Genomic DNA, 54,630 nt, shown 5'->3' with positions numbered 1-54,630 from the left:
GCTCAAGGCCGAAGCCGAGGGCTTGTGCCTGACGGCCATGACCGAGGGCCAGTCGGTCATCGTGCTGCGCCTGCCCATCTTGTTTGGCGCCGAGTGCGTGCAGTGGGCGGGGCTGACAGCGCGCCGACTGGCCTCGCGCCGGTGGGGCACCCTGGGCGACGCCGGCGACGGCGTGTGCAACGCGGTTGATCCGCGCGACGTGTGCGCCGCCGTGGCCGCCGCCCTCGACGCTCCGGCCGGCACCCAAGGGGCGTTCAACATCCGCGGTCCCGAGCCCCTGACCTGGAACAGCTTCTTCGAGCGCTACAACGAGGCCCTCGGCCTGCCGCCGCTGCTGGCCCAGAATCTCAACGGGTTTGGCCTGCGCTTCTTGGTGGGCAGCTTGGTGCGCGAGACCGTGAGTCATCTGCCCCAGGGCTCCCAGGCATTGGGCGGCCTGATGGCCGAAACTCCAACCTTCCGCGAGCTGGACTTTTTCCGCTTGCGCGCCGACTACGCCATCGACAAGGCCCACAGTGTTCTAGGCTGGACGCCCGCCATCCCCTTTGAAGACAGCTTAAGCCAAGCCGCCGCCTGGGTTCGGGCCGGGGGGCTGGCCGAGATGCTGACCAAGGCCCGCACCCAAGGCGAGCGCGCCGCCGCCAGCGCCCCGGCCCCCGACGAGATCGGCCTGCCCTTGCCGCCGCTGCCGGACTTCCTGTCTTCGTCACGCCTGCCCGCCTTCCTGACCCCGGACGGCCTGCGTCGCCTCGCCATTGTCAACAGAAATACAAGCCTCATCAGGGCTCAAGGGATCTTGCAAGATGACGATAGGAGTGGGACCTTCTTCTACAGCAATCAAAACGACATACTGGCCGTTGTTGAAACGCAAAACTGCGGGTAGAGCCTTTCCGAGTCGGAAGAGCTGCTGCCACGTCAGTTTGGTAACACGAGCTTCCAGATTGTTTTTTAGCAATGGCTGCGAGGCCTGCTAGTCCTGGCTCTTCGGTAATCGCGTTGTCTCGGATCATTTGCTCCACGGAAAGATGCAATCCGTGGTGCTTGGCGACGGTGGCCAACGCGTGAACGCTGGTCAGTCCAGGCCGAACGGTATCCGGCCGGTCATTCGCGGTTGGGCTGGTCATGGGTTTTTCGCCGTTTGCGGATCGAATCTCACGTTTCACAGTCTATGGCACGAAGAAGAGATGATACAAGGGGGATGAGCTGGATAGAGACAGGGAAACTGTCCTTTTCCTATCCCCCCGGGGGAGGAGCGAGACCCTATTGCCTGATAGGGGGCTGTCAAAGAACATTTTGTTTTTGATCGGGATCTGTTTTTGCCGCCCCCTTACCCTCACCCCTAATTTTCTGCGGAGAGAAAGGCGGTTTGATTTTCGACGGAGACAATCTTCCTCAACACTCGTTAACCGGAAAAGATGGGATATGTTTAAACCCTTGGTCGGAAAGTGATGCCGTTTTGCTTCAATCTCGATGACAAGAGAGGGTCGTATCACCTTTTGTCTTGAACGCTGGGGCCGTCAACGCCACCTTCGCCCTGAATGACGACGAAGGGGAGTGCATGCGTCCTTGTCATATCCTACCACGCCGGAAGCGTCACTCTATGGTAGGATGCCGACTTCACACGCAACATTCATCTTTCATCCCATTCTCGCTTTCCAAAGCAGCTCTTTGGTTCGAAAGCCGACTGGTGCAGCTCTTGCAAAATCAACCCACTCGTGCTATCGACGACCGAAACGCTGTCTTGAGTTTTTTGGTTTCGAGAATCCTAAAACAATCCTAGGGGGTGTTGACATATGGCTAATACCATTACTGGCGCCGTAACGTCCGTCACGAGCGTTTCCTCGACGTACGCTCAGGCCGTCTTGAAGAACTCGTCGCTCGTGGATGCCAGCAAGCTGACCGGGATCTCTCAGGAGGTTACGGCTGGTGGTGTCTTCTCGGCTGGCCCGGCGAACAGCGCCACGATTGTTACTAGCACTGCCGGCGCGACCACGGTGACTGGTTCCTCGGCTGCCAACGTCCTGATCGTTGGTAACGACGATGCTAAAACCGTTCTTCAGGCCGGTACCGGTGCAGGTCAGACCATCATTGGTGGTAGCGGAGGTCAGCTGCTGGGGACTTCTACGACCAGCACCGGTTCCACCACAGCCGCGATCTTTGGTGGCACGGGCAATGACACCGTTATCGCTGCGGCTGGTACCAACACCGTTGCCGCTGGCGCTGGCTCCAACGTTGTCGGTCTGACCGGCGGCACCAACGCTGTTCTGGTTGGTGGTAACGACACCATTGTCGCGGCCGGCGGCACCAACATCATTGCTCTGGGCTCCGGTGCTTCTTCCGTGATCGCCACCGGCGGTACGGGCGTGGTCGCCGCTGGTTCGGGCGATGCCATGGTCGGCGTGACCACCGGCGGCAACACCGTGTTCGGTGGCTCGGGCAACGCCACCTTCGTCAGCGGTGGCACCAGCGGCGTGTTCTTTGTCGGCAACAGCGCCACTACCGGCACCGCGTTCCTGGCTGGCGGCGCTGGCAACGACGTCCTGGTTGCTGGCAAGTCCACCACCGCCATGTACGGCGGTGCGGGCAACGACCTGTTCGTGTTCAGCTCCGTCTATGGTGGCGGCAAGGCCGTCATCGCTGACTTCAAGGCTGGCACCGACTACCTCGCCTTCACGGGGTACACGGGGCAGACCGCCGCTTCGATCGCTTCGAAGATCACCACCTCCTCCGCTGGCTCGGTTATCAGCCTGTCGGACGGCACCACCATCTTGGTGTCCGGTGTGACCGGACTGACCGCCAACAACATCCTGGTTGGTTAATTTCGGGATCCTTCCGGATCTCTTCAAGGGGACTCGCCGAGGTATCGGCGAGTCCTTTCTTTTAGGTGGAGAGTTCAGGAGGGCCCTGGCTTTTTCCCATGATGACGCCTCCCCCCTCTTTTTCAGCCTGTGTCGATCATTCCCTGGCTGCTGGCCGCTTCGCCGAAGCCCGACAGCAGGCCTTAGCCCTCCTTGCCGACGAAGAGCGGCATCTGGATGGAATTCTTGCCCGTACTCGCTGTGCATTGGCCGAGGATGATGTCGCAGAGGCCTTGCGATGGGCCGAGCGAGCATTTCGTTACAATCCTAAAGATATTGGAACCTGCACTTTTTATGCGGCTGTTGCCCTGCGCGCCGGTCAATGTGCACTGGCAGTTTCTCTTCTGAGTGAAAAAACATATACATCTCCAACTCCTGGCATTGTTTTGGGATGGTCTTTAAGGCGTCTTGGAGAGACGAAGCGCCTTCTTCTCCTGCTCTCTGATCTACTCGGCCGCTTCCCACCATCTCTCGCCCCTGCTCTGGAAGAGCTGGCGAATCAAACTGTCATTGATGACGTGGTTCCTGGTTGGGCTGCACCAGATGTAGGGGGGCGTATTGTTGGCGTTTTGGGACCTAGCGTCTCGCCCGATGCCTGGGTTCGAGTATTTTGTGATACAGCAGAGCTTATGGCAGCCCCAGTTTCTCATTTGCCCCGAGAACCAATATTTTCGTCTAAGTTAGACTGTTTTTCTTTAACGTTTGCAGACCATTCTTCAGAAAAGGCTCTTTTACTTACTCTTGAGGATGCACCTCTCCTCGGAATGCCAGCCCCTCTGATCGTCCATCCTGTTGTCGAGGGCGGGGTAACAAGCGAGGGAGAGGAGGTGAGGGGGTGGGCCTGGATGCCGGCAGATCCGTCTCGCCCTGTCGCAATCCGAATCGTCGATGAACGCGGCCATGCCGTGACGCTAGAGACCAACCAGACCGTCCCAGAAGCCGCCCGCCTTGGCATTGAAGACGGCCCCCATGGGTTTCTGTGCGATCCTCTGGCGGCAGGGTTGATGCCAGGTCGCTTCTGGATTTTGGCGGGAGATGGGCAAACGCCCTTGGTAGGATCTCCGATTTGCATCCCTGCTCGACGAACCCCCATCCCTGTTGCCCCTCCTCCGCCGCGAAAAAACCGATCCATGGCGCCGACGGCCACGGTCGATATTTTGGTGCCGGTTTATGGGGCCCGCCAGGAAACGTTGGCCTGTCTTTCTTCTCTCTTCGAGAGTCTCTCCTCTGAAGGCACACCTCCCCATGAAATCATTGCCATTGATGATGCTGGGCCTGACCCCCGTTTGTGTGAGGAGTTAGCTCGCTTGGGGGCGGCTGGGCGCTTGACGTTTCTAAGTAACGAGCACACCCTTGGCTTTCCTAAAACCGTCAACCGAGGGCTCGCCTTACACCCCGACCGGGATGTCGTTTTGCTCAATGCGGATACCTTAGTGGCCGGGGATTGGCTGCGGCGCTTGCAGCGGGCTGCATATGCCCACCCTGAGACTGTTTCGGTAAACCCCTTTATCAAAACGACGGAACCCTCGTTTCTTATCCTCTGCCTTTGGACGAGACCCCAGTTCCGGTTCCCTCTTTAGAGCAAAGTCTGGGCAGATACCGCCTATCGCTCGCGCAAGAACGAGGAGTTCATGGCGAAACGGGCCTGCGCTCGAAGGTCCATTTTCGCCGGGCACCGGGCAAACCACTGTCACAGGCCCACGCTAAGGCCAACGCCGCCCGCTCCAAGGTGCGCTCGGCCGTCGAGCATGTCTTCGCGTGCCAGAAAGGGCCGATGGCCCTCTTCGTCCGCACCATCGGCATCGCCAGGGCCAAAACCAAGATCGGCATGGCCAATCTCGTCTACAACATGCGCCGCCTAGTCTGGTGGGACGGGAGAACTGCGCCCGCATGACGGCCGAAAGGCCGAAGAGGGGGCCGTAACGGCCCAAATACCACGGAATTCAGACCGAAATAGCCCCCAGTCTCAGCTCGGGCGCCCCGTTTTCCTATCCAAACCGTCCAAAAACTCGGTTCTTCGAGGTGTCCGCTCAGCAGCACGTCCAGGCGATGCTCGGCTCTGCCGGCGTAGGTCGCCAAGGTGGTGTCCTTGAGCCTTGGCTTTCGTTTGCCGATGCGGATGGTCCAGCGTAAAAGATCCCGGATCCGGGGGGCGAAGACCGTATCCCCGCAATCGATGGCGTATTGAACATCCCGCAAAACATGGGCGAGGCAGACTTGGTGAACCTGGCCCAGGTCCTGCTGCCCAGCGTAGCGATCCGAGATCCAGACCTCCGGCCGGTGCAAGCCCAGAACCGATGTCACGACGGCGCGCGCCCGACTGGGCTTGATGTCGTGCAGAACGGCCGTATCGGTCACGAACACCCACTGCCAGTGGGTTTTGCCTTCGACCCGCGCCGTGGTTTCGTCCGAGGCGATGACAGCCGCCTGCAAGATTCTCGTCTTGATGGCAGCGCAGGCCGCCGTCAGGCTGGTTTCGAGACGGCGGAAGGCGTTGGCGATCGCCCCTTCCGAGATTTTCAGCCCAAACAGCTCCTTCAGCATCCGGGCGAGGCGCTCGAAGCTGACGTGGTGACTGTGGTGCAAATACGTCAGCAAGGCCTGGATCCCTGGCCCAAAGGGGGTCCCAACTGGATGATCGGCCGGCGCCTGTGCCCGAAACCGTCGGCGACAAGCCGGGCACCGTCCCCCAAACAGCTCAACGCGTGTCACCACCGGCCGGATCGAGGGGAGGTCGATGTGGTCATAGCGGTGACGGCAGACCTGATGCCTCTCGCCTACGGCCTTTGCGCAATGCGGGCACACCTCAACTATACGGCGCTCCGTTTTATCACGGGGTTTCCGTGAGCGGTCGGGCGACACCGGGGCGGGAGGACCGGGTTTTGCCTGACTTTTTCGGGGGCTTTTTGTCACCCCCCTTACGCCCCGGACTGTCCTTCGAGGGAGGAAGGTGGGAGTTCGACGAGGTCTTCCTAGGCTTGCCGACCAGTGCCTCCAACTCCTCCACCCGCGCCGCCAAGCGCTCAATCAACGCCGCCTGATCGGTAATCAGGGCGTCCTTCTCGGCATCACTCAGGCGATAACGTGGTGTCTCTTCCATCCCTGGAGTGACTCACATTTCCACCCCGACCGCAACAGTCTCCGACCAGCCCCGTGAGCAGTTACGGCTCCGATGCCAGTTTCCGGAGGTGTCCATTTGGTATCCCGTCATGAATCAAGCAGGGTCAGTTTGTTTCGTGGCGGGGATAAAGTTGAGCCCGTTCCTCGATTGCTTTGCCTGAGAGAGGCCAAACAACCACATCATCATCAATTTCGAAAATCTTCCGAGCATAGACATAGGACGTTCCATAACCCGGGCTGAGTGGCATACTAGTCCATGATCCAACCCTGCGGTTTGGAATGATCGTGAAGGGGTCACACATTCCTGCATCAATAATTTCAAATCCCAACGAAGGACCGAAAAGAGTTTTTAATCCTTCATCAGACATGCGCCAAAAATCATTGGGTGTTTCGTGGACCGGCCATGTCTGGGGAACAACGTGCAAGACACGTCCATCGGGACGCAAAGCCCGGTTCATTTCTGCCGCTGCCAGCCAGGGTGCCTGTAGGTGCTCGAGAACGGCAACGGAAAAAATACCATCGACAGAAGCACGAGGAACAAACTGGGTGAGCGTATGGGCATCTCCGACCACATCCACACCTAGAGCCGGGTGAATATCAAAGCCTATAAAGGTGCACTCCGGCCCGAGTTGGGCAGCTGTACTTTGAGTCATATCACCAACGACACGCGCACCAATTTCGAGGACGGTTCCTTTCCGGGCTCGCATGCTGTCAAGGAAGGCTCCCAGAGGAGGTTCCTGATTTTGAGAAGGACCAGCCTTCAAATGATCCGGAACGGCAAGAGCGATGAGTGCGGAGCCTTTGTCCGTTACTACTTCGATCTGAACCGGAAAAAATGGAGGAAAATTTAGATAAATAGAGAAACCTGTTTTGACGACACAGGGATGCTCTGGGTAGTGATTAAGCAAGTCCGGTCGTTCTGAAAATTCTTCGAAATATACTTTCTCTCCACCACAGCTAAAAATTAGGCGGCGCACCGGTTTTTCAAAGGCGTGAGCCCATCCCTGTATATATATTCCATGAATATCGCACCAAATATTATCAATTAAATAAGCTATTGTAACAGAAGAGGTAGAAGAAGAGAGTGACGCAGCGTTGCTCAAGGTAACACCTCGACGCAGGAGAGCGCCGAGGGATTTTCGTAAATTTAATGGGAGAGGCAGCACAGCGGTTCTCCTGGTTTGGGCTGATGGCCCCGGACTTTCTCACCGTTTTAGTAAAGTGTGACAGAAAAACTCGTTCCCGAAAGGTTGGTGACCTTCCGGGAACCAGGAAGCCTGAAAAATAAAGCGTACCCAGGGGGGACAGGAAAGCCGTCACGGAAAAGAAGAGATTTCCTCTCCAGGCTCTGCGCCGGATCCATGCCAAGAGGGAGGATATCAAGTCAGCTTGCCAGACGACAATATGGAACTCTACGAGGCTCGATCTTAGTAACTGCTCACGGGGGGGATGCCGCCGATCTTGGGGGATCGTCACCCGCTTCATACCACCCGACCCGGAAAATCAGTGATCGCCGCGCCGATCACAACCCGATCGAGCGGCCAGCGACATGCGGTGCCGTTCAAGGCCGGTTTCCGGAGGTGTCCAGGTGTAAGGATCCTGATTTATCGGTTCAAACTGTCAGACCGGATACAAAACTCTCCAACAGCGTCGATAACTTTATCAATTTCCTCTTGAGTGATATCACCAAAAAACGGCAATCCTAGAGTATGGACGCCAAGCCGTCTCGTCTGGGGCAACGGCCTAACGTTAAAAGAAGAAAACGCAGGATGCTGGTGACACCCACTACGCCACCACCGCCTCGTCTCGATCTGCCTTTGTGACAAATGATTGGAGAGTTGGTATCCGTCAGCGGATGTTTCAATGATCATGTAATTAGAAACATAATCTTGGTTCACACCAAAAACACTTATACCATCAATTGGTTCTAGTTTTTCATGGTAGTATTTTCTAAGATGTGCAATTTTTGCGCGTGTTTCTGGCCATGTATTTAGTGATGCCAAGCCAATGGCACAATTATACTCATTAAGTTTTGCATTCGTTCCGGGAACCTGGGCTACCGATGTCGTAGAGAACCCGAAATTGGACATCTGCCGAATACGCTCAATGATATCGGGATCAGTACACAGAACGATTGCTCCCTCACCTGCCCCGAGAGGCTTGGTAGCGTGTAGGCTAATAACTATAGGAATGGTTCCGATCCGGAATTCCCCCCGACCGACAGCATCAAAACTAGCAGCGGCATCACAAACGACAGGAACACCGCTGCGTTCTGCAAAACGCTCCCAACGATCCATATCGACTATTCCGCCGAATGGAGAAACGACGACAACACCCGCTGTGTTATGGATGTCGTCGTTTTCCACTTGATCGACATTAAGTGTCCATGTCGTCGCATCGACGTCGGCGAACACCGGCGACATTCCGGCCAGGACGATGGCATGAGGCGTCGCAGCAAAAGTCCAGGACGGACATACACACCGATTTCCGGCACGCTTCAATCCAACGGCCTGGAGGGCAAGGGCAATTCCTACGGTAGCATTAGAAAGAAATATTACTTGATCAGCGCCAAGGTTAAAATGTCTTGCAATGCGTAATCTAAACTCATTATGGAGAGGTCCAAAATTTGAATACCAACGTGCCTCATCTATTCTCTCAATATACGGAATTATATCTTTGGCGACAGGAAGCTTTGGGACGAAAAACCGGAATCATATCTCCACCTTTCCTTAGTACCATTGTTGATTTTGATGTTTTAAGTTCAAAAAATTTATACAAATCAGAGTTAATCAAAAACCTAGAAAAACACCAGCGAGTGCCTTTGATGAAGATGCAATTTTCATCAACTCTAGGAATTATTTTTCAAATCCATCATAAGCTGCTCTTCAAGCCGCAACAAATCATCGCTTCTTTTTGATTTTTCGCTGGAGCCCCTGCATAAACACCCCAGCCCTCAAGGGATTTAGAAACCAAAGACAATGCCCCAACAGAAGATCCGTCTTCTATAGAAACACCAGGCAATATAACGCTTCCAGACCCAATAATAACATGTTTCCTAAAAAACATGGGCAACCTTCACATTCAAATAATTAGTGTGGAACAGTAGGATTGTTAGTGATTTCCTGAATAGTCATCTGAACTAGAATAAATTTTAACATCTTGTGATAGTCCAGAAAAATCTGATAAGGTTACACCCGGGGTGGGGGGGGCGCTTCCTTACGCTTGGCGGATGCGGTGGATGAAGGCATCGACCTCGCGACGCAAGGCGTCGGCCTGGGCGGTGAGGGCTGACGAGGCGTTCAGCACGTGGTCGGCGGTTTGGCCGACTTCCTGGGCCAGAGAACTGACCCCGGCGACGCCCTGGCTGACCTCGTCCACGCCCTGGGCGGTTTGCTGGGCGTTGTGAGAGATCTCCTGGGTGGCGGCGGCTTGTTGTTCGACCGAGGCGCCGATGGCGGCGGAGATTTCGTTGACCCGCCCGATGGTTTTTTGGATGCGGGCCATGGCATCGGTGGCGCCGCCGGTCACTTGCTGCATGGCGGCAATTTGAGCCGAAATATCCTCGGTGGCGCGGGCGGTTTGGGTGGCCAAGTGCTTGACCTCGCCCGCGACCACGGCGAAGCCCTTGCCGGCTTCCCCGGCGCGGGCGGCCTCAATGGTGGCGTTGAGAGCCAGCAGGTTGGTTTGGCTGGCGATATCGGTAATCAACTGGACAATGCCCCCGATATGGTCGGCGGCCTGGGCCAAACCTTCCACGGTGGTGCCGGTATCGCGGGCTTCTTCCACGGCCTTTTGCGCCACGCTCCGGCTTTCCGAAACCCGGCGGCTGATATCAGCGATCGAGGCCGACAGTTCCTCGCCGGCGCTGGCCACGGTGGCAACGTTGGCCGAGGCCTGATGGGTGGCCGCCGCCACTGCCGTTGATTGACGGCTGGCGTCCTGGGCGGTGCTCGACAGCACGGTAGCGCTGTTTTGCAGGTCGGTTGCGGCTTGGGAAACTCCCTCGACCACGGCGCGAATGGCGGTTTCAAACGACGCGGCGAGATCGATCATCTCGCGGCGTCGATCGTCAACCGCCTTGGCCTTGGCCTGTTCCTGCTCGGCGCGCAGGCGGGTGACTTCGGCCAACTTTTCCTTAAAGAAGGCGATGGCACGGGCCATCATGCCCAGTTCGTCGGCCCGCTCGGTCAGGGGCACGGCGGTGTCGGTATGGCCCGCGGACAGGCTTTCCACCACCCGGGTGAGGGCTTGCACCGGTTTTACCGCCTGACGCCAGACCAGCAGCGTGATGCCCCCCATCATGGCCAGGGTGATGGCGACGGCCGAGGCGATCAATCCATGGGTGAGGTGGGCAACGGGCTCTTCCATCCGGGCCAGGGGGAGATCAACCATCACCGACCACGTATTGGCGGCCTCGGGCAGCGAGACGGGCACGAACACCCGGTGAAGCTTGGCGCCGGTGGTGGGGGAGAGGGCCTGGGTTGTCACGCGCTCCCGAGTACCGCCCGCCAGTGCCTGGGCCGCGCCGGGATCCGAGTCGGCAACCTTGGTGCCCAGTTTGCCGGTGTCGGTGGTGGCGACCCACAAACCGCCCTCCGAGATCAGGGAAACGCGACTGTCGGTGAAGGGGCGACTCTGGTCGATCACGGCGGTCAGCCCATCCAGCATCATATCCACACCGGCCACCCCGATGGTGCGACCGTCCTGAATCACGGGAACGGCTAGGCTGGTGATCAGTTCTTGCTTCCCGGCCACCTCGTAATAATAGGGCTCGAGAAGTTGGCCACGCTGACTGGTGCGGGCCAGTAGGTAATAATCACCCGGCCCCGGGGTTTCGTAGTCCAGCAAAGGGGTAAGGTCGATGCCGGTCTTGTCGCGAAAGACATAGGGGACGAAGCGGCCGGTGCCGTCGTGCCCCTTGGTGTTAACATAGGCCGCATCCTGGCCATCGAAGGCATTGGGCTCAAAGGCGATCCAGGTTGCCACCAAAGTAGGGTTATCGTGCAACAAGGCAGTCAGCGCGCCCACAAAGCCGGCCCGGTCGGTGCTGTGGGTCGCCCGTTGGGCCTGGGCCAGCGCGGCAATGGCCCGAGGCACGGCAAACGCCTGCCCCAATACCCCCGCCGCCTGGGCCGAGGCCTCCTGAGCCACCGAGGCGGCGCCCTGGCGGCTTAAGTCGCGGATGGTCTCGCCCCCTCGCGAAACGGCAAACCACGTGGACACCGCGAAGCCAACCGCCAAGACCAGCGCAAGGGGGGTGACGATTTTGACCACCAGGGCCCGACTCATCATCGTTCCAGGAGACATCGAAGAGACCTTCACTATTCTGACTTCCTCTCCCGGCGATCGTGGGTCGCCTCAAGGACGACAACCAATCAAGGAAGGCGTTGGCCTTATAGAGGAGTCGAAACAAACACAAGGGATACTTTCTTCTTTTCAGAGGGTAGGCCCTGCTTCATGGAAAAAGAATATCGTTATTTGCACGCCCGTGCCACGAGAAACGAGCAGAGGCACTCGGATCAACGGGGGTTCTGGCTGGCGACGGCAAAGACAGGACAGGCTGGAGAGGCGCGGCCTCCCCGGACCCCTCCCTTCCTAGGATCGGCCTCAACGCCTTGACCGCTGGTGGAGAAGTTCTCGGCACCCCGTCTTTCCCCCACGATCCTGTGGCTTGCATCCCCCCTGCCCGCCCCCGATACTGACTAGGCACCATCCCGAGCCCGGGTGACTCATGCCCTACCCCAGATGCATGCCTTCGTTCCCCACCAGCATTGCGGTCCGCCTCACCCTCCTCGTCCTGCTGATTTCGTCCGGTTTCTACCTGTTTTTGGTGCTGGTGTTCGGCGCGCGAATGAAGGCCGACATTGAGACGCTGGCGTCCTCGCACCTGCTGGTCATCGCCCGGTACGCCGCCCAGGACATCGAAAGCGACGTAATCCGCCGCCACGATTTCCTGGCCGATCTGGCCCGCCGGGCACCGCACGCCCCGGCCGATTGGCCTCGCTGGGCGGAGGAGATCGCTGACACGGGCCAATTGTTTCCCTATGGGGTGTTCGTGCTCGAATAAAAGAAAGTGGAGGTCTGGAGGCGTCAGCCTCCAGGTGGGGTCCGGGGCGACAGCCCCGGCGTCACCGAGACGAAGTGCCCCCCCTCAGACCAGACCGGCTTCGGCCAAGGCGATAGCTTGGCGGTGGGCGAGGGCGTCGGCGTCGAAGGTGCCGATGATTTCGTGGAACATCTGGTACCAGTTGATATGGGCATCCAGGTGCCAAAAGACGCTGCCCAGGCCAATGGCGGCGCGGTCCATGAGCACGAACTCGCGCGGCGGCTTGATGCCGCCGATGGCCTTGAGATCCGCGTGAACCTTTTCGGCCACTTTGCGACCAATCTGCCCGCCCGAGGGCATGTCCTCGCGGATGATCCGCAGGCGGTCTTCGAGCAGGGGGCCGTAGATGAAGCGGGCCCACTGGTTGAGAATGTCAATCATCTCCCGGCTGAGATTGCCAAAGCCCCAGCATTCATAGGCGTGCACCGCGCGGTCGGCATCGTTGTCGCGAAGGGCGAAGTACAGGTCGATCACGCCTTTGACAAAGGTCGGGTTGAACACGCGGATGGCGCCGAAGTCCATCAGGTTCAAGGAGAGGTCTTCGCGCACCGTGTAGTTGCCTAGATGCGGGTCGCCGTGGATCACGCCATAGTCGTAGAACGGCACATACCACGCCCGGAACATATGATAGGCGATGGTGTTGCGCTCTTCCTGGCTATGGTTGGCAAAGTCGAGCAAACGGGCGCCGTCGAGCCAAGTCATGGTCAGCAGGCGATCGGTGCTGAGATCGGCCAGGGGCTCGGGCACGTGGACCGCCGGCTCGCTGGCGAGCATGTGGCGATAGAGCCGCATGTTGCGGGCTTCGCGGCTGTAGTCCAGTTCCTCGCGCAGGCGGTCGCCGAGTTCGGCGTGCAGGTCGCTGGGGTCGATGGCGCCATCGTAGCGGCGGTACAGGCTGATAAACACCTTGAGCTGGCGCAGGTCGGCGTCCACCACCGAGGCCATGTCGGGGTACTGGAGCTTGCAGGCCAGCGCCTGACCCTCCAGGCTTTCGGCCCGGTGGACCTGCCCTAAGGAGGCCGCGGCGGCGGCTTCGTGCTCGAAGCGGCCAAAGCGGCTTTCCCAACTGGGCCCCAGTTCGGCGGTCATGCGGCGCTTGACGAAGGGCCAGCCCATGCGCGGGGCGTCGGCTTGCAACTGGGCCAGTTCGTTGATGTATTCTTGCGGCAGGGCGTCGGGAATCGTCGAGAGGATCTGGGCCACCTTCATCAAGGGCCCCTTCAAACCGCCCAGGGCCTGACGCAGATCGGCGGCGCGCCGGGCGTCGTCGCCCTTGAGGCCAAGGACCCGCTCCCCAGCGGCGCGGACGGCAAGGGTCCCCATCGAGGTGGAAACGCGGGCATAACGCTTGACGCGCCCGCCCAGGGTGTTGGTCTCGGTCATGGTGGTTGGCTTCCTCTGGTGGTCAGGGCACATGGGGGGGGCTCGGCCCGGGGGTAACGCGGGGGCTGTCGCCCCCGGGCCCCACCTGGGGGCGATGCCCCAGACCCCCCTTTTTCCCGGACCCCGCCTGGGGCGATGCCCCAGACCCCCTTTTTCTTTTGTTTATTCTTTGTTTTGTCTGCGGCCCGGTTGGAGCCTTTCATGAAACTCATGCCCTGTCCCCTCAATGGCCCGCGCAACATTTCGGAGTTCAGCTACGGTGGCGAGGTGCGCGAGCGTCCGGCGCCGGGAGCCGATCCCGCCGATGTCGCCGACTATCTCTTTCATAAGCACAACCAACCGGAAGTAACCCGGGAGTGGTGGTGCCACATCCCCACCTCTTATTGGTTTATTGCCGAGCGCCATCTGGCCACTGATGAAATCGTGCGGACCTATCCCCCCAGCGGTCCCGCCGCGCAAGGAGACGTGTCGTGAGTGCCTCGCGCCTGCCCCCGCCGTTTGGCACCCTCGTGGATCGCGAGCGCCCGGTGACGTTTCGCTTCGAGGGCCGTCCCGTCCACGGGCTGGCCGGCGATACCATCGCCTCGGCCCTGGCCGCCCAGGGCCAGTGGATGCTCTCGCGCTCCTTCAAATACCACCGCCCTCGGGGCATGGTCTCGGCCGCCGGCCTGGAGGCCAACACCCTGGTCCAGGTCGGGGTCGAGCCCAACGTGTACGCCGATCGCCGGCCGATCACCCCGGATTTGGCGGTGACGGCGGTCAACACCTTCGGCGGCCTTGCCCTGGATGCCGGGCGTCTGATCGGCCTGCTGTCGCGCTTCATGCCGGTCGGCTTTTACTACCGCGCCTTTTTCAAGCCCAAGGGCAGTTGGAAGCTCTGGGAACCGGTGATCCGCCATCTCGCCGGCCTGGGCCGCATCGACCCCAAAACACCGCACGGCGTTTATGACAAGGCCTACCTGTTCGCCGACGTGGCGGTGGTCGGCGGCGGGCCGGCCGGTCTGGCGGCGGCTCTGGCGGCGGCCGAGGCCGGGGCCGAGGTGTTGCTGGTCGAGGAAAACCCGGTGCTGGGCGGCGCCCTCACCTATGCCCGGGCGGCTGGCGATGCCGGGCTGGTCGATCGGGTTCGCGCCCATCCCGGCATCACCGTGCTGACCGAGGCCACCTGTCAGGGGCTGTTCGCCGACCACTGGCTGTCCGTCACCCAAGGGAATCGCCTCAACAAGGTTCGGGCCAAGGCGGTGGTGATCGCCAGCGGCGCCCACGAGGTTCCCGCCGTGTTTCGCGGCAATGACCTGCCCGGCATCCTGCTGGGCTCCGCCGTGCAACGCCTGATGCGCCTGTGGGCGGTGCGCCCCGGCACCCGTGCCGTGATCCTGGCCGCCAACGACGACGCCTATGGGGTGGCCCTCGACCTCCTCGACGCTGGGGTGAGCGTGGCCGCTATCGCCGATTTGCGTCCCGATCCCGGGGCCGGCGCTTGGGTCGAAGACGTGCGGGCGCGCGGTATTCCCCTTCATCCCGGCACCACCATCGCCGAGGCCGAGGGCCGCAATGCCCGGGTGGCGGCGGTACGGTTGGCGCCGGTGACTGGCCCCGGCCGCTTCGGCCCAGCGGGCCCGCCGTTGGCCTGCGATCTGGTGGCGGTGTCGGTCGGCTACGGTCCCTTGACTCAGTTGCTGACCCAAGGCGGCGCCCAGGTCCTGCCCGACCCTGACACCTTCATGCCCCGGGTCAAGGCCACCCCGGCCGGCTTGTATGCGGCCGGCTCGGTCAACGGCGTGTGGGCTCCGGCGGCGGTCGAGCGCGACGGGGCGCGGGCCGGTCGGGCGGCGGCGGCCCATACCGGATTCGCGGTAACGGTGCCCGACGCGGTGGCGCCCGATGACGCCGGCCTGACTTGGCCTCACCCCGTGTTCCCCCATCCCGAGGGCAAGGAGTTCATCGATTTCGACGAGGACCTTCAGGTCCACGATATCGTTGAGGCCGCCGCGCTCGGCTGGGACCATATCCAGTTGCTCAAGCGCTTTTCCACGGCCGGCATGGGGCCGACCCAGGGCAAGCTGACCAACGCCCTGGTGCAAGGCTTGCTCGGCCGAGTGACCGGCACCTCGGCGCCCACGGTGGGCACCGTGACGGTGCGCCCGCCGATCACCGGCGAGAAGATCGGCCATCTGGCCGGCCGGGGCTTCGACCTCAAGCGCCTGACGCCGCTGCATCATCGGCACCAGGCCCTCGGCGCCACCATGATGGTGGCCGGGACTTGGATGCGTCCGGCCCATTATGGTCCCGATCTGGCCACCGCGATTCCTGCCGAGGTGCGGGCAGCGCGCACCGACGCGGCCCTGATCGACGTTTCGACCCTGGGCAAGCTGGAGGTGCGCGGCCCCGATGCCGCCCGCTTCCTGGAGCGGATCTATACCTGGACCTATGAAAAGCTCGCCGTCGGCCGGGTGCGCTATGCCCTGATGCTCGACGAGACCGGGGCGATCATCGACGACGGCGTGGCCGCCCGCCTGCACGAGCAGCACTTCTACGTCACCGCCACCACCGGCGGCGTGGACCGGGTCTATCGTCTGATGACCTTTTTTAATGCCCAATGGCGGCTGCGGGTCGATATCGCCCAGGTCACGGCGGCCTTTGCCGGCCTCAGCCTGCTGGGGCCCCGGTCGCGCGCGCTGCTGGCCGAGGGGGGCACCGACATCGACCTCGCCCCCGAGGCTTTCCCCTACCTTGGGGTGCGGACTGGCACGGTGGCCGGGATCCCGGCCCGGGTCATGCGCCTCGGCTTCGGCGGCGAACTGGGCTACGAGATCCACGTGCCGTCCAGCCAGGGCGCGGCGTTGTGGGACGCGCTGGCCGCCCGTGGGGCGCGTCCGGTTGGCGTCGAGGCCCAGCGCGTGTTGCGCCTGGAAAAAGGCCACATCATCGTCGGCCAGGACACCGACTCCCTGACCCACCCCCTGGAAGCCGACATGACCTGGGCCGTGGGGCGCAAGAAGGCCGATTTCTTGGGCAAGGCCGCCCTCGAGGCCCTGGAAGCCCGGCCGCAAACCCGTCGCCTCGTCGGCTTCGAGCTGGCACCGGATGCTCCGGTAATCCCCAAGGAAAACCATCTGGTGATCGAAGACGGTGCGCTGGCCGGCCGTGTGACCTCCATTGCCCTGTCGCCCACCCTGGGCAAGGTTATCGGTCTCGCCTTTGTCCCGCCCGAGCGGGCGACCCCGGGCACCGCTTTCACCATCCGGGCTGAGGGCGGCGTCCTGGTCAGCGCCACCGTGGTTGCGCCGCCGTTCTATGATCCCGACAACGCCCGCCAGGAGATGTGAGCCATGCGCGTGAGTTTTGTCAGCGCTCCCCTTGCCGCGCTCGGCGCCCAGCCCGAGCCGGTGGGCGAGGCCCTGGTCGTGCTGGCGGTGCCCGGCGAGGATCCCAACGCCGCCGTCACCTTGACCGATTGCTCCCCTTTTGCCCGCACCGGTTTCAAGGGCGCCGATACCCCGGCGTGGCTGGCCGCCCAGGGGGTTGATCTGCCCGAGGCTCCCAATCAGGCGCGGCGCCAAGCCGATGGGGCCTTGGTGGCGCGGCTGTCGGCAGGCGAGGTTTTGATCCTTGATCCTCCGGGGGCCGCGCTTGGTCTGTCGGCCCGCTTGACCCAGGCTTGGGGCTGGGAGGCTGGTTTGTGCTTCCCGGTGCCGCGCCAGGATACCCATGCGTGGTTTCGGTTGGCCGGTCCGGCGCTGCCCGCTTTGATGGCCAAGCTGTGCGCTGTTGATCTACGTCCTCGGGCTTTCGCCGATGGGGCTGTTGCCCAGACTTCGGTCGCCCGGCACTCGGCGATTGTTGTGCGCGACGGTGGGGCGTTTCATCTGTTGGCCGACAGTGCCTCGGCGGAGACGCTGTGGGGTTTTCTGGGGGAGGCGCTGGGGGAGTTTGGCGGGGGGGTGACGGGGGCGCGGGGGCTCGTTTCCTAGTGTCGAGAGGTAGAGAGAAAAAGGAAGGCTGGGGAGGCTTGCCTCCCCAGACCCCTCGGTTGGTTAGGGGGAGGGGAGGGCTTTGAAGTCCTCTTCGCTTAAGAGCGTGAGGCCCAGGTCGCGGGCCTTGGTTTCTTTGCTGCCGGCGTCGGCGCCGACCACGACGTAGTCGGTTTTGGCTGAGACGGTGCTGGTGACCTTGGCGCCCAGCGCCAGGGCCTTGGCCTTGGCCTCGGCGCGGGTCAGGGTTGCCAAGGTGCCGGTGAAGACGATGGTTTTGCCGGCCAGGGCCCCCGATTGGACGGGCGCGGCGGCCGGGGTGACGACGAGGCCGGTGGCCAGCAGGGCGTCGAGGGCCTCGGTGTTATGGGGCTCGGCGAAAAAGGCCACGAGGTCGCGGGCCAGGGCCGGGCCGACCCCTTCAATGCCAATGAGGCCGGCATGGGCGGGGCCGGTCTCGTCGGCGGCCTCGATCATGGCGGCGCGCCAGCGTTCCAAGGTGGTGTAGTGCTGGGCCAGGAGACGGGCGGTGGCTTGGCCGACCTGAGGAATGCCCAGCGCGAAGATAAAGCGCTCCAGCGGCACCCCGGCCCGGCGCTGGTTGAGGGCGTCGAACAGGTTGGCCACCGACTTGGGGCCCCAGCCCTCGCGGGCTTGCAAGCGCTTGAGATTGGTCGGGGCGCGGTCGCGTTCTTCCAGGGTGAAGAGGTCGGCCGGGGCGCGCACCAAGCCCTCTTGGTAAAACTCCTCCAAGGAACGCTCGCCCAGGCCTTCGATATCCAAGGCGTTGCGCGAGACGAAGTGTTTGAGGCGTTCCACCGCCTGGGCCGGGCAGGTGAGACCGCCGGTGCAGCGCCGGGCGACCTCGCCCTCGGGCCGCACCGCATGCGCGCCGCAGACCGGGCAGGTCTCGGGAAAGACGAAGGGGGCGAGATCGGCCGGCCGCTCGTGGGCCAGCGAGGCAACCACCTGGGGGATCACGTCGCCGGCCCGGCGCACCAGTACCCGGTCGCCCTCGCGGATGTCTTTGCGGCGGATTTCGTCCTCGTTGTGCAAGGTGGCGCGGCTGACCACCACGCCGCCCACCGTGACGGGCTCCAACTCGGCAACCGGGGTCAAGGTGCCGGTGCGGCCGACCTGGATGACGATCTTGTTGATCCGGGTTTCCACTTCCTCGGCCGGGAACTTGCGGGCGATGCCCCAGCGCGGGGCGCGGCTCACGGTGCCCAGGCGCTGTTGCCAATCGAGCCGGTCCACTTTGAACACCACGCCGTCGATGTCGTGATCAAGGTCGGCGCGCTGGTGGGCCAGGGCGGCGGTGGCGGCCAGCAGGGCCGGCACGTCGGGGCACAGGCAAGCCAGGGGGTGAACCGGGAACCCCCAAACCCTCAATTGTTCTAGAAAAGCGTTCTGGGTGAGGAGCCCGGTGTCCAGCCCTTCGGCCTCGCCCGCAGCATAGGCGTAGAGGCTCAAGGGGCGCTCGGCGGTGATGGCCGGGTTGAGCTGGCGCAAGGAGCCGGCCGCCGCGTTGCGGGGGTTGGCGAATATCTTGGCGCCGGCCGCCGCTTGGCGCTCATTGAGGGCCCGGAAGTCGCCCTTGCGCATGAACACCTCGCCGCGAATCTCAAGAACGCTGGGGAGGTGATCGCCGCGCAGGGTTTGGGGCAGGTCGGCCAAGGTGGCGAGGTTGGCGGTGATATCTTCACCGGTCGTGCCGTCGCCGCGCGTGGCACCGCGCACGTAGCGGCCGTTTTCGTAGCGAGCCGAGAACGACAGGCCGTCGATCTTGGGCTCGGCGACGTAGGCCACGGTATCGTCGTCGCCCAGGCCTAAGAAGCGCCGGATGCGGGCATCAAACTCGCGCACCTCGTCGTCGCTAAAGGCGTTGGCCAGCGACAGCATGGGCACAACGTGCCGCACGCTGGCAAACCCGTCGGCGACCGTCCCACTCACCCGGTCGCTGGGGCTGTCCAGACGCTTGAGCCCGGGAAAGCGGACCTCAAGATCAAGTAAACGTTGGCGTAAGACATCGTACTCGCCATCACTGATCTCGGGCGCATTTTTTTCGTAGTACAAACGGTCGTGGTGGGCCAGCGCCTGCACCAGCCGAACCATTTCAGCGTCGGCCTCCTCGGCCGTCATCAAGGCTACGTCGGCCATGGCGCTCCTCCAAACCTCTGCTTGATTTTTCCTGAAGAATGGAGAGGTCCGGGGCGGCCCCGCCACCGCAGCCTTCCTTTTTTTATCCCGTCGCCGCCAGCAAGTCCGCCGCCGCCGCCCGGGCTGCCCCCGTCACCTCGGCCCCCGCCAACATGCGGGCGATCTCCTCCAAGCGCTGCTCATCGGAGAGAACGCTGACCGTGGTGCCGGGCAGCCCGTCGTCGCGCTGGCTCTTGCTCACCCGGTAATGCGTCTGTCCGCGTGCCGCCACCTGCGGCGAGTGGGTGACGACCAGAACCTGAACCGCTTGCCCCAGCCGGGCCAACCGCTCGCCGACCGCCGCAGCCGTGGCACCGCCAATCCCGGCATCGACCTCGTCGAAGACCAAGGTAGAGACTTCGCCATCGGCGGCAAGAACGACCTTGAGAGCCAGCATGAAACGGGACAACTCGCCGCCACTCGCCACCTTGTGAAGCGGCCCGGGATCGGCGCCCGGGTTGGTGGCGACCAAGAAGGTGACGCGGTCAAGGCCCCGCGGCCCCCACTGGTCCTCGGGCTGATCCTCAACTCGGGTCTGAAAGCGAGCCTTTTCCAGTTTGAGCGGGGCCAACTCGGCGGCGATCGCGGCGTCGAGGGCGGCCGCCGCAGCGCGGCGCACCGTCGAGAGAGCGCGGGCGGCGGCCAGATAGGCGGTGCGGGCCTGATCCTCGGCCCGGCGCAGGTCATCAAGGCGTGCGTCCTCGCCGTCCAAGCTTTCCAGGCCCTGTTCGGCCTCGGCCAGCAAGTCGGGCAGGGCCTCGACGGTCACGCCGTGCTTGCGGGCTTGGCCGCGCAGGGCGAACAGGCGTTCCTCAACGGTTTCAAGCCGCCGTGGGTCCATGTCGAGGCGGTTGATGATGCTCTCAAGGCCGGCGCGGGCCTCGGCCAGTTCAACGGCGGCCCGATCCAGACCCTGCACCACGGGCTCAAGCACGGTCCCGGCCAGGGGGGTAACGCGGTCCAGGGCGCGCAGAGCGTGGCGCAGGGTGCCCTCGACGTCGGCGGAGCCACTGAGGGCGGCGAGCGCCCCGCTCAGGCCCTCGGCCAGCTTCTCGCCGTTTTGCAAAAAGCTGCGTTCCTCGGCCAACTGCTCTTCTTCGCCCGGCTGGGGGGCCAGGGCGCGCAGGTCCTCGACGGTGGCGCGCAGCAGGTCTTCCTCGGCGCGGGCCCGGGCCAGGACCGCCTCGGCGTCGGCGCGGGCGCGGGCGGCGGCGCGCCAAGCGCCATGGGCCTCGGTGGTGGCGGCGACGGCCGGTGCCGTGGCGGGGCCGAAGGCATCGAGCACCGGGCCGTGCCGGTTGGGGTCGAGCAGGCCGTGACTTTCAAACTGGCCATGCACTTCGACGAGGGAGCGTCCCAGGGTTTTAAGCAAGCTGGCGCTGGTCGCCTGATCGTTGACAAAGGCCCGGCTGCGGCCATCGGCATTGACCACGCGGCGGACCATGACCGGCTCGCCCGGGTCGGCCTCCAGGCCGGCTTCGGCCAGGACAAGGCGGGCCGGGTGGTCGGGGGCCAAGGTAAAGCCGGCGGTGACGCTCAGTTTGTCGGCGCCCTTGCGCACGAGCGCGCTGTCGGCCCGGCCGCCCAAGGCGAGGGACACGCTATCGAGCAAGATGGACTTGCCAGCGCCGGTTTCGCCGGTCAGCACGCCCAGGCCGGGGCCGAAGGTGAGGTCCAGACGTTCGATCAGCACCACATCGCGGATCGAGAGGAAGGTGAGCATGCTCCGCCCCGGACTACAACCAGCCCGTTAGGGCATCGTACCAGGAGGAATCGTCTTGGCCGCCTTGGTCGGGCTGCCGGCCGGCAACCAGGGCATAGGCGTCGCGATACCAGTCGCTGCCGGGGAAGTTGTGGCCGAGAACGGCGGCAATGCGCTTGGCTTCGTCGGGCAGGCCCAAGATGGTGTTGATTTCCACCAGACGGTAGAGCGCCTCGGCCACGTGGGTGGTCTGGTCGTAATTGTTGACGACCATGGAGAACCGGTTGAGCGCGGCGAGGTACTGGTACTTCTTCAGGTAATAGCGGCCCACGCTCATTTCCTTGCCGGCGAGGTGATCGCGGGCAAGATCGATCTTGAGGCGGGCATCGCGGGCATAGGACGTCTCGGGGAAGCGGGTCACCACGTCGCCCAGGTAGGTCATGGCTTGGCGGGTGATCTGCTGGTCGCGGCGCACGTCGCTGATTTGCTCGTAATAGCACAGACCGCGCAAATAATAAGCATAGGCGATGTCGCGGTTGCCGGGGTGCAGGTCGATAAAGCGGTTGAGGGCGACGGCCGCGTCGTCGTAGGTGCCTTTTTCGTACAAGGCATAGGCCGACATGATCTGCGCCTTGGTCGCCCAGACCGAATAGGGATGCTGGCGCTCGACCTCATCGAAGGCCTTGGAGGCTTCTTCGTAGCGGCCAGTGTTCAGCTTGTCCACGGCCTCATTATATAGCGCCTCGACCGGTCGCTCGACGTAGGCGGGCTTGTCACTGCTGCACGCCCCCAGGCTTGAGCCAAGGAGAAGCACGGCGGCCAGGGTGCGCGCAAAAAGCCTGCGGTCGGATGTCATGGGTCTGTGATCCTGGGACAAGACGCGATGCCGGGTGCTCGTCCTTTGAGAAGACGCGCGGGCGCGGACTATATCATGGGTGGGCCGGGGGGGAGGCAAGGGGCAGGGCAAGCGGGGGACTGGGTGTGGCCCGGGAAGGTCAAAAGGGAAGGCTGAGGAGGCGGGGCCTCCCCAGACCCCTCCGATCCTGGGGCATTCTAGCGCCGGGTCGGGCGAAACCAGCTCTTGGGGGTGGCGCACAACGGGCATTTCCAGGTGTCGGGCAAGGCCTCGAACGGGGTGCCCGGCGCAATCGGGTGACCGGGCTGGGCGATGTTGTCCGCATCCCCCAGGCGGGGATCGTAGATGTAGGGTTCGCAGTCGTTATTGGTGCACACCCAGCGCTGGGGCGAGTCGGCGCGGGCGGGCCAGGGCAGACCCAAGGCGGCAAGCACGCCGAGGAGCAAACGGCGGGAAAGCACGGGGGAGGCAAGGCGATCCATGGCAGTGGGGTCCCGCAGAAGGTCTCGCGGACTGGGCGATTCCCGCCGTGTCCTGGTCCAGTCTAGGAAGGCTCGGGGGCGGCCTGCCATCGCGTTTTCGTGACAAAACACCCCGCCTCAAGAAAAGGCCGGCACGGCGGGGGCTCTCTCGGCCCGGGCGTCGGGGAGAGGCAAGCAGGGAGGGAAGAGCAGTTTGGAATGGGGATAAAAGTCTTGGCAGTTCCCCCATCCTCCTCCTATCCTGGGCGTGGTCAATCCTGGAAAAGGGACCCGTCAGACCATGACCTATCACATTTCTACCGTCTATGCCGGCGGCGGCAGCTTTGCCGACGCGGTCGCCGACACCGTCGCCGCTCTGGCTGACAACGACTTTCAGGTCATCAGCACCATCGACGTCAGTCAGGTTTTGCGCGATGCCTTGGAAGCCAGCCTCAAGCCTTACGTGATCTTGGGAGCGTGCAACCCGGGATTCATGCTGCGCGACATCCACGAAGAGCCCTTGAGTGGCCTTATGCTGCCCTACAACGTGGTGGTGCGTGAAGTCGAGGACGGCGCGATCCAGATCTCGGCGATCAACCCCTTCGCCGCCATCCATCCCCTGGATCAAGCCGGGCTGCACCATGTGGCCCAGGAAGCCCAAGCCCAACTCACCCGGGTGATCGAGCGCCTGGGCATGGCCTCCGAGGAGTAGGCATCTCCCCGGACCACCGCGCCCCCGGCCCCAAGACGGGTGGCGACGGTGCGGGGCTTGTGTTTCCCGAAGAAGCCGAGGGGCCTGGGGAAGGCGCGCCTCCCCAGCCTGCCTTCTTTCCCCGGGCACACGGTGGGAGTTAGTGCACCGTCATCGGCACCATATCGTGCTGGCGGATGGCGATCTGGGCGAGATCAAGGCTGGGTGCCCAGCCGATGCGCTGGCCGTTGGCGGCATGGATGGCGTAGCCGTTGCGCACCACGCCCGGCACCTCGGGATCCACCGCTTCTTCCCCCTGGCGGACGTAAGCCACGCTGTTCAGACCCAGCGCGGCCAGTTCCTCGGTTTCCATCATCAGGGAGATGTCGGGCTGGGAGGCACGTTCCTTGGAGTCGATCATGGGTCTTCTCCCTTCGCGTTTTCCTGGCAGGTCCTAGCGGGGGGCGCGGGGTGACACGTCGATGGTGGGGGCCAACCCGGTGGAGGGCGTCTTGCCAATGGGGATGTGGCGCACCTTGGGTTCGGGCAGCGGCCGCTCCAGGTCAACATGCAGCAAGCCGTTTTCCAGGGCCGCTCGGGTGATTTCGATGCCTTCGGCCAAGACAAAGGAGCGTTGGAACTGCCGGGCAGCAATGCCCCGGTGCAGGTAAATCTTGTCGTTGTCCTCGGCCTGACGCCGGCCCCGAATGACCAACTGATTATCTTCCACCGTGACCGACAGGTCACTCTCGGCAAAGCCCGCCACCGCCAAGGTGATGCGCAGGGCTGTGTCACCGACTTGCTCGATGTTGTAGGGAGGATAACCCTCGGCCTGATTTTTCGACACACGGTCAATGACGCGCTCGAAGTGGTCGAAGCCTAGAAGAAGGGGGCTGTTGAAAACCGAAAGTCTGGTCATGGTGTCCTCTGACTCTTTCGACTGGTCGCGTCGAGATGAGCGACTCCCCATGGGGCCCGGGAACCGGCGCCCATGATTCACGGTCCCTGGTGGGCACCTTGAACCCTCTTAATGTCGGCGTGTTCGGCCCCATCGTCAAGCACCGCGCGGCTTTAGGCGTGAGGGAGGGACAACGACGAGAAATTGTGGTGCATTTTATCAAGGAGCGACAGTTTTCGAGCCCCCCGGCCGAAGAAAGCGTGGTGTTGTGCMAAAAAAGAGAGGGTGTGATCGCCGACACTTCGCCGAAAGTCATATATCCATAGTCTCGGCAAGCAAGAGGGGAGGGGCTGTTGTCCCGTCCGTGTGCAGGCCCCGCAGATCAAGGAGAATCCGGCCATGGCGTACACCATTGACGATATCGCGCGGGATATGGCGTATGGCCTGCTGCGGGGGCAGTTGAGCGCGGATCAGCGCCGTCCCGTCCTCCAGCGGCTGCCGCCCGAGGAACGCATGGCCGGCATGACTCCCGACGAGCGGTTGCGCGGCCTGAAGCCGTGGGAAATCCGCTATCTGCGCGACAAGCTCAACGCCACCCGCTGACCGGATTGGAGGGGGCTGGGCAGGCTCGGCCTCCCCAGCCTTTTCTTTTGCCTAGGTCAAAGCCCGCGCTGCCGCCAAAACCTTCTCGACGTGGCCATCGACCTTGACCTTGCGCCAGATGCCGCGCAAGACGCCCTCGCGGTCGATCAGGAACGTGGCACGCTCGATGCCCAGCGAAATTTTTCCATACAGCATCTTGTACACCCGCACGCCGTAGCGGTCGCACACCACGCTTTCGCCATCGCTGGCCAGCGGGAAGGTGAGCCCCTGCTTGGTGGTGAAAGCGTCGTGGCTCTTGAGCGAGTCGCGCGACACCCCAATCACCTGGGCGCCCAGGGCCTCGAACTCGGGCAGGGCGTCGCGGAAGGCGATGGCCTCGCGGGTGCAGCCCGGGGTGCTGTCCTTGGGGTAGAAATACAGAACAACGATCTTGCCCGTGAGGTCGGCCAAGCTCACCGTGCCGCCACCGCTGGCGGGCAAGGTGAAGTCAGGGGCCGGGTCGCCCACGGAGAGAACCACGGGGGCAGGGGCTGCGGGCTGGGCGCCATCGGTCATGTCGGTTCCTCGTCGGTGGCGACGGACGGGGCGCTCATGCGTGCGGCCCGTCCGACAATCTCGTCGAACAGTACGCGCACCTGGGTGCTGTCGGATCTCAGGTCGGCGGCAAGATCCTCGATTCTTTCGACCCCCGTCGCCCGCGCCAGCTTGGCTTTCAGGCCCGGGGTCAGGTCGGCGTCTTGCGGTGGGTGGGCGATGGAGTGGCGCAGCGCCGCCTGGATCGCCAGATTGCGCCGGTGCACCCGCTGCAAGAACGTCGCGGTATCGGCGTCGAGCAGGCCGGCCCGGGCCAGCCGCCCCAGGGCTTCCACGGTTTCGGCGGCCAGCACCTGGGGATGGTCCGGGGCGTGGCGCAGTTGCAGGTATTGGGCGATGAAATCCACGTCGATCAGGCCGCCCGGGGCCAGCTTGACATCCCAGACGCTGGCCGGGGGCTTGTCGCGGTCCATGCGTGCGCGCATGTCGGCCACGTCGCGGGCCAGGGTTTGGGGATCGCGTGTCCGGGTCAGGGTCTCGGTGATCACCCCTTCGATAGCCCGGCGCAAGGCGGGACTGCCGGCAACCACCCGGGCCCGGGTCAGGGCCTGATGCTCCCAGGTCCAGGCGGCCTCGGCCTGATAGCGGCGAAACGCTTCCAAGCTGGTGGCCAGCGGTCCCTTGTTGCCCGAGGGCCGCAGGCGCATGTCCACCTCATAGAGGGCGCCCTCGCCGGTGAGCGCGGTCAGGGCGTTGACGAAACGCTGGGTCAGGCGGGTGTAGTAGGCCGAGACGGCCAAGGAGCGCTCGCCCGTCGAGGCTTCGACCTCTGGCGGGGTGTCGTAGATCAAGATGAGGTCAAGGTCGCTGGTCGCCGTCATCTCCCGGCTGCCCAGCTTGCCCAGGGCCAGGACGGCAAGGGCGCCGCCTGGGAGGGTGCCGTGGGTCTGGGCGAACTCGGCCTCCACCCGGGGCAGCAGCCGCGACAGGGCCGTGTCGGCCACGTCGGCCAGGGCATACCCGGCCTGTTCGGCGTCCAACTCGCCTTGCAGGGTTTTAAGGCCGATGAGGAAGCGGGTATCGTTGGCCCAGCGCCGCACGATGTTGAGGGTGTCCTCAAAGATCAAGGCGTCGGCCAGGGTCCGGTCGAGGCGCTCGCCCAGCAAAGCCGGCCCCGGAACGCCGTCGTGCGGCGCCAGCACGGTATCGAGCAAGGAGGGATTGCGCGCCAGTTGCTCGGACAGGCGGGGCGCGTCGCCCAGGACCTCGGCCACCAGATCAAGCAAGTTTCGGTTGTGCTCAAACAGGGCAAAAATCTGCATGCCCGAGGGGAGCTTGCGCAAAAACTCGTCGAAGCGCATCACCGCCGTGTCGGGCTGGGCGGTCTCGGCCAGGGCGCGCAGCAAGTCGGGGATCAGTTCGGTCAGCAACTCGCGCGCCCGCACCGAGCGGGTGGCCCGCACCCGCCCATGATGCCAGCCTCGCACGGTGGTCGAGACGGCCTCGGGATTGGCAAATCCCAGGGCGCGCAAGGTGGTCAGGGTGTTGGGGTCATCCTCGCCGCCGGTGAAGACCAGATTGCCCTCGTCGCCCGACAGGGTCGGGGCGTGCTCGAACAAGGCGGCGTAGTGGCTTTCCACCAAGGTCAACTGGGCCAGGACATGGGCGCTCAGAGCCTCGACATCGGCCAACCCCAAGAACACCGCCAGACGACGCAGTTTTTCTGGATCGTGCGGCAGGGTTTGGGTCTGCTCGTCGTCGATCATCTGCAAGCGGTGTTCTAAGGTGCGCAAGGCGCGATAGGCCCGGGTCAGTTCTTCAACTACCGAGGGCTCGATCAGGCGGGCTTGGCACAGATCGCGCAATGCCTGACAGGTGGCGGGGGTGCGTAGGTCGGGGTTGCGCCCGCCCCAGATGAGTTGTTGCGTCTGGGCAAAAAACTCGATCTCGCGAATGCCGCCCCGGCCCAGTTTGATGTTGTGGCCGGCCACCCCGATCACCGCGCCGCCCTTGGCGGCGTGGATCTGGCGCTTCATCGAGTGGATGTCCTGGATGGCGTTGAAATCCAGGAACTTGCGCCAGACAAACGGCCGCAGGTGGCGTAAGAAGGCCAGTCCAGCCTCCTGGTCGCCGGCCACGGGCCGCGCCTTGATCATGGCGGCGCGTTCCCAGTTCTGGCCCAAGGTTTCGTAATAGCTTTCGGCGGCCTCGGTCGAGAGGGCTACCGCTGTCGAACCAGGGTCGGGGCGTAGGCGCAAGTCGGTACGAAACACATAGCCGTCGCCCGTGCGTTCCTCCATCACCCGCACCAGATCGCGGGTGAGGGCGACCATGCACTCGGAGAGCGAGCGCCGGCCGCGATAGGTGATCTTGTCGGCTTCGTAAAGAACGATCAGGTCGATGTCGGACGAATAGTTAAGCTCCCGTCCCCCCAGCTTGCCCATGGCGAGCACAAAAAAGCCGCACCCGCGTTCCGGGTGCTCGGGGTGGGGCAGCACGATCTCGCCGCGCTCGTGTCGAGCGCGCAGCAGGTGAGCAATCGCGTGATGCAAGCAGTCCTCGGCCAGACGCGACAAGGCCGTTGTGACTTGGTCCACCTCCCAGCGCCCCGCCAGATCGGCGAGCGCGATGGTCAGGGCCGCTTGGCGCTTGAGCCGGCGCAGACAGCGCATGAGCACGGCCCCATCGCGGGTCTCGCCACAGTCGCGGGCCTCGGCCAACAGGTGCTCGAAAACGTCGTCGGGGCCACGGGCAGCCAAACGCGCCAGGAAGTCCGGCTCCTTGAGCACCGACGCCGAGAGATAAGGGCTGCCGCCGAAGACCGCCTCCAGCAAGGCCCGACCTTGGGGGGCACGAGCAAAGGCCTCGACAAACGCCGCGCGATCGGTGTCGGGCGCCTCGGTGGCCAGGGCGGCCCAGCGCTCCAGGCCCACGCGGACTCGATCCGGCTCGGCCCCCTTGGGGAAAGTGTCCCGGGGGCCGGGAAACAGGAAGTCTTGCATTTTCACCCCGCCCATTTTGACGCACACTGGGCCATTGTCCCCGGGTCCGTCAAGGGAAGGGCCCCCGGACCCAGGGGAGGTTTGGCGTGGTGCGTGGTGGCGTGACGGGTATCTTGCGCGTGGGTGGCGCGCTGTGCCTTGGTGGTCTCCTGGCTCTCGCCCTGCTCTTGTGGCGTCTTCAGCAAGGCCCTCTGCCCTTGGGACTGATCACCCCGGTGATCGAACAGGCCCTCAACCGTGCCGTGGCCGGGACCGGCCTCTCCTTGCGCCTGGGGGGGACCGTTTTGGCCTGGGCCGGCTGGGACGATCCCTTGGACCTGCGCGGCCTGGAGGTCGAGGTGTGGGGGCCAAGCCAGCGTCTGGTGGCCCGGCTGCCCGAGATCGCCGTCACCTTTCCCGCCCTGCCGTTGCTCCAGGGCCGTCTGGAAGTGGGCGCCGTCGAGATGCGTCGCCCCAGCTTCCACTTGGTGCGCGCCGCCGATGGATCCCTGGGGTTGGAAGCCCCAAGCCCGCCTGTGACCGACGCCCCGAGCCCGGCGCAGGCCGATGCGCTCCCGGTCTCCCCCTCCGCGCCAACCGCTGGGCATCGGATGGCCGCAGCCGTGTCGCCATTGCCGGATCCCGCGCGCACAAGCGGGCGTGCAGCGCCGCCGGGCCCTCGGCCGCCAGCAAGGCCCGTGCCTCGGCCCGCGCCGCCTCGGGCACCTCGGGCACCGCCGCCAGCCCCTCGCGCGCTGCCTTGAGATAAAGCCCCGTCCCCCCCACCAAGATCGGCAACCGGCCCTGGGTCCGGGTTTCGGCCAGGGCCTCTTGCGCCAGATCCAGCCAGCGCCCCACCGAGCAGGCCTCGCCCCCATCCAAGACGCCGTATAAGCGATGGGGCAAGGCCGCTTCCTCGGCCGGGCTGGGGCGGGCCGACAAAATCCTTAAATCGCGGTACACTTGAAGGCTGTCGGCGTTGATAATGGTGCCGTGACACGCTGCGGCCAAGGCTTGCGCCAGCGCCGACTTGCCCGACGCGGTCGGACCCAGGATCATCAAAAAAGGGGCGTCCACGCGGATCTCCGTCACAATACCAACACCCCCCAAGGGGTGGCCAACGGGAGGGACTCATGTCAACCGGTGAATTTTTGCGTCTGACCCACGAAGGGGCCATCGCTCGCCTGCGCTTCACCCGGCCCGAGACGCTCAATGCCCTTGATCTCGCCGGCGCCCTGGCCCTGCGCGATGCCGCTCGCGCCATCGCCGCCGACAACACCGTGCGCGCCGTCCTCATCGAAGCCGAGGGCCGGGCCTTTCTTGCCGGCGGTGATGTCGCGGCCATGACCGCCGATCCCGAATGGGCCCCCGAGGTCGTGGCCGCCATCATCACCCCGTTTCACGAGGCCCTGCTCACCTTGCGTCGCCAGCCCGCCCCGGTGGTCGCGGCCATCCATGGCGCCGTCGCCGGCGGCGGCTTCAGTCTGGCGCTCGCCTGCGATATCGTCATCGCCGCCGACAACACCCGCCTCGTCTATGCTTATACCAAAATAGGCACCACGGCCGACGGCGGCGCCACGTGGTTCCTGCCCCGGGTGGTCGGCCTGCGCCGCGCCCTCGAGATCGCCTTGTTGAGCGAGCCCCTTGATGCCGCCCAGGCCCTAGCGCTCGGCCTCGTCACCCAGGTCGTGCCCCAGGCCGATCTGAGCGAACGCGCCCTGGTCGTCGCCCAGCGCCTCGCCGAAGGCCCGACCGGCGCCTTCGCCCAAGTCCGCCGCCTCATGGAAACCGCCTTCGACCGTCCCCTCTCCGCCCACCTGGAAGAAGAACAAGCCGCCTTCGTCGCTCAGGCCAGCGGTCCCGACTTCCACGAAGGATGCTGCGCCTTCCTGGAGAAGCGGGCCCCGGTGTTCCTGGGGCGGTGACGTACCGCACGGGTGACGCGGGGCTGCCGCCCCGGACCCCGCCTGGGGCGATGCCCCAGGCCCCCTTTTTTGGGGGTCCGGGGGCGGCAGCCCCGCGTCCCCCACGCGCGCTCCGAAGGAGAGAGAGCAACGATGCGCCGGGTGATTGTTTTCGGGTGTGGGGGGGCCAGTGGCGTTCCTTCGGTGAGCATGGGCTGGGGCGCCTGTGATCCGGCCGAGCCGCGCAACCGACGTCTGCGGCCGTCCATTTTGATTGAGGCGTGGGAGCCCGGACGGGAGCGGCCTTGGCGGCTTTTGGTGGATGCCTCGCCGGATCTGCGCCAACAACTGCTGGCCCACGACATCCGTCACTTGGACGGAGTGGTGATTACCCACGCCCATGCCGACCATGTGCATGGGCTAGACGAGTTGCGGGAAATCAATCGGGCGATGAAGGCCGGGCTTGATGTGTGGGCAACGCCCGAGGTTGTGGATGAACTTGTCCGGCGCTTTGGCTATTGCTTCAGCCCCCCCGCGCCCGAGGCCACCAGCATCTACAAACCCCTTTTGCGTCCCCGTTTCGTGACACCGGGGGAGGCTTTTCACGTAGGGCCTCTCGCCGTTTTGCCCTTTACCCAGGACCACGGCTGGAGCACGACGTTGGGGCTGCGTTTGGGGGATTTTGCGTATTCAACCGACGTCATCACGCTCGATGAGGTGGCTTTCGCAACGCTGGCGGGGATTAAAACCTGGATTGTCGGCTGTTTTGCGCTGACCCCTCACCCCACGCACGCCGATCTACCGACGGTTTTGGGTTGGATTGAGCGGCTGGGCCCCGAGCGGGCGTTTCTCACCCACATGACGCCGGGACTGGATTATCGCACGCTGCAAGGTCTTGTGCCGGCTCATGTGACGCCGGCCCACGACGGGCTGATTCTAACACTGTAGAACCCGGCGCTCCTCCAAGGAGGGAACGCCGGACACCGCACGCAAGAGCGGGGAGGGGAGGAACGGGCCGCCCGGATCAGTCCGGGCGGCGTCGGACCTGACGGCGCCGGCGCACGGGCACCGGAGCCGGGGTCGGGCGCAGACTTGCCGCCAGGGCGCCCAAAAAGACAGCGACCAGGGCAAGATCGACAAGGCTGGATCCGGTCAGGGCAAGGGTCATAGCGATCTCCCGACTGACCGCTCAAAAGCAAGCGGTGGTTATCTCGATGACCCTCATGTAGGGAGACCAAGATCCCGGATCAAGTCTCCGACGACGTGGGTGGGGTTTGAACCGGCGAATACAGCCGTCCATCCAGCAGGGCCGACAGCGCCACGGTGACCGTGCGACGATTGCCTCCCAACTCGATCAGACGCACATGCGGCGGCAGGTCGGGGTATTCGAGCATCTGGTCAACGTGCCAGATGGACGGGGGATTGCCCGGCTTCATGAAACGGTCGCCGGGGTGGACCACGGTTTTCCTTGACATTTTTTCCTCTTGGCCTTTCCGGAGCTGACCAGGGGAACGCCGGGAGAGGGCGGCCGGGTCGCCGGGTCGGAGCAGGGCGATTTGAGAGCACTGGGCGTCCGTTGGCAAGGCCCCAGACAAAAAAACCGTCCGTCTTTCCATCCCCTGTGCCTGCTCGGCTCGACAGACCCGGGAAATATGATATAACGTCATTGATTTTGGTGCTCAATGAGGGAGTTTGTCATGGTTGACGATCCCGCCCGTCTTGGCCGTCTCGAGGCTACCGCCGAAGGGGTGCGCACGGCTCTGGCTGCCCTGGAGCCCCTCGCGCCCACGCTAGCCCGGGTGCAGACCGACCAAGCTCATCACCGCTCGTCACTGGGCCGCGCTTTTGCCCGCCTTGACGATCTTGACCGGCGCCTAGCCCGCTTGGAAAGCGAGACCGCCCAGGCCCAGGCGCGGCTGGAAGACGGTGTGGCCGCGCTTCATGGACGGCTGCGGGTGCAAGCGGCCCTGGTGGCGGGCGCTCTGGCCGGGGGTGGTGCCGTGCTGACCGCTTTGGGCATTGCGCTGCGTGCCGATGGGGGCGCGGTGTTGCGGGCGCTGGGGGTGGCGGGGTGATCCCGGCCGCCCGTGTTCTCCTCTGGGGACGCGTCGCTTCGCCGCCTGCTCGGCGGCGGATTTATTTTTTTGCCTATGGCCGAAGTTATAGGGGGGGGCGCATGGGAGAGCAAGAGGGCTGTAATTGAACCGGAAAATGTAACGCCCGCCCTCTGGCTTTGGTCCACGTGGAAAAGCTGTGTAGAAAAACCTATCCAAAGAGGGGGACGTCCTCGCCAGGAGCTGCCGCCGTTCGGGGCCTGGGGGGGGCTTCCTTGGGTCAGCCCTGGGGAACGGAGAGGAAACATGGCCGTCGAAGTGATCCGCCATCCGATGATCGGTTCCCGGGGCCCCATGGCCTTTGGTGTTTATCTCCAACACCACCAGCCTCTGGCTCTGCCCGAGGATGATCTGCTGGTTGGGGGGCACGCCGCCGGCCCTGACGCAGGGGCCTTCGACCTCACCGATCCCTTTGATTGTTTGATGGGTGAGGAAGAATTTCATTCTAGAACAATCATTCAGTGGTGGCGCGGCGGTTGACGGCGCCCGGCGTTCCCGGCACCTTGGGCCCCCTTGGGATTTTTTGCCGGATGGTCTTCATGTCCCGCTCACGTTTTCGCGCCCTGCAACCACTGCCTGGGGTTGCCCTGGCTGGCTTGGCAGCGGTTCTTGCTACGCGCCTGCGCTATGATTTTATCGAGCCCGAACGTCTGGGGGCGGCCTGCGAAAAGGCCGGCCCGTGGTGGTGCGGGCTGCGCCGCAGCCTGATCATGACAACGGAATGGAAGGGAATCGGGGCGGCCGCCCTGCTACTGGCTGTCCTGGCTGCCTGGGGCTTCCTTCGCCATCGGCGTGACCCGGTGGTCCAGGCCATCGCCGCCCTGATCGTCGGCGGCTTCGGCATCGTCCTTTACAACGCGACCTTCTCGGCGCTGGCCATCGTCATCGCCGCCCTCGTCCTGGCCCAGCACCGCGCCCAGACGACCTGAAGGACCGAGGGTCTGGGGAGGCCGCGCCTCCCCAGCCTTTCTTTTTCTTAGCGGGCCTTCTCCCGCCACGCCGCCCGCAGCGCCGCCACCTCGGCGACGATTGCCCCCCGGCACGCCAGCCCGAAGCCCAGGCAAACGACGGCCCACGCCTGCGATTCGGTGTTGAGCACCGAATCAATGGTCAGGGGACCGCCGACCAGCAGCATCGCCCCCATCCAAGCCTCGGCCACGCGGGTTTGTGGCACGCTGCCCGGCCGGGTGGCGCACACCCGCTCCCACACGGCCCCCCCACCCTCCTCATCCAGAGGTGCACTGCGTTGCTGTCCAGCCTGATCGCCCCCCCGACTCCCCAGCCCTCCCCCTCCACGCCGTCACCGAAGCCACCCTCGGCCGCTGGCGGGACGGCCTGACCCCCCCTCAGCAAACCTGGATCACCACCCAGGGCTTCGAAGCCCGCTGGGGACAAACCGTGACATGGCCCGACGCCGAGGGCCGGCTGGCCGGAGCCGCCGTGGGCCTGGGGGCGCTGGATCCATCGGGCGCGGCCCGGCCCAACACCCCGGGCGACGAGCCCCTGGCCTTCGCCCAGGCCGCCGCCACCCTGCCGGCCGGCATCTACCGCCTGGAGGAACAGGATCTACCGCCCGGCTGGGCTTTCGAGGCCGCCCTGGCCTGGGCCCAGGCCCACTACCGCTTTCGCCTGCCCCGCCCCGTCTCCCCCCCCGACGCCGCGCACCCGCCTCGTCTGGCCCGAAGGCGCCGACCGCCCGGCGCTGGAGAGCCTAATCACCGCCCAAACCCTGGTGCGCGACCTGATTAACACCCCGGCCGAGACCCTGGGCCCCGCCGATCTGGCCGAGGCCGCCCGCAGCCTGGGGGCGTCGTTTGGCGCCGAGGTCCAGGTCATCACCGGCGAGGCGCTCGTGAGCGGCTATCCCCTGATCCACGCCGTGGGCCGGGCCAGCAGCCGGCCGCCGTGTCTCATCGACCTAACCTGGGGCGATCCCGCCCACCCTGCCGTCACCTTGGTGGGCAAGGGGGTGTGCTTCGATAGCGGTGGTCTTGACATCAAGACCTCGGCCGGCATGCGGCTGATGAAAAAGGACATGGGCGGGGCGGCCCACGTGTTGGGGGTGGCGTCCCTGGTCATGGCCCGCGCCCTGCCCTTGCGGCTGCGGGTGCTGATTCCGGCGGTGGACAACATGGTGAGCGGCAATGCCCTGCGCCCCGGCGATGTTATCGTTGCGCGCCGGGGTGTCTCGGTGGAGATCGGCAACACCGATGCCGAGGGCCGGCTGATCCTGGCCGATGCCCTGAGCGAGGCCTGTGCCGGGGCGCCCGGGCTGGTCATCGACTGCGCCACCTTGACCGGCGCCGCCCGCGTTGCGTTGGGACCCGAGGTCCCGGCCCTGTTCACCAACGACGACACCTTGGCCCTCGCCTTGCTGAGTGCCGCCCACACCGAGCGCGATCCCCTGTGGCGTCTGCCGTTGTGGGAGCCTTATCGTGCGCTGCTCGAGAGTCCGCTGGCCGATCTCACCAGTTGTCCCGATGGCCCTTTTGCCGGGGCCATCACGGCGGCGCTCTTCTTGCGGGAATTTGTCAGCCCGACCATCGCCTGGGCTCATCTTGATCTTTATGCGTGGCGTTCTAGCAATCGGCCCGGGAGACCAGAAGGAGCAAGTGTCCAGGGATTGCGAACTCTGACTTGTGTCTTAACCCAATACGCCTACAAAGAACAAGGAAATCGTTTAAATTTGGGGTAAAGGGTTCAGGAAACCGTAGCCAGAGTCAAGAGACACCGGTATATACGGGCCCCTGGGCTGGTGATGGCCGTCACATGGGGCCGTCTCACCAGGGTCCCTTTTTCGTCGTTTCATGTAAGAAACAAGTTATCCAGGTCAGGACGTCCGAATGCCGGTTGAGCTGTCCCCCGTCGAAGCCCTGGATCTCTGGCGCGGATCCATCGTCGAAAGCGTCCGTCGCGACGCCCCCGATCTTTCGGCGCGGCAGATGGCTCTGTTGCTCACGGTCTACCTGACCTCCCCGCCGCACACGGTGCGCGGTCTGGCGAGTTTGCTCAACATCTCCAAGCCGGCGGTGACCCGCGCCGTCGATCGCTTGTCGGATTATGGTTTGGTCAAGCGTAAGACCGATGAAACCGACCGTCGTTCCGTGTTGATCCAGCGCACAGTGCGCGGCAGCGTCTTCTTGCGAGAGTTCGGCGACATTATTGTGTCGGCCGGCCGCGCCATTCAGGGCGACGACAAATCCAGCGCGGACGCTTGATGGGGAATGGAGGGGTTTGGGGAGGCCGCGCCCTCCAAGATTCCCGGGGCCAACCGCAGCCCCCCCCGCCAGAATCAAGCCAAACCAAGACCCACGGGCGGAGGGCCGACATCCAGCAACACCGTGCCGGCCCGCTCCCCCGGTCGTCTTCAAGAAAGGAGGGGTCGTGGACAGGCTTCGCCTCCCCACGCCTTCCTTTTTTTCCTTGCGCCTCTCACAACGCTTACTGACACTCCAGCCGGGCAATGCGCCCCCTAGCGTCCAGAAACACACTAAGCCGGGCCGGGTCGCGCGGATCGCTGAGAATGCTGCCATCGGGAATGATCCGATGCGGCAGCGGCAGGTCCGACACCCGCAAGGTCGGCCCTACCGGCGCCGACGCGGTGCTGCCAATCAACAAGGCGCCAACGCGATCTTGCAAGCCGGTCGCGCCACAGTCGGCGGCAGGGGCGGGGGCAACCGGCGCTGGCGCCGCTTTGGCCGGGGGCGGGGAGGCGCTGGAGGACCACCACGTCATCGGGTTCCAGGAACACCCGGCCAACAGCCCCACAACCAAGGGCCAGGAATAACGCACGGCCTTGTTCATTACGCAGATCCTCCCCGGGTCGGGCGCCCCGTATAGCGAGCCAAGGTTGCGGTGGTGGAGTGACCTTCCTCCAGGGTGGCCAGCAGCACCCGGCCTCCCGCCGCCTTGACCTCGGCCGCGCCCACCACCGTTTCCTCGGTGTAGTCGGCGCCCTTGACCAGGACATCGGGCATCAAACACCGGATCAGGTCAAGCGGCGTGTCCGCGTCGAACAGTACCACCAGATCGACCCCGGCCAGGGACGCGAGCACGGTGGCCCGCGCCATTTCGCTTTGCACCGGCCGCGTTGGTCCCTTGAGACGCTGGACCGAGGCATCGGTGTTGAGCCCGACGATCAGCCGGTCGCAGGCGGCGCGGGCCTGATGCAAAAGCGAAACGTGACCGGGATGGAGCAGATCGAAGCATCCGTTGGTGAACCCCACCCGCAAGCCCTGGCGTCGCCAGCGCCCGACCCTCTCCAGGGCCTCGTCGGCGGCGACGATCCTTGATTCGCTGGCGCTCAGGTCCTGGTGATGGATCGCAGCCAGCAGATCGGCGGCGGGCACGGTCGCCGTGCCAACCCGGCCCACGACAATCCCCGCCGCCAGCGTGGCCAGCCGGCAGGCCTCGGGCAGGGGGGCGCCCACCGCCAGCGCCGAGGCCAGGGTGGCAATCACCGTGTCACCGGCGCCAGACACATCAAAAACTTCCAAGGCCTCGGCCGGCAGATGCACCACCAAGCCCTCGGCGGTGACCAAGGTCATGCCGTCCTGGCTGCGGGTGGCCAGCACCGCGTCCACGGCGCAACTTTCGAGCACCACCTCGCAGGCCGCCACCACCTCGGCGTCACTGCCGGTGGGCAGGCCGGTCGCCTCGGCGAGTTCCTTGCGGTTGGGGGTCAGCAGGCTGGCGCCGCGATAGCGGGTGAAGTCGCGGCCCTTGGGATCGACGATTACCGGCACTCCGGCCGCCCGGCCCAGGGCGATCAGGGTTTGGGTGACGTCGCCGTCGAGCACGCCCTTGCCATAGTCCGACAACACCAAGGCGCCGGCCTGGGCCAGCCGGGCGCGGGCATCGGCCAGCAAACGGGCCGCATCGTCGGGGGCGAGTGGGGCGATGGTTTCTTCGTCGGCGCGGAGCAACTGCTGGCCCCCGGCAATAAACCGGGTTTTGAGGCTGGTCCGGCGCGACGGCTGCACCCCGATAAAACTCTCCACCGCCGGCTCGGCGGCCAGCAGGCGGGTGACGTCGGCCCCGGCCGCATCATCGCCGATCACCGCGAGAAAGGCGCACTGTCCGCCGAGCGCGACGATGTTGCGCACCACGTTGCCGGCACCGCCCAGCATGACGCGCTCCTCGCGCACGCGCAGGACCGGGATGGGGGCTTCCGGGGAGATACGCTCCACCGCGCCGTGGACGAAGCGATCAAGCATGACGTCGCCGGCGCACACCACGCAAAGTGCCGACCGTCCTGCCAGACGTCGTCCCCCACCGTAAGCTGGCCGTCTGGTAAGCGGGCAAGGCCGGCGATGCAGCGCAAGACCGTGGTTTTGCCGCAGCCCGAGGGGCCAAACAGGGCGGTGACGCCCTTGCCCGGGACTTTGAACGTCGCGTTGAGGTGAAAGGACCCTAATCGGGCGGCAAAGCGGGCCCGAATACCGCTCATGAGCCTTTCCTCCCCAAGCGGCGTTCCAGCACGGTCATGGTCAGGATGACCAGGAACGAAAAGACCAGCATGCCCCCCGAGATCATATGAGCCTGTGACCAGCGCATGGTCTCGACATAGTCGTAGAGGGCAATCGACAGGACCTTGGTTTCCCCGGGCACGGCGCCGCCAATCATCAGCACCACGCCGAACTCGCCCACGGTGTGGGCAAAGCCAAGGACGGCGCCGGTGAGTAGGCCGGGGCTGGCCAGGGGCAGGGCGACACTGACAAACCGGTCGAACGGTCCGGCCCTTAAGGTGGCGGCCACCTCCAAGGGGCGATCGCCCAGGGCGGTGAACGCATTGCGGATTGGGTTGACGACAAAGGGCAGGGAACACACTACCGAGCCGACCACCAAGCCCTCGAAGGTGAAGGCCAGGGTCTTGAGGCCGAGGCTCTCAAAAAAACCCGCCAGAGGGCTGCGCGGGCTCATGAGCAACAACAGGTAAAAGCCTAAGACGGTGGGCGGTAAAACGATGGGCAATGAGACCACCGTGCCCACCACGTCCTTAAACCGGGAGTGGGTTCGGGCCAGCCACCACGCCAGCGGGGTTCCCAGCAGCAGCAAGACCAAGGTGGTGGTTCCGGCAAGGCGTAAGGTGAGCAGCATGGCCTCGACGATGGGCGGGTCGATCATGCAACGGGCTTCCTTTTACGGCCAATCGGGGGAGGCGGGGCTGAACCGTGGGGGACGCAAAGAGAAGGTTGGGGAGGCGCGGCCTCCCCAAACCCCTCGTTTTTTTTACGAGTGGCCGTCGGTGCCGTAGCCGTAGCGCTTGATGATGGCCAGCGCTTCCGGGCTCTTGAGGAAGCTGACGTAGGCGCGGGCCGCCTCGCTGTCCTTGCCGGTGTTAAGCAGCACGGCGTCTTGGCGGATCGGGGTGTACATCGTCTCGGGCACGACCCACTTGGAGCCCTTGTCCTCGGTGATGATCTGGGCCAGGGCCACGAAGCCAAGCTGGGCGCTGCCCGAGGCAATGAACTGGTGGGTTTGCGAGATGTTGTTGCCCTGAACGATCTTGGGCTCCAGGGTCTCGTACAGGCCCAGGGCCTTCAGGGTCTCGACCGCAGCGGCGCCATAGGGGGCGGCGGCCGGATTGGCCAGGGCGATTTTTTCAAAGGTGCCGGCCTTCAAGACGGCGCCCTCGGCATCGACCACGGCCGGGTCGGCGCTCCACAGCACCAGTTTGCCGATGGCATACGTGAACAACGTGTCGGGAGCCGCGAAGCCTTCCTTCACCGCCTGGGCCGGGCGTTCGGCATCGGCCGACAAGAACACCTCGAAGGGCGCGCCTTGGGTGATCTGGGTGTAGAGCTGCCCGGTCGCACCAAAGCTGTACTTCACCGTGTGGCCGGTCGCCTTGGTGAAGGCCTCGCCGATCTCATTGGCCGCCGCCGTGAAGTTGGCGGCCACAGCGGCCAGGGTCTCGCCGGCTCGGGCGTCGGGCACGCCAGCGGACAGGCCCAGCACGAGGGCCACCGGCGCGGCGATCGCCGTTACAAACGCGGCACGAACGGGTGAAAAGTTCATGAAAACCTCCACGAGGTCAAAAGGGCGGATGGGCTGGGGGAGAAATAAAAGCGAACGGCGTCAGTCCACGGCCAAGATGATGTGGCTGGCCTTGATCAAGGCGCAGGCGCGGGTGCCGGGCTGAAGGTCCAGGGCCTCGGCGCTCTCGCGGGTGATCACGGCGGCCACGGTCTTACCGTCGCCAAGATCCAGAACGATGTCGCTGGAGATGGATCCATCAATCCGGCTCAACACCACCCCATGCAGGCGGTTGCGCACCGAGGTGCGGCCCAGGCCTTCCTCGCGGGCGATGATCACGAACGTCGATTTGATGAGCGCATACGCCTCGCGTCCCGGCGCCAAGTCCAGGTCACGCACGCTGTATTCGGTCACCACGGCGGTTAGGGATTGGCCGCGCGTTAGGTCCAAAACGACCTCGGCATTGACCGGGCCTTCGATTACATGGCTCACCGTGCAGCGAAAGACATTGCGAGCGCTGGTCTTCATCATCAGGCTCCACAGGAAGGGGGAAGAAGAGGGCAGCAGGGGGTCTTCAAGACGCCGCGCCAACTGTCCCAGAAACTTGTCCAATTCAGCCTGGACATCGCCAAAGGCGCTCAACACGCGCTCGCCCGCCGGGGTCAAGGACGTCCCACCGCCGTGCCGGCCGCCGGGGCTGGCCAGGACCAGGGGCTGGCTGAACAGGTTATTCATGGCATTAACGGCTTCCCAGGCCGCCTTGTAGGACAGCCCGACGCTGCGTGCCGCCGCCGCAATGGATCCGTGATCGCGAATCGCTTCCAGAAGGCGCAGGCGATCGGTCCCCATGCGGGTGGTGGAATCTCGTTGAACCGTGAGGGCCGCTTCCAACTCGGGCACGCTCATCAAAGGGCTCCGTTATGGGGGTGGACGCCATAACGAAACCCAAGCCCGCTCCTCTGTCAACCGGCTTGTCCTTCCGGGCCCGAGGGGGCAGGGGAGGCGAGCCTCCCCAGCCTTTCGCTTGTTAGTCTTCCTTCAACATCAACAACGAGGCATTGCCCCCGGACGCCGTGGTGTCGATCGACACCACCCGCTCGCAGACAAAGCGGCCAAGGCCATCGGTCAACGACACCAGGGGGACGCGCGCGCCCGGCCGCTCGGCCAGGATCCGCCGCAAGGTCGGCACCTCAGGGCCATCGCAAACCACCAAGGCCAGCTCGGTCCCCTCAAGATCCACCCGGCCCACGACAATCAAGGGCCCCACCACCGGGTGATCCTCCAGACCCAACGGCCGCTCGACCAGCACCGCATTGCCCGCCGCCAGCGCGACCAGGGCCTGGGCCCGGGCATCGGCCCCCAGGCAGGCCACGAGGCCCCGCCCCCAGAGGGCCAGTCGATTGCTCTCGCCGGTCGGCCCCGGCAAGTCGCGGGGCGGCTGGGCCAGCGGAGCCGCCCAGGCGAGCCCCCGCCCCTCGCCCACCGCGCCGGTCATTGCGCCGCTGGTCGAGCCCGGAGCCGCGCGTCTTGAGGCCAGGGGGCAAGATCCTCGCGCCGTCGAGTCCAAGCCCGCCCCAAGCAAAGGGACCGATGTCCGCCTCCCCGATCCCCCCGGGCACTGGAGCGAGTCGCGCCCGTCGCCCCGGCCCCCCATCGTGCCCGAGGCCCCCCCTCCCAAGGCGACCAAGCTCGCGCCCACGGCCCCAGTGGTCAGCGCGCGCGACGACACGACCCGCCTGGGCGACCAACTGGTGGGGGCGGGCCTGATCTCGCGCGACCAGTTGCGCGTGGCCATGATCGAACAAAAGCGCACGGGCGCCATGCTGGGACAGGTGCTGGTGGACCTCGGGTTCCTGACCGACCAAACCCTGGCCGAGATCATGGCCCACAACAGCGGCCGCGATCGCTTCGACCCGGCCGCCACGGTGGCCGACCCCCTGGCGCTCGCCCCCTTACCCGAGGAAATGGCGCGGCGGTTGCGGGTGTTTCCCGTCGGGTATGCCGGGCGGATCTTGCGTCTGGCCATGGCCGACCCCTCGACGTGGTGGCCATGGACGAGGCACGACGGCCCTACGGCCGCGACACCCGGGTCGAGCCCCTGGCCTCGTCGGAGGCCGAGATCGCCCAGGCCATTGACCGCGCCTATGGCCACACCCTGACCCTGGACGGGGTGTTGCGCGAGTTGGAGTCCCTGGGCGAAGGGGGCGCCGACCTGGACCGGGCCCGCGACACCGAGTCCCACCCGGTGGTGCGGCTGGTTAACGCCTTGCTGCTTGATGCGGTCAAGCGGCGGGCCTCGGACATCCATTTCGAGCCCGATGGCGCCTTCTTGCGGGTGCGCCTGCGCATTGATGGCGCCTTGGTTCAAACCCTGACCTTCCACAAACAGTATTGGGCGGCGGTGGCGCAACGCCTCAAGATTTTGTCGGGCATGAACATCGCCGACCGCCTCAATCCCCAAGACGGGCGGTTCTCCATGACCGTGGCCCATCGCAAGGTGGACTTCCGGGCCTCGGTGATGCCCACGGTGCACGGCGAAAACGTGGTGCTGCGCGTGCTCGATCGCTCGGCCACGCCGCTCAAACTGGAACAACTGGGCTTTGCCAACGACAGCCTGAACGGTTTGCGGCGCCTGGCCCTCAAGCCCGAGGGCCTGATGCTGGTCACGGGCCCCACGGGCTCGGGCAAAACAACCACCTTGTATGCCCTGATGGACCACATCAGCGGGCCCGACCTCAACATCGTGACCCTGGAAGATCCGGTTGAATACGACCTGCCCCTGTTGCGCCAGACCCAGGTGCGCGAGGGGGCACGGCTGGGCTTTGCCGATGGCATCCGGGCGATGTTGCGCCAGGACCCCGATGTCATCTTGGTGGGCGAGATCCGGGATGCCGACACCGCCTCCATGGCCCTGCGCGCGGCCATGACCGGGCATCAGGTCTACGCCACCTTGCACGCCAACGACACCGTGGCCGCCTTGCCCCGGCTGTTTGACCTGGGGGTGACGCCCAGCCTGATGAGCGGGGTGCTCTCGGGCATCTTGGCCCAACGCCTCGCGCGGCGCCTGTGTCCGCAGTGCAAGCGCGAGGGCACGGCAACGCCCGAGGAATGCCGTTTGTTGGGCTTCGAGGGCCACCGGGCGCCAACGGTGTGGCGGGCCCAGGGCTGCGAGGCCTGCGGCCACCTGGGCTACCGCGGCCGCGCCGCCTTGACCGAGCTTCTGGTCATCACCCCCGAGATCGACGCCTTGCTGGCCCAGGGAGCCCCCTGGTCCCAAATCCGCGCCCTGGCCGAGCGTCAGGGGTTGCGCAACCTTGCCGCCGATGGCGTGCGACTGGTGCTCTCCGGGACCATCGACATGACGTCGCTGATCCGGGTGGTGGATGTCACCCGCAAGATGGCCTAGCCGCGTGCCCTTGTTCGCCTATCGCGCGGTCAATGCCCGGGGCCGGGTGCTGCGCGGACGCCTGGAGGCCCGGGACCTCACGGACGTGACCCGGGCCCTGCGCGCAGCCGGGCTTCATCCTCTTGGTCTGGTCAGCGTGCCGCCGGCCCGCGAGGGGGGGATGCGACGGCTGGCACGGCGACGCCGGGTGCCCTTGCGAGAGTTGGAGCACCTGTGCTTGCACCTGGAGCGGGCCCTGGACGCCGGGGTGCCGCTGCTGGAAGCCCTGGCCGACGCCCGCAGCGTTACCGTGAATGCGGCCCTAGCCGCCGTGCTCGATGCCTTGGCGCAAGACGTGGGCCGGGGCCACGCCTTGTCCGAGGCTCTCGCCCGCCAGGAAGCCCGGCTCGACCCGGTGATGGCTCCTCTGATCCGCGCCGGCGAGGAAAGCGGGCATCTGACCCAGGCCTTCCAGACCCTCGGCGCGCACTTGGCGTGGCGCGACGACTTGAAGCGACGCCTGGGCAAGGCGGTGCGCTATCCCTTGCTGGTGCTCTCGGTGCTGGCCGGGGTGCTCTTTTTCCTGACGGGCGCGGTCTTGCCCGACCTTTCCACCTTTCTGGCCGGGCTGGGCGACGGCCCCCCCGTGCAAACCCGGGCCCTGCTCGCCACGTCCCAGGCCATGGGACAGTTGGGGCCCTGGATCGCGCTGGGCTTTGCCCTCGCAGGGCTGGGGTTGACGGTGGGGCGGCGCCTCTCCCCCGAGATTGCCTACCGCATCGATGCCTTGCTGCTGCACCTGCCCCTGATCGGCCCCTTGATCCGACGGCTGGCCCTGGCCCGCTTTGCCCATGGCGTCGCGCTGCTGTTCCAGGCCGGGGTGGCGCTGCCACAGTGCTTGGCCATTGGCCGGGGCGTCCTTGGCAACCGCTGTCTGGCTGAGGCCCTCGACACGGCGGCGGCGGCGGTCAGCGCCGGGCATCCGTTGTCGGAGGCCTTGCGCCTGTCGGGACAGTTTCCCCCCCTGGTCTGGCGCATGGTCCGGGTGGGGGAGGACGGCGGCGATCTGGCCGGTGCCTTGGAACACGTTGGCCGCTACCATGATCGCGACGCAACCGAGTCTTCCGAGCGTCTCGTGGCGCTCAGTGAACCCTTGCTGTTGCTGGTGGCGGGAGGCCTGATGGCCTGGATCGTGTGGGCCGTCTTGTTACCGGTCTACGACGCCTTGTCGGGAGTGAGCCTATGAGCCTCTTCTCTTTTGCCGCGCCGTCGCCCCGGGGCCTTCTTGTGGCCGATGACCTGCCGGCGCTGCTGCTGGAGCCCGGCCGCCCTGCCCGCTGCCTGACCGGTCCCGACCTGGGGCCCGGCCCCGTGCCCTGGCTGCTGGTTGATGGGGCCGATCTGCGGGTCGAGGAAGAGAGCGTCCCCCGGGTCTCCCCCTGGCTCCGGCGCGCTCTCCATGAGGGCCATCGCCGCGCCCACTTTCCGGCGGGCGCCTTTTCCGTGGCGCGCCCCTTTGCCAGCCCCGCCGGCCCCCGGTTGATCGTGGCGGGATGCAGCGACAGCCGGCTGGGCGGCTGGCACACCCGCTTGGAGGAGAGTTTCGGCCGTCCCGTCCCGGTGATCGCCCCCGCCCTGGCCTTGCCGAGCCTGGCCCGGGCCTTGTTTGCCCAGACCCCGGAGCCTTCTCCCTTCGCTTGGTCGCTGATCCTGGCCCTGGGCCGGGCCGGCATGCGACAGGTGGCGGCCCGCGATGGGGTGCCGGTGCTGGTCCGCTTGACCCCCCTTCCCCCGGACGCCGACGCCCTGGCCCGCGAGATCGACACGACGCTGGCCTACCTGCGCCGACGCGGCTATCGCGGGGGGGATCCGTGCGGCCTCCTGGTTCTGGGACGGCCCGGCCTGCCCTCCCCGCCCCCCGCGCGCGACGGCGCGCCCCCCCTGCCGGCCTTCTTGCAGCCAACGGTCCCAGACGACGTCGGAACGCTCTGCGACCCGATCCTCAGCGATACCTTGGCCCCGCTCGCCCGGGGCGCGCCGGTCTTGACCCCCCAGCCTCGGGCCGCGGCCGAAGCCCTGGGCCTGCCCTCGGCCCCCCTCGGGGGCGATACGGCGGTAGACCATCTGGTGGCGCTGTGGGCCTTGTCGCCCGGGGGGCGTCCGGTCTGGCAGATGCGACCGCTTCGCACCGACAGGCCGGCCGACCATGCCCGCCTCGCGCGCCGGACCTTGGGCCTGAGCCTGGGCTTGGCCGCCGTCACGGCCCTGACCCTGGCGGTGGCGGAAGGAATCCAGATCCCCCGCCTGATGGCACGTGCCGACACCGCGCACCATGATCTGCAAAGCGCCCGCGACGCCCTCGCCCGGGTCGAGGCGGCGCTGGCCGCCCTTCCCGCTCCCCCGGAAGCCCTGCGGGCCCTGCCGGCTACCGTGCCCGAGGCCGCAACGCCCCGACAGTTGGCCCAGCGCCTGCGCACAGCCCTCGGCCCGATCGGCGGCGTGGAGCGTCTGAGCCTGGAGCACCCCGGCGGCAGTTTGGAGATCCGCCTCACCTTGCCCGCGCCGCCGTCCGTCTTGGGCGAGGGGGGAGATCCAGGCCGACGGCTCGCCGTGGCCTTCCCCGGCCACCCCGTCACCTTGGAAAAGGGCGCGGCCCCCGAGGGACCCTGGCAAGGAACGCTGGAGGGGCCCGCCTCGCTCCTGCCCGGCCCCAGCCTGACCGTGCGCCTGACCCTGGAGGCCCATCCATGACCGAGGAGACCGAAGCGACAGCCCCCCCTCCGTTCCCTCCCGATCCCCCCGCGCCGCCCCCAGACGCCCCCCGGGGACGGCTGGTCCGGGTGCTCTCGTCCCGGCACGGTTGGGCCTTGGGGCGGGAAGGGCGCCTGTGGCTGGCCTTGGCCTTCGTGACCGGAGCGGCAACGGCGGTGGCCCTGGTTGCCCATGAGCGGGCCGAAACCCTGCGGGCCGAGGTGCTGCCCGCCGAACGGCAAGCCCTGGACCTGCGCACCCTCGCGCAAACCCAGGCCCGATTGCTCGACGAGGTTCGCCCCAAAGCCGAGGCCTGGACCCGCACCATGGGCGAAACCCTGTTCACACCGGTGGAACGCGAGACCTTGATCGCCAGCGTGCTCAGTCTGGCCGAGGATCGGCGGATCGGCCGGCTCGACTGGAGCCTGGACCCCCCCGCGCCACGACCAGCCGGCCCCGGGACTGACCCGTGACAGCGTGACCCTGAGCCTGACGGGCGACGCCCTGATTGATGGCGACGCCTTGTCGTTCGTCGAAAGCCTGCTCACGCGCTGGGCCGGCCGGCTGGTTTTGCGGACCTTGAGCGTGGAGCGCGTCGCCCCCGACCCGGGCGACGAGGCCACCTTGGCCCTGGTCCGGGCGGGAGAGCCCGTGGGCTTGGTTCGTTTTAGCGCCCACCTGGATCTCCTGACCCTGGCCTGGGACGCCAAGCCCCCCCCCCGCCCGAGCCCGAGCCGCCGCCCGAACCCGAGCCGCCGCCACCACCGCCGCCGTTGTTCACGGCGGCCCAGATGGAGGCAACTCGCGAGGAGGGGTACATCGCCGGTCACGCCGCCGCCCTCGACGAAGCGGGAGGCGCCAACGAGCGCATGGTGGTTTTGGCCCTGAGCGAGGTGGGGGCCAGCCTGGAGACCCTGCGCACCCAGCATGCCACCTCACTTGACACCCTCTCGCGCGATGTCGCCCGGTTGGTGTATGGGGTGTGCCGCAAGATGTTGCCGGTCAGTGCCTCCGACGTCATCGTGGCGGAGATCATCGCCTTGGTGACCGAGGCCTTGCCCCAGGTGCTGGACGAGCCTCGGCTGGTGATCCGGGTCCATCCCGATGTTGCCGATCTGGTGCGCGAGCGTCTCGAGCCCCTGGTGGCTCAATACGGGTACGAAGGCCGGGTGCTCGTGACCGCCGACCCCCGCCTGGGTCGCCCGGATTGCCGGGTGGAATGGGCCGCTGGCGGGATCGAGCGCGATTGCGCCCGGCAGTGGGAGGAAATCGCCGAGATCATCACCCGACACACGGGGCACGCCGTGGGGCCGATCCCCACCGATGCCGCGCCCGACGAGCCCGCCGGCCCCTGACCGGCCCCCGACTGACCTGGACGCCCTAAGGAGGCTGAGATGGCCGACGAGGAATTCAACCTGAATGATTTCAAATCCAACCCGTCGGGCGATGACGGCATGAGCAACGATTTTCAGCCCAACGACGTCCCGGACCGACCGCGCTCGGCGGCCGATCTGGAAGCGGTGTATGATATCCCGGTGCAGGTTTCGGCGGTGCTGGGCAAGGCCCACATGCAGGTCAACCAGCTCCTCAAGCTGGGGCGTGGTGCCGTGGTCGAACTGGACCGCAAGGTCGGCGAGGCCATCGACATCTATGTCAACAACCGTCTGGTGGCGCGCGGCGAAGTGGTGGTGGTCGAGGAGCGCTTGGGCGTGACCATGACTGAAATCATCAAGTCCGAGCGCAACTGAGGCGTCAGCCTCCTTTTCCTTGGGACGCCTTTGGGGCGGGCCCTCTTCTTTGGATACCCAGGCGGATGACGGCATGGCCGACGTGAACGAAAGTGACCCCCCCCGAAACGTCCGGGGAGGCCCGGATGTGGCCACCGTCTTGGGCATCGGCGGGGCCTTGGCCCTGATCGTCATCGCCTTGGTGCTGGGGGGATCGCCGGCGGCCTTTGTCGATCTGCCCTCCTTGCTGATCGTGGTCCTGGGCACCCTCGCGGTCACCTTGGCGTCCTTCACGCTGAAGGACATCGGTGTCACCGCCCGCATGCTGGTCGAGACCTTGTTCAAGGGCGGGCTGCCGCCCCGCGCGGCGGCGCTCAAGATTTTGTCGCTGGCTGATTTCGCCCGCAAGCACGGGGTGCTGCGCTTTCAGGGCTCGATTCTGGCCGGGCTCAAGAGCGATCCCTTTTTGTACAAGGCCTTGGCCCTGGTGGTGGATGGTCTGCCCGAGCCCGACGTTGAGGCCATTTTGGCTCAGGACATCCACGCCACCCAGCAGCGCCTGTCACGCGCGACCTCGGTATTGCGCCGCGCGGCCGAGGTGGCGCCGGCCATGGGCCTGATCGGCACGCTGATTGGTCTGGTGCAGATGCTGGGCCATCTCGACACGCCGGCTTCCATCGGGCCCGGCATGGCGGTGGCCTTGCTCACCACCTTTTATGGCGCCGTGATGGGCAACGTTGTCTTTTTGCCGCTGGCCGGCAAACTGGAGCGCAACGGCGCCGAAGAAACCCTGGTGCGACGCATCTACATGGTGGGGGTGTTGTCGGTGGCCCGCAAGGAGAACCCACGCCGTCTGGAAATGTTGCTCAACAGCGCCCTTCCGCCGGCCCAGCGGGTGGATTATTACGGCTAAGGCGCGACGGGCATGCCCGAGCGCGCCACCCCAGTTGATGCCGACCAAGGGAGGATCGTCCATGCGCTTGCTGATCGTTGGGTCCCTGGAGGGACAGGTCGGCGAAGCCAGCCGCATGGCGGTCGAGCGGGGCGCCCGTGTCTCCCAGGTGGTGTCCATCGACCGCGCCTTGGCCCATGTGCGCGAGGGCGCGGGCGCCGATTTGATCATGATTGATGTCCGCCTCGACGTGCAGCGCCTGATTGCCGATATGACCGCCGAGCGGTTGACCACGCCCGTGGTGGCCTATGGTCTGGGCAATGACACCCAAGCAGCGGTGCGCGCCATCAAGGCGGGGGCGCGCGAGTACATTCCGCTGCCTCCCGACCCCGAGTTGATCGCCGCCGTTCTCGCGGCGGTGGCCGAGGACCATCACACCTTGCTCTATCAGGATCCTGCCATGGCGGCGGTGGTTCGGCTGGCCGAGCAGGTGGCCCCCTCCGATGCCTCGGTGCTGATCACCGGGGAGTCCGGCACCGGCAAGGAAGTGATTGCCCGGCATATCCACCGCAAGAGTCGGCGCGCCGCTGGGCGGTTCATTGCCGTTAACTGCGCCGCCATTCCCGAGGGCCTGCTGGAATCCGAACTGTTCGGCCACGAAAAGGGCGCGTTCACCGGCGCCGTGGCCCGCCGCCTGGGCCGCTTCGAGGAAGCCAACGGCGGCACCTTGCTGCTCGATGAAATCAGCGAAATGGATGTCCGCCTCCAGGCCAAGCTCCTTCGGGTGTTGCAAGAGCGCGAGATCGACCGCCTGGGGGGGCGCCAGCCGGTCAAGGTGGACGTGCGCATCCTGGCCACCTCGAACCGCGATATGGAAGCGATGGTGCGGGCAGGCGGCTTTCGTGAAGACTTGTATTTTCGTCTCAACGTCATCACGTTGTCCTTGCCCCCCCTGCGGGCGCGACCGGCCGACATTGAGGTGCTGGCCGATCATTTCTCTCGCAAGTTCGCCGAGCTTAATGGCCAACCCCGACGGCCCCTGTCGGCGGCTGCCCGGGCCTTGCTGCGCGGCCATGGCTGGCGCGGCAATGTGCGCGAGCTGGAAAACACCCTGCATCGCGCCGTGCTCCTGGCCCAGGGGCCCGAGATCGGGAGTGCGGCCATCTTGCTGACGGGCGCGCCGCCGACCGAGGGGCCGGCTTTGGCGTCTGCCTCCCCCTCGGCCCCGGCCGGCCGGCTCCCCGGGGCCTTGGTCGGGCGCACGGTCTCGGATGTCGAACGCGATCTGATCTTGGATACCTTGCACCACACCCTGGGCAACCGGACCCACGCGGCGACCATCTTGGGCATTTCCATTCGCACCTTGCGGAACAAGCTGCGTCAGTATGCCGACGAGGGGATTGCGGTTCCCCCACCCGGCAGTGGCGACGCGAGCGCGGGCTGAGTCCTGAAGGCGGAGAATAACGACCATGGCCGAGGAAACGAGCGCGGCACGGGCCGCTTCCCCCCYTGCGGGGGCTGGCAACGCGAGTGGGGCCGGGGCCTTCGGGCGGCGACTGATGCAGGTCCTGACCAGCGGCGAGGTGGCCTTGCCCCTGGGGCTGGTCATGATCTTGGTCGTGTTGATCCTGCCCATGCCGCCGTGGCTGCTTGACATCATGCTGGCGCTGTCGCTCACGGTGGCGGTGCTGATCTTGATGACGGTGATTTTTATTCGCAAATCCCTGGAGTTCAACACCTTCCCCATGGTGTTGCTCATCACCACCTTGCTGCGCCTAGCCCTCAACCTCGCCTCGACCCGCCTGATCCTGTCTCAGGGCCACCAGGGCACCGATGCCGCCGGCCACGTCATTCAAGCCTTCGGCGGCTTCATCATGGGCGGCAACTTCGTGATCGGCGTGATTGTGTTCGCCATCTTGGTGTTGGTGAACTTCATGGTGATCACCAAGGGTGCCACCCGTATCGCCGAGGTCACGGCCCGCTTCACCCTGGACGCCATGCCCGGCAAGCAGATGGCCATCGACGCTGACCTGTCCTCGGGCCTGATCGACGAGGCCGAGGCCCGGCGCCGGCGCGAGGACATGCAAAAGGAGGCCGACTTCTTCGGCGCCATGGACGGTGCCTCCAAGTTTGTGCGTGGCGATGCCATTGCCGGCATTATCATCACCTTGATCAACATCGTCGGCGGCATTGTCATCGGCATGGTGCAAAACGGCATGGATTTCCAAGATGCCGCCAACACCTACACCATGCTGACCGTGGGCGATGGCCTCGTGAGCCAGATCCCCGCCCTGATCATCTCGGTCGCTGCCGGCGTGATGGTGTCCAAGGGAGGGCTGACCACGGCGGCCGAGACGGCGCTGGTGGACCAGTTTACCGCCTACCCCAAGGCGCTCGGCATGAGTTCCTTCTTGGCGGCGGCGCTCGGCGTGATGCCCGGGACCCCTTTTCTGCCCTTTGCCCTGCTGTCGGTGATGACCGGCACCGCCGCGTGGTGGTTGTCCCGGCGCAACGAAAGGGTGAGCGTGCGCAAGGCGGAAGAGGCGCAAGCGGCAGCGGCTCCGCCCCCGGTGGCCGAGGAGCCGATCTCGACCGCCCTCAAGATCGACCTTGTCCGCCTGGAGTTGGGCTATGGCCTGCTTTCGCTCATCAACAGCGCCCAGAACCAGCGCCTGACCGAGCAGATCAAGGCCCTGCGCCGCGCTCTGGCTGCCGACATGGGCTTTATCATGCCGCCGGTGCGTATCCAGGATAACATGCAACTCGCCGCCAACACCTACCGCATCTACATCAAGGAGGTGGAGGCCGGCGCCGGCGACCTGCGGCCCAACATGCTGCTGGTCATGGATCCGCGCGGCCAGGAAATCACCTTGCCCGGCGAAAAGACCCACGAGCCCACCTTCGGCCTGCCGGCGGTGTGGGTCGATCTCGCCAACCGCGAGGAGGCGATGTTCCGGGGCTACACGGTGGTCGATCCCCCCACCGTGATCACCACCCACTTGACCGAGATGGTCAAGGACCACATGGCCGACCTGTTGTCGTATGCCGAGACACAAAAGCTCCTGAACGACCTGGAAAAAGACCAGCAAAAGCTGGTGGGCGACCTCATCCCGGCCCAGATCAGCCTTTCCGGGGTGCAGCGCATCTTGCAAAGCCTGCTGGCCGAGCGCGTTTCCATCCGCGATTTGCCGACCATTTTGGAAGGCATCGCCGAGGCCAGCGCCGCCACGCGCAACATCACCATGATCACCGAACACGTCCGCACCAGACTCGCTCGGCAGTTGTCGGATGCCAACATCAAGAACCCCGATGGCATCGTGCAGCTTGTCACCTTGTCGCCGGCCTGGGAGGCGACCTTTGCCGAGTCCCTGATCGGCTCGGGCGACGAGCGACAGTTGTCCATGGCGCCGAGCCGCTTGCAGGAGTTCATTGTCGCGGTGCGTCAGACCTTTGAGCGCTTTGCCATGAAGGGCGAGGCGCCGGTGCTGCTGACCAGCCCCATGGTCCGGCCCTATGTGCGCTCTATTGTCGAGCGCTTCCGGCCGTCCACGGTGGTGATGAGTCAGAATGAGATTCATCCCAAGGCGAGGATCAAGACCTTGGGGCAGATTTAAGGAAGGCTGGGGAGGCGGGCCTCCCCAGACCCCTGGTTCATGGGGCGCGACGAGCCCGGCTCTCTCCCAACGAGACGAGGGGTCTGGGGAGGCTAGCCTCCCCAGCCTTCTCTCTTATCGTCGGCAGCCAACAACGCCGCCAGTTCAATCGCATTACGCACCCCCATCTTGGCCAGCACCCGGCTGCGGTGGACCTCGACCGTGCGCATAGCAATGCCCAAGGTATCGGCGATCTGCTTGTTTAAGGCCCCGGTCAAGATCAGGCGCATGACCTCCACCTCGCGCGCCGACAAGGTGGCCTGACGGGCCCACAGGTCGCGGCGGGCGGCGTCCTTGGCGGCGGCGGCGGCCCGGGCGGCGATGGCCTTGAGGGCCAGATCAACGATGTCGTTGTCGCTGAAAGGCTTTTCCACAAAGTCAAAAGCGCCGGCCTTGAGGGCCTGGACCGCGACGGGCACGTCGGCATGGCCGGTGAGGAAAATCACCGGGGGGGGGGTGCCCTGGGCTTTCAAGCGCTCGAACACCTCGGGGCCGGAGAGGTCCTCCATGCGCACATCAAGGATAATGCAGGCGCAGTCCTCCAGGGGCTGGGCGGCGAGGAAGGCCTCGCCCGAGGCCCAGCCCCGGGCCGGCACCCCGCGCGAGGCCAGCAGGAAGGCCAGGGCGTCCCGGATCACCTCCTCGTCATCAACGATGTGCACAACGGAACTCATGCCGCGCTCCCGGGGGCTGTATCCAGGATGTCGGGGAAGGGAAGGGCGACGCGAAACACCGTGCCGCCGCCCTCGGCCGGGTAGTGAGAGAGCTGGCCTCGGTGCAGTTCCACCAGGGTTCGGCAAATCTTGAGCCCCATGCCCATGCCCTGGGGCTTGGTGGTGGCAAAGGCATCGAACAGGCGTTCGGCGATGTCGGGCGGGATGCCGCTGCCCTGGTCGGCGACCTCGATGATCGCCTGGGTGTCCTCGGCCATCAGCCGGATGATCACCGCATCGCCGCTCCTTCGCTCGCTCATGGCCTCCATGCCGTTCCGAATCAAGTTGATCAGGACCTGTTCCAGCAAAATGCGGTCGGCGTGGACCGGGGGCAGAGGGGAGACCGTGGCCAAGAGGCGGATGCGGTGTTCGCGGGCATCGGCGGCCAGGAAGCCCACGGTTTCCAGCACCACGTCGTCCAGACGGGTAGGCGCGAAGCGGGGCTCGCGTTTTTTGACCAGATCCTGGATGTGGTGGATGATCTGGCCAGCCCGGCCCGCCTGTTTGGCGAGTTTTCCCGTGACCTCTTGGAGCAAGGCCGGGTCGGCGGATCCGTGGTGCATCAGGTTGAGCATGCCAGCGGCGTAGGAGGCGATGGCCGAGAGCGGCTGGTTGAGTTCGTGGGCCAGGGTCGAAGCCATTTCGCCCAGCATGACGAGGCGGCCGGTGCGGGCGAGGGCCTCATCCTGGGCGCGGGCGCGGCGGGCGGCGCGCTTGGCCTCGGTGATGTCAATGACCGAGCCCATCCAGCCCTGGTGGGTGCCTCGGGCGTCGATCAGCGGCGCCTCGAACACCTGGACCTCGATCAGATGGCCGTCGCGGTGGCGAAACCGGGTCTCAAAGCTCTGACCGACCGCCCCTCCGGCCGCCAGTTGGCGTTGGCGGGTCTGGGTTTCGTCGAGGCGCTGGGGATCCCAATAGGGCATGGGCGCCATCCGGCCCACCAAATCCTCGGCATTCCACCCCACCAGATTGCAAAAAGCGGCATTGACATAAAGAATGCGTCCGGCGTGGTCCTTGGCCCGCAGGCCCACCGTCAGGCTTTCCTCCATCGACCGCCGAAAGGCGATCTCGCCGCGCAGCCGCAACTCGGCCATGCGCCGCCGCTCGGCGGTGCGAAACAACACGTACAAGGCCAAGATGGCAAACACCGCCAGGGCGGCGATGGTGCCCAGCAACAACACCACGCGAAACCCGGTGGGGGTGACATAGGCGGTGATGCGTAAGGCCGTGCCGTGCAGCGGGGGATCAAAGCTGATGAGGTGCGAAGGGGCTCCAGGGGGCGGTTTCAGGCGCTGGCGCTCGGCCAGGGCCCGCTCACGGGCATCAAGCAGGCGCACCCCGTATTGCTCGGCGATCCACCAGGGGATATGGCGTTCCAGCAGCAAGGGCAGCGACATGGTGGCCATGAGGGAGCCGGTCCCGTCGCCGAGCGGCAGGCCGAGGCTCACCAGTCCGGTCTCGGAAATCGCGCCGTACACGATTCGGCTGGTTTGCGCGGCCCGTCCGCTCAACAGGGCTGCCAGGGCGGGGTCGCCAGGGGTGTGTCCCCCGGGCAGGGCGCGGCGTAGCCGGCCCGTGGCGTCGTGCCACGCCACCGACAACAGTTCTGGATTATTGGCGATGTGCAGGCGGGTGCGGGCATCGAGGGTGGCAGCCGGGGCGCCGCCGGCGGCTTCCAGGGCGAGGCGCACCAGCATGTCCTCGTGGATCCCCAGTTGAAAGCGCAGCGTTTGCTCGACCCAAAGCGCATCCGTGGCCAACTTGACCCGGGCCTGTTCCTCCTCGCCCCGATTGACCACCCACACCAAGGCCCCCACGCCGGCCACCAGGGCGACAATGGCGATCAAGGGCACCAGGGACAAGGGGTCGAAACGCGGACCGCGCGGCGGACGGTCCTCCTGGGTCCAGGGGCCGGGGGTGAGAGGGGGGCGTGCCAGGGTCAGGGAGGTCACTTTCTTGCTGGGCGTGTCCTGGAGAGGGGTTTTTCGGCCACTCGGTAGTGGAAAGCCACAATAGCGAAGGGGGGGAGCGCTGGCAAGAAAACGCCAACCGCCCCGCGAGGGCGCCCAATCACCCGCCTGGAGGAGGGCGGGGACCGGTGGAGGACTTTCATGCTGACACGCCGTACCTTTGCCCGGTTGGCT

At 65.4% G+C, this 54,630-nt stretch carries 52 protein-coding genes and 4 pseudogenes (2 of these 56 only partly in view); 30 read left to right on the top strand and 26 right to left on the bottom strand.

Features of this window, described 5'->3' with window-relative positions:
* The 4 genes and pseudogenes from RSPPHO_RS17970 to RSPPHO_RS22025 form a co-directional block, all read left to right on the top strand.
* On the top strand, window positions 1-883 hold the 3' portion of the coding sequence (locus RSPPHO_RS17970) for an NAD-dependent epimerase/dehydratase family protein (protein ID WP_051013864.1). Its footprint begins 386 nt before the window's first position; 883 of the gene's 1,269 nt are visible here — the last part of the coding sequence; the start codon falls outside the window, past its left edge; the stop codon is at window positions 881-883.
* Between the two features lie 910 nt (window positions 884-1,793).
* A complete protein-coding gene (locus RSPPHO_RS12360; RefSeq protein ID WP_014415570.1) occupies window positions 1,794-2,819 on the top strand; it encodes a calcium-binding protein in 1,026 nt (341 codons plus the stop codon).
* A gap of 98 nt (window positions 2,820-2,917) precedes the next feature.
* The gene (locus tag RSPPHO_RS19085) at window positions 2,918-4,438 is read left to right on the top strand and encodes a glycosyltransferase (protein ID WP_081581750.1); all 1,521 of its coding nucleotides are present in this window, start codon (window positions 2,918-2,920) and stop codon (window positions 4,436-4,438) included.
* Window positions 4,439-4,560: 122 nt separating this feature from the next.
* Window positions 4,561-4,752 (top strand): annotated as a pseudogene (locus RSPPHO_RS22025) (IS5/IS1182 family transposase); the annotation flags it as partial.
* A 113-nt stretch (window positions 4,753-4,865) separates the two neighbouring features.
* Here the strand turns inward: RSPPHO_RS22025 and tnpC are convergent.
* The 4 genes and pseudogenes from tnpC to RSPPHO_RS12340 form a co-directional block, all read right to left on the bottom strand.
* Window positions 4,866-5,958: pseudogene (gene tnpC / locus RSPPHO_RS12345) on the bottom strand (IS66 family transposase); the annotation flags it as partial.
* A 124-nt stretch (window positions 5,959-6,082) separates the two neighbouring features.
* Window positions 6,083-7,081: a methyltransferase domain-containing protein gene (locus RSPPHO_RS20080; protein ID WP_157879217.1), complete on the bottom strand. Its 999-nt coding sequence runs from the start codon at window positions 7,079-7,081 to the stop codon at window positions 6,083-6,085.
* Between the two features lie 501 nt (window positions 7,082-7,582).
* Window positions 7,583-8,647 carry a DegT/DnrJ/EryC1/StrS family aminotransferase gene (locus RSPPHO_RS19075; RefSeq protein ID WP_277905331.1) on the bottom strand — a complete coding sequence of 355 codons (1,065 nt, stop codon included), beginning with the start codon at window positions 8,645-8,647 and terminating at the stop codon, window positions 7,583-7,585.
* A 547-nt stretch (window positions 8,648-9,194) separates the two neighbouring features.
* Window positions 9,195-11,285, bottom strand: a complete 2,091-nt coding sequence (locus RSPPHO_RS12340; protein ID WP_041797352.1) for a methyl-accepting chemotaxis protein — start codon at window positions 11,283-11,285, stop codon at window positions 9,195-9,197.
* Between the two features lie 442 nt (window positions 11,286-11,727).
* On the opposite strand from RSPPHO_RS12340, the gene RSPPHO_RS12335 reads away from it, so the two are divergent.
* Window positions 11,728-12,045, top strand: a complete 318-nt coding sequence (locus tag RSPPHO_RS12335; RefSeq protein ID WP_041795379.1) for a hypothetical protein — start codon at window positions 11,728-11,730, stop codon at window positions 12,043-12,045.
* Between the two features lie 84 nt (window positions 12,046-12,129).
* Here RSPPHO_RS12335 and RSPPHO_RS12330 read toward each other — a convergent pair whose 3' ends face one another.
* On the bottom strand, window positions 12,130-13,467 hold the full coding sequence (locus RSPPHO_RS12330) for an ABC1 kinase family protein (RefSeq protein WP_041795376.1): 1,338 nt from the start codon (window positions 13,465-13,467) through the stop codon (window positions 12,130-12,132).
* Between the two features lie 201 nt (window positions 13,468-13,668).
* On the opposite strand from RSPPHO_RS12330, the gene RSPPHO_RS12325 reads away from it, so the two are divergent.
* The 3 genes from RSPPHO_RS12325 to RSPPHO_RS12315 are packed head-to-tail and all read left to right on the top strand — an operon-like array spanning window position 13,669 to window position 17,441.
* Window positions 13,669-13,941: a sarcosine oxidase subunit delta gene (locus RSPPHO_RS12325; protein ID WP_041797349.1), complete on the top strand. Its 273-nt coding sequence runs from the start codon at window positions 13,669-13,671 to the stop codon at window positions 13,939-13,941.
* Window positions 13,938-16,796, top strand: a complete 2,859-nt coding sequence (locus RSPPHO_RS12320) for a glycine cleavage T C-terminal barrel domain-containing protein (RefSeq protein ID WP_014415564.1) — start codon at window positions 13,938-13,940, stop codon at window positions 16,794-16,796. Before RSPPHO_RS12325 ends, RSPPHO_RS12320 begins: the two co-directional genes overlap by 4 nt.
* A 3-nt stretch (window positions 16,797-16,799) precedes the next feature.
* Window positions 16,800-17,441 carry a sarcosine oxidase subunit gamma gene (locus RSPPHO_RS12315; RefSeq protein ID WP_014415563.1) on the top strand — a complete coding sequence of 214 codons (642 nt, stop codon included), beginning with the start codon at window positions 16,800-16,802 and terminating at the stop codon, window positions 17,439-17,441.
* Window positions 17,442-17,504: 63 nt separating this feature from the next.
* Here the strand turns inward: RSPPHO_RS12315 and ligA are convergent, their stop codons facing one another.
* The 4 genes from ligA to RSPPHO_RS12295 form a co-directional block, all read right to left on the bottom strand.
* Window positions 17,505-19,601, bottom strand: a complete 2,097-nt coding sequence (gene ligA, locus RSPPHO_RS12310; RefSeq protein WP_041795375.1) for an NAD-dependent DNA ligase LigA — start codon at window positions 19,599-19,601, stop codon at window positions 17,505-17,507.
* Window positions 19,602-19,683: 82 nt separating this feature from the next.
* Window positions 19,684-21,363 (bottom strand): DNA repair protein RecN, encoded by a 1,680-nt coding sequence (gene recN / locus RSPPHO_RS12305; protein WP_014415561.1) that lies wholly within the window; start codon window positions 21,361-21,363, stop codon window positions 19,684-19,686.
* 13 nt (window positions 21,364-21,376) lie between these two features.
* Window positions 21,377-22,198, bottom strand: a complete 822-nt coding sequence (locus RSPPHO_RS12300; protein WP_041795373.1) for an outer membrane protein assembly factor BamD — start codon at window positions 22,196-22,198, stop codon at window positions 21,377-21,379.
* A 197-nt stretch (window positions 22,199-22,395) separates the two neighbouring features.
* The gene (locus RSPPHO_RS12295) at window positions 22,396-22,680 is read right to left on the bottom strand and encodes a rubredoxin (protein ID WP_041795371.1); all 285 of its coding nucleotides are present in this window, start codon (window positions 22,678-22,680) and stop codon (window positions 22,396-22,398) included.
* A 280-nt stretch (window positions 22,681-22,960) separates the two neighbouring features.
* Between RSPPHO_RS12295 and RSPPHO_RS12290 the strand changes: the two genes are divergently transcribed.
* Window positions 22,961-23,371: a DUF302 domain-containing protein gene (locus tag RSPPHO_RS12290; protein WP_041795369.1), complete on the top strand. Its 411-nt coding sequence runs from the start codon at window positions 22,961-22,963 to the stop codon at window positions 23,369-23,371.
* A gap of 139 nt (window positions 23,372-23,510) precedes the next feature.
* On the opposite strand, the gene RSPPHO_RS12285 is transcribed toward RSPPHO_RS12290, so the two are convergent.
* Both RSPPHO_RS12285 and RSPPHO_RS12280 read right to left on the bottom strand, forming a co-directional pair.
* The gene (locus tag RSPPHO_RS12285) at window positions 23,511-23,771 is read right to left on the bottom strand and encodes a DUF1150 family protein (protein ID WP_014415557.1); all 261 of its coding nucleotides are present in this window, start codon (window positions 23,769-23,771) and stop codon (window positions 23,511-23,513) included.
* 33 nt (window positions 23,772-23,804) lie between these two features.
* Window positions 23,805-24,269: an Hsp20 family protein gene (locus RSPPHO_RS12280; RefSeq protein WP_041795368.1), complete on the bottom strand. Its 465-nt coding sequence runs from the start codon at window positions 24,267-24,269 to the stop codon at window positions 23,805-23,807.
* A 378-nt stretch (window positions 24,270-24,647) separates the two neighbouring features.
* Between RSPPHO_RS12280 and RSPPHO_RS12275 the strand changes: the two genes are divergently transcribed.
* Complete coding sequence (locus RSPPHO_RS12275; protein WP_157879215.1) at window positions 24,648-24,851, top strand: hypothetical protein; 204 nt, start codon at window positions 24,648-24,650, stop codon at window positions 24,849-24,851.
* Between the two features lie 51 nt (window positions 24,852-24,902).
* Here RSPPHO_RS12275 and RSPPHO_RS21120 read toward each other — a convergent pair whose 3' ends face one another.
* The 3 genes and pseudogenes from RSPPHO_RS21120 to RSPPHO_RS19065 all read right to left on the bottom strand — a co-directional run.
* A complete protein-coding gene (locus tag RSPPHO_RS21120; RefSeq protein WP_014415554.1) occupies window positions 24,903-25,406 on the bottom strand; it encodes a peroxiredoxin in 504 nt (167 codons plus the stop codon).
* On the bottom strand, window positions 25,403-28,414 hold the full coding sequence (locus RSPPHO_RS12265) for a bifunctional [glutamine synthetase] adenylyltransferase/[glutamine synthetase]-adenylyl-L-tyrosine phosphorylase (protein ID WP_014415553.1): 3,012 nt from the start codon (window positions 28,412-28,414) through the stop codon (window positions 25,403-25,405). Before RSPPHO_RS12265 ends, RSPPHO_RS21120 begins: the two co-directional genes overlap by 4 nt.
* Window positions 28,415-28,909: 495 nt before the next feature.
* Window positions 28,910-29,425 (bottom strand): annotated as a pseudogene (locus tag RSPPHO_RS19065) (tRNA (adenosine(37)-N6)-dimethylallyltransferase); the annotation flags it as partial.
* Between the two features lie 74 nt (window positions 29,426-29,499).
* Here RSPPHO_RS19065 and RSPPHO_RS12255 point away from each other — a divergent pair.
* Both RSPPHO_RS12255 and RSPPHO_RS12250 read left to right on the top strand, forming a co-directional pair.
* On the top strand, window positions 29,500-30,291 hold the full coding sequence (locus RSPPHO_RS12255; RefSeq protein ID WP_014415552.1) for an enoyl-CoA hydratase/isomerase family protein: 792 nt from the start codon (window positions 29,500-29,502) through the stop codon (window positions 30,289-30,291).
* A 132-nt stretch (window positions 30,292-30,423) separates the two neighbouring features.
* Window positions 30,424-31,218, top strand: coding sequence for an MBL fold metallo-hydrolase (locus tag RSPPHO_RS12250; protein ID WP_014415551.1), 795 nt, complete (start codon window positions 30,424-30,426; stop codon window positions 31,216-31,218).
* A 76-nt stretch (window positions 31,219-31,294) separates the two neighbouring features.
* Here RSPPHO_RS12250 and RSPPHO_RS20070 read toward each other — a convergent pair whose 3' ends face one another.
* Together RSPPHO_RS20070 and RSPPHO_RS12245 are read right to left on the bottom strand one after the other, a co-directional pair.
* Window positions 31,295-31,438 carry a hypothetical protein gene (locus RSPPHO_RS20070; protein WP_014415550.1) on the bottom strand — a complete coding sequence of 48 codons (144 nt, stop codon included), beginning with the start codon at window positions 31,436-31,438 and terminating at the stop codon, window positions 31,295-31,297.
* Between the two features lie 79 nt (window positions 31,439-31,517).
* A complete protein-coding gene (locus tag RSPPHO_RS12245; protein ID WP_157879214.1) occupies window positions 31,518-31,745 on the bottom strand; it encodes a hypothetical protein in 228 nt (75 codons plus the stop codon).
* Between the two features lie 222 nt (window positions 31,746-31,967).
* Between RSPPHO_RS12245 and RSPPHO_RS12240 the strand changes: the two genes are divergently transcribed.
* The 3 genes from RSPPHO_RS12240 (at window position 31,968) to RSPPHO_RS12230 (ending at window position 33,313) form a co-directional block, all read left to right on the top strand.
* On the top strand, window positions 31,968-32,345 hold the full coding sequence (locus tag RSPPHO_RS12240) for a hypothetical protein (RefSeq protein ID WP_041795362.1): 378 nt from the start codon (window positions 31,968-31,970) through the stop codon (window positions 32,343-32,345).
* 285 nt (window positions 32,346-32,630) lie between these two features.
* Window positions 32,631-32,864 carry a hypothetical protein gene (locus tag RSPPHO_RS12235; protein ID WP_041795356.1) on the top strand — a complete coding sequence of 78 codons (234 nt, stop codon included), beginning with the start codon at window positions 32,631-32,633 and terminating at the stop codon, window positions 32,862-32,864.
* Between the two features lie 59 nt (window positions 32,865-32,923).
* Window positions 32,924-33,313 carry a hypothetical protein gene (locus tag RSPPHO_RS12230; RefSeq protein WP_157879213.1) on the top strand — a complete coding sequence of 130 codons (390 nt, stop codon included), beginning with the start codon at window positions 32,924-32,926 and terminating at the stop codon, window positions 33,311-33,313.
* Window positions 33,314-33,360: 47 nt separating this feature from the next.
* On the opposite strand, the gene RSPPHO_RS17965 is transcribed toward RSPPHO_RS12230, so the two are convergent.
* Window positions 33,361-33,594, bottom strand: coding sequence for a hypothetical protein (locus RSPPHO_RS17965; RefSeq protein WP_051013863.1), 234 nt, complete (start codon window positions 33,592-33,594; stop codon window positions 33,361-33,363).
* 26 nt (window positions 33,595-33,620) lie between these two features.
* On the opposite strand from RSPPHO_RS17965, the gene RSPPHO_RS21755 reads away from it, so the two are divergent.
* The 3 genes from RSPPHO_RS21755 (at window position 33,621) to RSPPHO_RS12220 (ending at window position 35,602) form a co-directional block, all read left to right on the top strand.
* The gene (locus RSPPHO_RS21755; RefSeq protein WP_014415546.1) at window positions 33,621-34,133 is read left to right on the top strand and encodes a hypothetical protein; all 513 of its coding nucleotides are present in this window, start codon (window positions 33,621-33,623) and stop codon (window positions 34,131-34,133) included.
* Window positions 34,117-35,079: a leucyl aminopeptidase family protein gene (locus RSPPHO_RS12225; protein ID WP_014415545.1), complete on the top strand. Its 963-nt coding sequence runs from the start codon at window positions 34,117-34,119 to the stop codon at window positions 35,077-35,079. Before RSPPHO_RS21755 ends, RSPPHO_RS12225 begins: the two co-directional genes overlap by 17 nt.
* Window positions 35,080-35,227: 148 nt before the next feature.
* A complete protein-coding gene (locus RSPPHO_RS12220) occupies window positions 35,228-35,602 on the top strand; it encodes a MarR family transcriptional regulator (RefSeq protein WP_014415544.1) in 375 nt (124 codons plus the stop codon).
* Window positions 35,603-35,825: 223 nt separating this feature from the next.
* Here the strand turns inward: RSPPHO_RS12220 and RSPPHO_RS20065 are convergent, their stop codons facing one another.
* The 7 genes and pseudogenes from RSPPHO_RS20065 to RSPPHO_RS12190 form a co-directional block, all read right to left on the bottom strand.
* On the bottom strand, window positions 35,826-36,188 hold the full coding sequence (locus RSPPHO_RS20065; RefSeq protein ID WP_051013862.1) for a hypothetical protein: 363 nt from the start codon (window positions 36,186-36,188) through the stop codon (window positions 35,826-35,828).
* Window positions 36,188-37,645 carry a D-glycero-beta-D-manno-heptose-7-phosphate kinase gene (rfaE1, locus tag RSPPHO_RS12210; RefSeq protein WP_051013861.1) on the bottom strand — a complete coding sequence of 486 codons (1,458 nt, stop codon included), beginning with the start codon at window positions 37,643-37,645 and terminating at the stop codon, window positions 36,188-36,190. The genes RSPPHO_RS20065 and rfaE1 overlap by 1 nt, the downstream gene beginning before the upstream one ends.
* A gap of 50 nt (window positions 37,646-37,695) precedes the next feature.
* A pseudogene (locus RSPPHO_RS21115) lies at window positions 37,696-37,833 on the bottom strand (AAA family ATPase); the annotation flags it as partial.
* Window positions 37,830-38,510, bottom strand: a complete 681-nt coding sequence (modB, locus tag RSPPHO_RS12205; protein WP_014415541.1) for a molybdate ABC transporter permease subunit — start codon at window positions 38,508-38,510, stop codon at window positions 37,830-37,832. The pseudogene RSPPHO_RS21115 and the gene modB, both read right to left, overlap by 4 nt.
* Before the next feature lie 105 nt (window positions 38,511-38,615).
* Entirely contained in the window at window positions 38,616-39,404 is a 789-nt protein-coding gene (modA, locus tag RSPPHO_RS12200; protein WP_041795351.1) for a molybdate ABC transporter substrate-binding protein, read from the bottom strand.
* Between the two features lie 60 nt (window positions 39,405-39,464).
* Window positions 39,465-40,268, bottom strand: a complete 804-nt coding sequence (locus RSPPHO_RS12195; protein ID WP_041795349.1) for a TOBE domain-containing protein — start codon at window positions 40,266-40,268, stop codon at window positions 39,465-39,467.
* A 121-nt stretch (window positions 40,269-40,389) separates the two neighbouring features.
* On the bottom strand, window positions 40,390-40,734 hold the full coding sequence (locus RSPPHO_RS12190; protein WP_242390489.1) for a hypothetical protein: 345 nt from the start codon (window positions 40,732-40,734) through the stop codon (window positions 40,390-40,392).
* Window positions 40,735-40,762: 28 nt separating this feature from the next.
* Here RSPPHO_RS12190 and RSPPHO_RS21110 point away from each other — a divergent pair, with 28 nt between their 5' ends.
* The 11 genes from RSPPHO_RS21110 to flhA all read left to right on the top strand — a co-directional run bounded on the left by RSPPHO_RS21110 (window position 40,763) and on the right by flhA (window position 51,731).
* Window positions 40,763-41,521 carry a cyclic di-GMP-binding domain-containing protein, MshE-related gene (locus RSPPHO_RS21110; protein WP_242390488.1) on the top strand — a complete coding sequence of 253 codons (759 nt, stop codon included), beginning with the start codon at window positions 40,763-40,765 and terminating at the stop codon, window positions 41,519-41,521.
* Complete coding sequence (locus tag RSPPHO_RS12185) at window positions 41,413-42,768, top strand: GspE/PulE family protein (protein ID WP_242390487.1); 1,356 nt, start codon at window positions 41,413-41,415, stop codon at window positions 42,766-42,768. The genes RSPPHO_RS21110 and RSPPHO_RS12185 overlap by 109 nt, the downstream gene beginning before the upstream one ends.
* A 4-nt stretch (window positions 42,769-42,772) precedes the next feature.
* Window positions 42,773-43,993, top strand: a complete 1,221-nt coding sequence (locus RSPPHO_RS12180) for a type II secretion system F family protein (protein WP_041795346.1) — start codon at window positions 42,773-42,775, stop codon at window positions 43,991-43,993.
* Window positions 43,990-45,498, top strand: a complete 1,509-nt coding sequence (locus RSPPHO_RS17960; RefSeq protein ID WP_051013860.1) for a hypothetical protein — start codon at window positions 43,990-43,992, stop codon at window positions 45,496-45,498. The genes RSPPHO_RS12180 and RSPPHO_RS17960 overlap by 4 nt, the downstream gene beginning before the upstream one ends.
* Window positions 45,495-45,971 carry a hypothetical protein gene (locus tag RSPPHO_RS12170; RefSeq protein ID WP_014415533.1) on the top strand — a complete coding sequence of 159 codons (477 nt, stop codon included), beginning with the start codon at window positions 45,495-45,497 and terminating at the stop codon, window positions 45,969-45,971. Before RSPPHO_RS17960 ends, RSPPHO_RS12170 begins: the two co-directional genes overlap by 4 nt.
* Before the next feature lie 4 nt (window positions 45,972-45,975).
* Complete coding sequence (locus RSPPHO_RS21105; protein WP_242390486.1) at window positions 45,976-46,386, top strand: hypothetical protein; 411 nt, start codon at window positions 45,976-45,978, stop codon at window positions 46,384-46,386.
* A complete protein-coding gene (locus tag RSPPHO_RS12165) occupies window positions 46,290-46,853 on the top strand; it encodes a FliH/SctL family protein (RefSeq protein ID WP_242390485.1) in 564 nt (187 codons plus the stop codon). The genes RSPPHO_RS21105 and RSPPHO_RS12165 overlap by 97 nt, the downstream gene beginning before the upstream one ends.
* Window positions 46,854-46,892: 39 nt before the next feature.
* On the top strand, window positions 46,893-47,246 hold the full coding sequence (gene fliN, locus RSPPHO_RS12160) for a flagellar motor switch protein FliN (protein WP_014415531.1): 354 nt from the start codon (window positions 46,893-46,895) through the stop codon (window positions 47,244-47,246).
* Window positions 47,247-47,373: 127 nt separating this feature from the next.
* Window positions 47,374-48,138, top strand: a complete 765-nt coding sequence (locus RSPPHO_RS12155; RefSeq protein WP_242390484.1) for a motility protein A — start codon at window positions 47,374-47,376, stop codon at window positions 48,136-48,138.
* Window positions 48,139-48,199: 61 nt separating this feature from the next.
* Complete coding sequence (gene flbD / locus RSPPHO_RS12150) at window positions 48,200-49,561, top strand: sigma-54-dependent transcriptional regulator FlbD (RefSeq protein WP_041795342.1); 1,362 nt, start codon at window positions 48,200-48,202, stop codon at window positions 49,559-49,561.
* A 25-nt stretch (window positions 49,562-49,586) separates the two neighbouring features.
* Window positions 49,587-51,731, top strand: coding sequence for a flagellar biosynthesis protein FlhA (gene flhA, locus RSPPHO_RS12145; RefSeq protein ID WP_014415528.1), 2,145 nt, complete (start codon window positions 49,587-49,589; stop codon window positions 51,729-51,731).
* 92 nt (window positions 51,732-51,823) lie between these two features.
* Here the strand turns inward: flhA and RSPPHO_RS12140 are convergent, their stop codons facing one another.
* Complete coding sequence (locus RSPPHO_RS12140) at window positions 51,824-52,444, bottom strand: response regulator transcription factor (protein WP_041795336.1); 621 nt, start codon at window positions 52,442-52,444, stop codon at window positions 51,824-51,826.
* Window positions 52,441-54,438 carry a sensor histidine kinase gene (locus tag RSPPHO_RS12135; RefSeq protein ID WP_051013859.1) on the bottom strand — a complete coding sequence of 666 codons (1,998 nt, stop codon included), beginning with the start codon at window positions 54,436-54,438 and terminating at the stop codon, window positions 52,441-52,443. The genes RSPPHO_RS12140 and RSPPHO_RS12135 overlap by 4 nt, the downstream gene beginning before the upstream one ends.
* Before the next feature lie 159 nt (window positions 54,439-54,597).
* Between RSPPHO_RS12135 and RSPPHO_RS12130 the strand changes: the two genes are divergently transcribed.
* On the top strand, window positions 54,598-54,630 hold the 5' portion of the coding sequence (locus RSPPHO_RS12130) for a TRAP transporter substrate-binding protein (protein WP_014415525.1). 984 nt of this gene lie beyond the right edge of the window; the window shows 33 of its 1,017 coding nt (coding positions 1-33); its start codon is at window positions 54,598-54,600; the stop codon falls past the right edge of the window.

Source organism: Pararhodospirillum photometricum DSM 122 (assembly GCF_000284415.1).
Classification (GTDB): domain Bacteria; phylum Pseudomonadota; class Alphaproteobacteria; order Rhodospirillales; family Rhodospirillaceae; genus Pararhodospirillum; species Pararhodospirillum photometricum.
Note: the sequence above shows the minus strand (reverse complement) of the source record. Positions and strands in the feature narration are given on the sequence as shown.

What these genes read in the sequence shown, in the direction of transcription:
- RSPPHO_RS12360 (WP_014415570.1), top strand. Translation starts at nt 1,794, where the DNA reads ATGGCTAATACCATTACTGGCGCCGTAACGTCCGTCACGAGCGTTTCC.
- RSPPHO_RS19085 (WP_081581750.1), top strand. Translation starts at nt 2,918, where the DNA reads ATGATGACGCCTCCCCCCTCTTTTTCAGCCTGTGTCGATCATTCCCTG.
- RSPPHO_RS12340 (WP_041797352.1), bottom strand. Translation starts at nt 11,285, where the DNA reads ATGTCTCCTGGAACGATGATGAGTCGGGCCCTGGTGGTCAAAATCGTC.
- RSPPHO_RS12335 (WP_041795379.1), top strand. Translation starts at nt 11,728, where the DNA reads ATGCCTTCGTTCCCCACCAGCATTGCGGTCCGCCTCACCCTCCTCGTC.
- RSPPHO_RS12330 (WP_041795376.1), bottom strand. Translation starts at nt 13,467, where the DNA reads ATGACCGAGACCAACACCCTGGGCGGGCGCGTCAAGCGTTATGCCCGC.
- RSPPHO_RS12325 (WP_041797349.1), top strand. Translation starts at nt 13,669, where the DNA reads ATGAAACTCATGCCCTGTCCCCTCAATGGCCCGCGCAACATTTCGGAG.
- RSPPHO_RS12315 (WP_014415563.1), top strand. Translation starts at nt 16,800, where the DNA reads ATGCGCGTGAGTTTTGTCAGCGCTCCCCTTGCCGCGCTCGGCGCCCAG.
- ligA (WP_041795375.1), bottom strand. Translation starts at nt 19,601, where the DNA reads ATGGCCGACGTAGCCTTGATGACGGCCGAGGAGGCCGACGCTGAAATG.
- recN (WP_014415561.1), bottom strand. Translation starts at nt 21,363, where the DNA reads ATGCTCACCTTCCTCTCGATCCGCGATGTGGTGCTGATCGAACGTCTG.
- RSPPHO_RS12300 (WP_041795373.1), bottom strand. Translation starts at nt 22,198, where the DNA reads ATGACATCCGACCGCAGGCTTTTTGCGCGCACCCTGGCCGCCGTGCTT.
- RSPPHO_RS12295 (WP_041795371.1), bottom strand. Translation starts at nt 22,680, where the DNA reads ATGGATCGCCTTGCCTCCCCCGTGCTTTCCCGCCGTTTGCTCCTCGGC.
- RSPPHO_RS12290 (WP_041795369.1), top strand. Translation starts at nt 22,961, where the DNA reads ATGACCTATCACATTTCTACCGTCTATGCCGGCGGCGGCAGCTTTGCC.
- RSPPHO_RS12285 (WP_014415557.1), bottom strand. Translation starts at nt 23,771, where the DNA reads ATGATCGACTCCAAGGAACGTGCCTCCCAGCCCGACATCTCCCTGATG.
- RSPPHO_RS12280 (WP_041795368.1), bottom strand. Translation starts at nt 24,269, where the DNA reads ATGACCAGACTTTCGGTTTTCAACAGCCCCCTTCTTCTAGGCTTCGAC.
- RSPPHO_RS12275 (WP_157879215.1), top strand. Translation starts at nt 24,648, where the DNA reads ATGGCGTACACCATTGACGATATCGCGCGGGATATGGCGTATGGCCTG.
- RSPPHO_RS21120 (WP_014415554.1), bottom strand. Translation starts at nt 25,406, where the DNA reads ATGACCGATGGCGCCCAGCCCGCAGCCCCTGCCCCCGTGGTTCTCTCC.
- RSPPHO_RS12255 (WP_014415552.1), top strand. Translation starts at nt 29,500, where the DNA reads ATGTCAACCGGTGAATTTTTGCGTCTGACCCACGAAGGGGCCATCGCT.
- RSPPHO_RS12250 (WP_014415551.1), top strand. Translation starts at nt 30,424, where the DNA reads ATGCGCCGGGTGATTGTTTTCGGGTGTGGGGGGGCCAGTGGCGTTCCT.
- RSPPHO_RS20070 (WP_014415550.1), bottom strand. Translation starts at nt 31,438, where the DNA reads ATGACCCTTGCCCTGACCGGATCCAGCCTTGTCGATCTTGCCCTGGTC.
- RSPPHO_RS12245 (WP_157879214.1), bottom strand. Translation starts at nt 31,745, where the DNA reads ATGTCAAGGAAAACCGTGGTCCACCCCGGCGACCGTTTCATGAAGCCG.
- RSPPHO_RS12240 (WP_041795362.1), top strand. Translation starts at nt 31,968, where the DNA reads ATGGTTGACGATCCCGCCCGTCTTGGCCGTCTCGAGGCTACCGCCGAA.
- RSPPHO_RS12235 (WP_041795356.1), top strand. Translation starts at nt 32,631, where the DNA reads ATGGCCGTCGAAGTGATCCGCCATCCGATGATCGGTTCCCGGGGCCCC.
- RSPPHO_RS12230 (WP_157879213.1), top strand. Translation starts at nt 32,924, where the DNA reads ATGTCCCGCTCACGTTTTCGCGCCCTGCAACCACTGCCTGGGGTTGCC.
- RSPPHO_RS12220 (WP_014415544.1), top strand. Translation starts at nt 35,228, where the DNA reads ATGCCGGTTGAGCTGTCCCCCGTCGAAGCCCTGGATCTCTGGCGCGGA.
- RSPPHO_RS20065 (WP_051013862.1), bottom strand. Translation starts at nt 36,188, where the DNA reads ATGAACAAGGCCGTGCGTTATTCCTGGCCCTTGGTTGTGGGGCTGTTG.
- modB (WP_014415541.1), bottom strand. Translation starts at nt 38,510, where the DNA reads ATGATCGACCCGCCCATCGTCGAGGCCATGCTGCTCACCTTACGCCTT.
- modA (WP_041795351.1), bottom strand. Translation starts at nt 39,404, where the DNA reads ATGAACTTTTCACCCGTTCGTGCCGCGTTTGTAACGGCGATCGCCGCG.
- RSPPHO_RS12195 (WP_041795349.1), bottom strand. Translation starts at nt 40,268, where the DNA reads ATGAGCGTGCCCGAGTTGGAAGCGGCCCTCACGGTTCAACGAGATTCC.
- RSPPHO_RS12185 (WP_242390487.1), top strand. Translation starts at nt 41,413, where the DNA reads ATGGACGAGGCACGACGGCCCTACGGCCGCGACACCCGGGTCGAGCCC.
- RSPPHO_RS17960 (WP_051013860.1), top strand. Translation starts at nt 43,990, where the DNA reads ATGAGCCTCTTCTCTTTTGCCGCGCCGTCGCCCCGGGGCCTTCTTGTG.
- RSPPHO_RS12170 (WP_014415533.1), top strand. Translation starts at nt 45,495, where the DNA reads ATGACCGAGGAGACCGAAGCGACAGCCCCCCCTCCGTTCCCTCCCGAT.
- RSPPHO_RS12165 (WP_242390485.1), top strand. Translation starts at nt 46,290, where the DNA reads ATGGAGGCAACTCGCGAGGAGGGGTACATCGCCGGTCACGCCGCCGCC.
- fliN (WP_014415531.1), top strand. Translation starts at nt 46,893, where the DNA reads ATGGCCGACGAGGAATTCAACCTGAATGATTTCAAATCCAACCCGTCG.
- flbD (WP_041795342.1), top strand. Translation starts at nt 48,200, where the DNA reads ATGCGCTTGCTGATCGTTGGGTCCCTGGAGGGACAGGTCGGCGAAGCC.
- RSPPHO_RS12140 (WP_041795336.1), bottom strand. Translation starts at nt 52,444, where the DNA reads ATGAGTTCCGTTGTGCACATCGTTGATGACGAGGAGGTGATCCGGGAC.